At 60.1% G+C, this 56,043-nt stretch carries 54 protein-coding genes and 2 pseudogenes (1 of these 56 only partly in view); 24 read left to right on the forward strand and 32 right to left on the reverse strand.

The window, feature by feature from the left end; genetic code table 11:
- The 13 genes and pseudogenes from ACZRKZ_RS25255 to exaC form a co-directional block, all read right to left on the reverse strand.
- Nucleotides 1–1,279, reverse strand: a pseudogene (locus ACZRKZ_RS25255) (type IV secretion protein Rhs); the annotation flags it as partial.
- Between the two features lie 146 nt (nt 1,280–1,425).
- The gene (locus tag ACZRKZ_RS25260) at nt 1,426–1,818 is read right to left on the reverse strand and encodes a MerR family transcriptional regulator (protein WP_463983067.1); all 393 of its coding nucleotides are present in this window, start codon (nt 1,816–1,818) and stop codon (nt 1,426–1,428) included.
- Complete coding sequence (locus ACZRKZ_RS25265) at nt 1,757–2,401, reverse strand: NAD(P)H-dependent oxidoreductase (protein WP_463983068.1); 645 nt, start codon at nt 2,399–2,401, stop codon at nt 1,757–1,759. Before ACZRKZ_RS25265 ends, ACZRKZ_RS25260 begins: the two co-directional genes overlap by 62 nt.
- Before the next feature lie 246 nt (nt 2,402–2,647).
- Entirely contained in the window at nt 2,648–3,370 is a 723-nt protein-coding gene (locus ACZRKZ_RS25270) for a hypothetical protein (RefSeq protein WP_463983069.1), read from the reverse strand.
- Nucleotides 3,371–3,954: 584 nt separating this feature from the next.
- Nucleotides 3,955–4,059: pseudogene (locus ACZRKZ_RS25275) on the reverse strand (transcriptional regulator); the annotation flags it as partial.
- Between the two features lie 63 nt (nt 4,060–4,122).
- The gene (gene ppa, locus ACZRKZ_RS25280; protein WP_048724712.1) at nt 4,123–4,650 is read right to left on the reverse strand and encodes an inorganic diphosphatase; all 528 of its coding nucleotides are present in this window, start codon (nt 4,648–4,650) and stop codon (nt 4,123–4,125) included.
- Nucleotides 4,651–4,761: 111 nt separating this feature from the next.
- On the reverse strand, nt 4,762–5,574 hold the full coding sequence (locus ACZRKZ_RS25285) for a M90 family metallopeptidase (RefSeq protein ID WP_463983070.1): 813 nt from the start codon (nt 5,572–5,574) through the stop codon (nt 4,762–4,764).
- A 6-nt stretch (nt 5,575–5,580) separates the two neighbouring features.
- Nucleotides 5,581–6,237, reverse strand: a complete 657-nt coding sequence (locus ACZRKZ_RS25290) for a DedA family protein (protein WP_463967349.1) — start codon at nt 6,235–6,237, stop codon at nt 5,581–5,583.
- A 246-nt stretch (nt 6,238–6,483) separates the two neighbouring features.
- A complete protein-coding gene (locus tag ACZRKZ_RS25295; protein WP_463983071.1) occupies nt 6,484–6,942 on the reverse strand; it encodes a GNAT family N-acetyltransferase in 459 nt (152 codons plus the stop codon).
- A gap of 91 nt (nt 6,943–7,033) precedes the next feature.
- Nucleotides 7,034–7,888, reverse strand: a complete 855-nt coding sequence (eutC, locus tag ACZRKZ_RS25300; RefSeq protein WP_463967347.1) for an ethanolamine ammonia-lyase subunit EutC — start codon at nt 7,886–7,888, stop codon at nt 7,034–7,036.
- Entirely contained in the window at nt 7,885–9,279 is a 1,395-nt protein-coding gene (locus tag ACZRKZ_RS25305) for an ethanolamine ammonia-lyase subunit EutB (protein WP_463983072.1), read from the reverse strand. Before ACZRKZ_RS25305 ends, eutC begins: the two co-directional genes overlap by 4 nt.
- A gap of 51 nt (nt 9,280–9,330) precedes the next feature.
- Nucleotides 9,331–10,773, reverse strand: coding sequence for an ethanolamine permease (gene eat / locus ACZRKZ_RS25310; protein ID WP_463967345.1), 1,443 nt, complete (start codon nt 10,771–10,773; stop codon nt 9,331–9,333).
- A gap of 213 nt (nt 10,774–10,986) precedes the next feature.
- Nucleotides 10,987–12,507 (reverse strand): acetaldehyde dehydrogenase ExaC, encoded by a 1,521-nt coding sequence (exaC, locus tag ACZRKZ_RS25315; RefSeq protein ID WP_463967344.1) that lies wholly within the window; start codon nt 12,505–12,507, stop codon nt 10,987–10,989.
- A 306-nt stretch (nt 12,508–12,813) separates the two neighbouring features.
- Here exaC and ACZRKZ_RS25320 point away from each other — a divergent pair, with 306 nt between their 5' ends.
- From ACZRKZ_RS25320 to ACZRKZ_RS25335, 4 genes are all read left to right on the forward strand, one after another.
- Nucleotides 12,814–14,724: a sigma-54-dependent Fis family transcriptional regulator gene (locus ACZRKZ_RS25320; RefSeq protein ID WP_463983073.1), complete on the forward strand. Its 1,911-nt coding sequence runs from the start codon at nt 12,814–12,816 to the stop codon at nt 14,722–14,724.
- A 71-nt stretch (nt 14,725–14,795) separates the two neighbouring features.
- Nucleotides 14,796–16,145, forward strand: a complete 1,350-nt coding sequence (mpl, locus tag ACZRKZ_RS25325; protein WP_463967342.1) for a UDP-N-acetylmuramate:L-alanyl-gamma-D-glutamyl-meso-diaminopimelate ligase — start codon at nt 14,796–14,798, stop codon at nt 16,143–16,145.
- Nucleotides 16,142–16,771, forward strand: coding sequence for a flavin prenyltransferase UbiX (gene ubiX / locus ACZRKZ_RS25330; protein WP_149413579.1), 630 nt, complete (start codon nt 16,142–16,144; stop codon nt 16,769–16,771). Before mpl ends, ubiX begins: the two co-directional genes overlap by 4 nt.
- Complete coding sequence (locus tag ACZRKZ_RS25335; RefSeq protein ID WP_463967341.1) at nt 16,764–17,048, forward strand: YceK/YidQ family lipoprotein; 285 nt, start codon at nt 16,764–16,766, stop codon at nt 17,046–17,048. The genes ubiX and ACZRKZ_RS25335 overlap by 8 nt, the downstream gene beginning before the upstream one ends.
- 61 nt (nt 17,049–17,109) lie before the next feature.
- On the opposite strand, the gene ACZRKZ_RS25340 is transcribed toward ACZRKZ_RS25335, so the two are convergent.
- The 3 genes from ACZRKZ_RS25340 to ACZRKZ_RS25350 form a co-directional block, all read right to left on the reverse strand.
- On the reverse strand, nt 17,110–17,751 hold the full coding sequence (locus tag ACZRKZ_RS25340) for an oxidoreductase (RefSeq protein ID WP_463967340.1): 642 nt from the start codon (nt 17,749–17,751) through the stop codon (nt 17,110–17,112).
- A gap of 28 nt (nt 17,752–17,779) precedes the next feature.
- A complete protein-coding gene (locus ACZRKZ_RS25345; RefSeq protein WP_463983074.1) occupies nt 17,780–19,504 on the reverse strand; it encodes a C13 family peptidase in 1,725 nt (574 codons plus the stop codon).
- A gap of 218 nt (nt 19,505–19,722) precedes the next feature.
- Nucleotides 19,723–20,178, reverse strand: coding sequence for a MaoC family dehydratase (locus tag ACZRKZ_RS25350; protein ID WP_463983075.1), 456 nt, complete (start codon nt 20,176–20,178; stop codon nt 19,723–19,725).
- 177 nt (nt 20,179–20,355) lie between these two features.
- On the opposite strand from ACZRKZ_RS25350, the gene ACZRKZ_RS25355 reads away from it, so the two are divergent.
- The 3 genes from ACZRKZ_RS25355 to ACZRKZ_RS25365 are packed head-to-tail and all read left to right on the forward strand — an operon-like array spanning nt 20,356 to nt 22,043.
- The gene (locus ACZRKZ_RS25355) at nt 20,356–20,718 is read left to right on the forward strand and encodes a CidA/LrgA family protein (protein WP_463983076.1); all 363 of its coding nucleotides are present in this window, start codon (nt 20,356–20,358) and stop codon (nt 20,716–20,718) included.
- Entirely contained in the window at nt 20,715–21,431 is a 717-nt protein-coding gene (locus ACZRKZ_RS25360; protein ID WP_463983077.1) for an LrgB family protein, read from the forward strand. Before ACZRKZ_RS25355 ends, ACZRKZ_RS25360 begins: the two co-directional genes overlap by 4 nt.
- A gap of 21 nt (nt 21,432–21,452) precedes the next feature.
- The gene (locus ACZRKZ_RS25365; protein WP_463983078.1) at nt 21,453–22,043 is read left to right on the forward strand and encodes an LON peptidase substrate-binding domain-containing protein; all 591 of its coding nucleotides are present in this window, start codon (nt 21,453–21,455) and stop codon (nt 22,041–22,043) included.
- A 58-nt stretch (nt 22,044–22,101) separates the two neighbouring features.
- Here ACZRKZ_RS25365 and ACZRKZ_RS25370 read toward each other — a convergent pair whose 3' ends face one another.
- Nucleotides 22,102–23,418: a bifunctional DedA family/phosphatase PAP2 family protein gene (locus ACZRKZ_RS25370; RefSeq protein WP_463967335.1), complete on the reverse strand. Its 1,317-nt coding sequence runs from the start codon at nt 23,416–23,418 to the stop codon at nt 22,102–22,104.
- 74 nt (nt 23,419–23,492) lie between these two features.
- On the reverse strand, nt 23,493–24,176 hold the full coding sequence (locus ACZRKZ_RS25375) for a DNA-3-methyladenine glycosylase (RefSeq protein WP_463983079.1): 684 nt from the start codon (nt 24,174–24,176) through the stop codon (nt 23,493–23,495).
- Nucleotides 24,177–24,352: 176 nt separating this feature from the next.
- On the opposite strand from ACZRKZ_RS25375, the gene ACZRKZ_RS25380 reads away from it, so the two are divergent.
- The 13 genes from ACZRKZ_RS25380 (at nt 24,353) to ACZRKZ_RS25440 (ending at nt 36,673) form a co-directional block, all read left to right on the forward strand.
- Nucleotides 24,353–25,618, forward strand: a complete 1,266-nt coding sequence (locus ACZRKZ_RS25380) for a glutamate-5-semialdehyde dehydrogenase (protein ID WP_463983080.1) — start codon at nt 24,353–24,355, stop codon at nt 25,616–25,618.
- On the forward strand, nt 25,618–26,262 hold the full coding sequence (gene nadD, locus ACZRKZ_RS25385) for a nicotinate-nucleotide adenylyltransferase (protein WP_149414753.1): 645 nt from the start codon (nt 25,618–25,620) through the stop codon (nt 26,260–26,262). Before ACZRKZ_RS25380 ends, nadD begins: the two co-directional genes overlap by 1 nt.
- 70 nt (nt 26,263–26,332) lie before the next feature.
- A complete protein-coding gene (gene rsfS / locus ACZRKZ_RS25390; RefSeq protein WP_149414752.1) occupies nt 26,333–26,827 on the forward strand; it encodes a ribosome silencing factor in 495 nt (164 codons plus the stop codon).
- Nucleotides 26,828–26,836: 9 nt separating this feature from the next.
- Complete coding sequence (gene rlmH, locus ACZRKZ_RS25395) at nt 26,837–27,304, forward strand: 23S rRNA (pseudouridine(1915)-N(3))-methyltransferase RlmH (protein WP_003185785.1); 468 nt, start codon at nt 26,837–26,839, stop codon at nt 27,302–27,304.
- A 15-nt stretch (nt 27,305–27,319) separates the two neighbouring features.
- Entirely contained in the window at nt 27,320–29,215 is a 1,896-nt protein-coding gene (gene mrdA, locus ACZRKZ_RS25400) for a penicillin-binding protein 2 (protein WP_463983081.1), read from the forward strand.
- A 31-nt stretch (nt 29,216–29,246) separates the two neighbouring features.
- Nucleotides 29,247–30,350 (forward strand): rod shape-determining protein RodA, encoded by a 1,104-nt coding sequence (gene rodA / locus ACZRKZ_RS25405; RefSeq protein WP_463967422.1) that lies wholly within the window; start codon nt 29,247–29,249, stop codon nt 30,348–30,350.
- A gap of 17 nt (nt 30,351–30,367) precedes the next feature.
- Nucleotides 30,368–31,378 (forward strand): lytic murein transglycosylase B, encoded by a 1,011-nt coding sequence (mltB, locus tag ACZRKZ_RS25410; protein ID WP_463967329.1) that lies wholly within the window; start codon nt 30,368–30,370, stop codon nt 31,376–31,378.
- Nucleotides 31,378–32,379 carry a septal ring lytic transglycosylase RlpA family protein gene (locus tag ACZRKZ_RS25415; RefSeq protein WP_463983082.1) on the forward strand — a complete coding sequence of 334 codons (1,002 nt, stop codon included), beginning with the start codon at nt 31,378–31,380 and terminating at the stop codon, nt 32,377–32,379. Before mltB ends, ACZRKZ_RS25415 begins: the two co-directional genes overlap by 1 nt.
- 183 nt (nt 32,380–32,562) lie before the next feature.
- The gene (locus tag ACZRKZ_RS25420; RefSeq protein WP_133100064.1) at nt 32,563–33,720 is read left to right on the forward strand and encodes a D-alanyl-D-alanine carboxypeptidase family protein; all 1,158 of its coding nucleotides are present in this window, start codon (nt 32,563–32,565) and stop codon (nt 33,718–33,720) included.
- A gap of 85 nt (nt 33,721–33,805) precedes the next feature.
- Complete coding sequence (locus ACZRKZ_RS25425) at nt 33,806–34,081, forward strand: DUF493 domain-containing protein (protein ID WP_133100063.1); 276 nt, start codon at nt 33,806–33,808, stop codon at nt 34,079–34,081.
- Nucleotides 34,081–34,728, forward strand: coding sequence for a lipoyl(octanoyl) transferase LipB (gene lipB / locus ACZRKZ_RS25430; protein WP_463983083.1), 648 nt, complete (start codon nt 34,081–34,083; stop codon nt 34,726–34,728). Before ACZRKZ_RS25425 ends, lipB begins: the two co-directional genes overlap by 1 nt.
- A gap of 2 nt (nt 34,729–34,730) precedes the next feature.
- Complete coding sequence (gene lipA, locus ACZRKZ_RS25435) at nt 34,731–35,750, forward strand: lipoyl synthase (RefSeq protein ID WP_463967325.1); 1,020 nt, start codon at nt 34,731–34,733, stop codon at nt 35,748–35,750.
- Nucleotides 35,751–35,752: 2 nt separating this feature from the next.
- Entirely contained in the window at nt 35,753–36,673 is a 921-nt protein-coding gene (locus ACZRKZ_RS25440) for a S66 peptidase family protein (protein ID WP_463983084.1), read from the forward strand.
- A 76-nt stretch (nt 36,674–36,749) separates the two neighbouring features.
- Here the strand turns inward: ACZRKZ_RS25440 and ACZRKZ_RS25445 are convergent, their stop codons facing one another.
- The 5 genes from ACZRKZ_RS25445 to leuS form a co-directional block, all read right to left on the reverse strand.
- Nucleotides 36,750–38,075: a lytic murein transglycosylase gene (locus ACZRKZ_RS25445; RefSeq protein WP_463983085.1), complete on the reverse strand. Its 1,326-nt coding sequence runs from the start codon at nt 38,073–38,075 to the stop codon at nt 36,750–36,752.
- Between the two features lie 61 nt (nt 38,076–38,136).
- The gene (gene arfA / locus ACZRKZ_RS25450; RefSeq protein WP_056744572.1) at nt 38,137–38,301 is read right to left on the reverse strand and encodes an alternative ribosome rescue factor ArfA; all 165 of its coding nucleotides are present in this window, start codon (nt 38,299–38,301) and stop codon (nt 38,137–38,139) included.
- 224 nt (nt 38,302–38,525) lie between these two features.
- Complete coding sequence (gene holA / locus ACZRKZ_RS25455; protein WP_463983086.1) at nt 38,526–39,563, reverse strand: DNA polymerase III subunit delta; 1,038 nt, start codon at nt 39,561–39,563, stop codon at nt 38,526–38,528.
- Between the two features lie 39 nt (nt 39,564–39,602).
- A complete protein-coding gene (locus tag ACZRKZ_RS25460; RefSeq protein WP_133100057.1) occupies nt 39,603–40,208 on the reverse strand; it encodes an LPS-assembly lipoprotein LptE in 606 nt (201 codons plus the stop codon).
- A gap of 89 nt (nt 40,209–40,297) precedes the next feature.
- On the reverse strand, nt 40,298–42,904 hold the full coding sequence (leuS, locus tag ACZRKZ_RS25465; protein ID WP_463967321.1) for a leucine--tRNA ligase: 2,607 nt from the start codon (nt 42,902–42,904) through the stop codon (nt 40,298–40,300).
- Nucleotides 42,905–43,165: 261 nt separating this feature from the next.
- Between leuS and ACZRKZ_RS25470 the strand changes: the two genes are divergently transcribed.
- Together ACZRKZ_RS25470 and ACZRKZ_RS25475 are read left to right on the forward strand one after the other, a co-directional pair.
- A complete protein-coding gene (locus ACZRKZ_RS25470) occupies nt 43,166–43,483 on the forward strand; it encodes a hypothetical protein (protein ID WP_133100055.1) in 318 nt (105 codons plus the stop codon).
- A 120-nt stretch (nt 43,484–43,603) separates the two neighbouring features.
- Entirely contained in the window at nt 43,604–44,365 is a 762-nt protein-coding gene (locus tag ACZRKZ_RS25475) for a YdcF family protein (protein ID WP_463983087.1), read from the forward strand.
- Nucleotides 44,366–44,469: 104 nt separating this feature from the next.
- Here the strand turns inward: ACZRKZ_RS25475 and lnt are convergent, their stop codons facing one another.
- The 5 genes from lnt to miaB form a co-directional block, all read right to left on the reverse strand.
- Nucleotides 44,470–45,993, reverse strand: coding sequence for an apolipoprotein N-acyltransferase (gene lnt / locus ACZRKZ_RS25480; RefSeq protein ID WP_463983088.1), 1,524 nt, complete (start codon nt 45,991–45,993; stop codon nt 44,470–44,472).
- Nucleotides 45,994–46,001: 8 nt separating this feature from the next.
- The gene (locus ACZRKZ_RS25485) at nt 46,002–46,841 is read right to left on the reverse strand and encodes an HlyC/CorC family transporter (protein ID WP_005791724.1); all 840 of its coding nucleotides are present in this window, start codon (nt 46,839–46,841) and stop codon (nt 46,002–46,004) included.
- A gap of 43 nt (nt 46,842–46,884) precedes the next feature.
- On the reverse strand, nt 46,885–47,343 hold the full coding sequence (ybeY, locus tag ACZRKZ_RS25490; protein WP_463967317.1) for an rRNA maturation RNase YbeY: 459 nt from the start codon (nt 47,341–47,343) through the stop codon (nt 46,885–46,887).
- Nucleotides 47,336–48,337, reverse strand: coding sequence for a PhoH family protein (locus ACZRKZ_RS25495; RefSeq protein WP_463967316.1), 1,002 nt, complete (start codon nt 48,335–48,337; stop codon nt 47,336–47,338). Before ACZRKZ_RS25495 ends, ybeY begins: the two co-directional genes overlap by 8 nt.
- A 151-nt stretch (nt 48,338–48,488) precedes the next feature.
- Nucleotides 48,489–49,820, reverse strand: a complete 1,332-nt coding sequence (miaB, locus tag ACZRKZ_RS25500) for a tRNA (N6-isopentenyl adenosine(37)-C2)-methylthiotransferase MiaB (protein ID WP_463967315.1) — start codon at nt 49,818–49,820, stop codon at nt 48,489–48,491.
- 132 nt (nt 49,821–49,952) lie between these two features.
- On the opposite strand from miaB, the gene ACZRKZ_RS25505 reads away from it, so the two are divergent.
- Nucleotides 49,953–50,279 (forward strand): DUF1820 family protein, encoded by a 327-nt coding sequence (locus ACZRKZ_RS25505; protein ID WP_003215457.1) that lies wholly within the window; start codon nt 49,953–49,955, stop codon nt 50,277–50,279.
- A gap of 47 nt (nt 50,280–50,326) precedes the next feature.
- Here ACZRKZ_RS25505 and ACZRKZ_RS25510 read toward each other — a convergent pair whose 3' ends face one another.
- The 4 genes from ACZRKZ_RS25510 to ACZRKZ_RS25525 all read right to left on the reverse strand — a co-directional run bounded on the left by ACZRKZ_RS25510 (nt 50,327) and on the right by ACZRKZ_RS25525 (nt 53,853).
- Nucleotides 50,327–50,881: a tetratricopeptide repeat protein gene (locus ACZRKZ_RS25510; RefSeq protein ID WP_149414736.1), complete on the reverse strand. Its 555-nt coding sequence runs from the start codon at nt 50,879–50,881 to the stop codon at nt 50,327–50,329.
- A 224-nt stretch (nt 50,882–51,105) separates the two neighbouring features.
- On the reverse strand, nt 51,106–52,389 hold the full coding sequence (hemL, locus tag ACZRKZ_RS25515; protein WP_149414735.1) for a glutamate-1-semialdehyde 2,1-aminomutase: 1,284 nt from the start codon (nt 52,387–52,389) through the stop codon (nt 51,106–51,108).
- A 21-nt stretch (nt 52,390–52,410) separates the two neighbouring features.
- On the reverse strand, nt 52,411–53,037 hold the full coding sequence (gene thiE / locus ACZRKZ_RS25520; protein ID WP_463967314.1) for a thiamine phosphate synthase: 627 nt from the start codon (nt 53,035–53,037) through the stop codon (nt 52,411–52,413).
- Between the two features lie 18 nt (nt 53,038–53,055).
- Nucleotides 53,056–53,853 carry a hydroxymethylpyrimidine/phosphomethylpyrimidine kinase gene (locus ACZRKZ_RS25525; RefSeq protein WP_463983089.1) on the reverse strand — a complete coding sequence of 266 codons (798 nt, stop codon included), beginning with the start codon at nt 53,851–53,853 and terminating at the stop codon, nt 53,056–53,058.
- A 283-nt stretch (nt 53,854–54,136) separates the two neighbouring features.
- Here ACZRKZ_RS25525 and ACZRKZ_RS25530 point away from each other — a divergent pair, with 283 nt between their 5' ends.
- Nucleotides 54,137–56,043: the 5' portion of a hybrid sensor histidine kinase/response regulator gene (locus ACZRKZ_RS25530; RefSeq protein ID WP_463983090.1), read on the forward strand. It continues 472 nt past the right edge of the window; 1,907 of the gene's 2,379 nt are visible here — the first part of the coding sequence; it begins with the start codon at nt 54,137–54,139; its stop codon lies beyond the right edge, outside the window.

The following is a 56,043-nucleotide window of genomic DNA, read 5'->3' on the forward strand; positions in this document are numbered from 1 at the left end:
GCAGAAGCCCGTCCAGCTCGCCATCGGTGAGGGTCAGCAGTTCCTCACCGGTAACCATCGACACCGGGCAACCGTTGGTGGCGGTTTTATCGGCACTGGCCGCTGCATCGCCGTTAGGGTTTCTCGCAGAAGAGGGCACATCGTCAACATGCGCTTCCTGCCGCAACACCGTGTTCTGCCGCGCCCCCCAGCGCATTTGCATCCTGCCTTTTTTCAGGCCACCCACCGCTCCACGAACCGCCACGGCCTTATAGCGATCCACCGCCGTCATAAAGCTTTTGACGAGGGTGAAAATACCTTTCACAAAACCGATAGCCGCTTCAACAATCTGTGCGCCGTACCTGGCCACCCGCAGCGCCAGATAGGCGATGCCTGCGCCTGCCAGTGCAAGGGTCAGCACCACCGCAATCAACAGGTCAATCAGTAGCGACACCACAAACCCTGCGATAGTCTCGGCAGCTTTTCCCGCCACCAGGCCAGGTGGCAGCGCCGACAGCCAAATCATCGCCGTACGCAACATCAGGTACAGCGCCGCCTCGTCACTGGCCAACAGCATGGCCTGTTCCATCACCTGAGGCGCGGTGCGGGCTAACTCAGCCAATTCGCTGGCCTGCGCGCCCAATCGCTCGATGTGTTTTTCCGGGTCTTTAAGAATGTCCTGAATCAGCGAAATGCTGTCCCATACCCCGGTAATCGCTGACCAACCTCCGGCCAATAGCCCAATGCCAATCGCACTCGACGTCGACTGCTCCCAATGTGGTTTAAAGCCATCCCACTGCTGGCGAAGCCAGGTTTCTAGATCCGCCGTCAGCCCGTCATAGGATGAAAACAGCGCTTCCACCTGCTCCGCTGAAACCCCGCCCTGCACCCGAACCTGATAGCGCTCGCCCGCCGCGCAGTGGTGAGAACCTTTGCCCTGTTCATCGAGCATGACGACCCTAGAACTGCCGTCATCCAGCCCAATCACCTCAACCGGAATGTTCCCCAGTGGCACGTCATACACCGACTCGAACTTGCTCTCGATCTGCAGCACACCGCCCACTTGGCAGCTTGTCACTGTCGAGAAATTGTCATCTGTCATGCTCACCGACTTGCTCGAATCTCCAACCCGAATGACCCGATCCATGCCCAGCAACGACGGCAAATCTGCGGTATGGCTTACCTTGTCCAGCGCCTGCGAGTACCAGGCGCCCACTTGCTGGCGATACACGGCCAGGCTCTGATGAAAGCCATCTAGTTCGTGTTCGATATGGGCAATGTGGGACGAAGAAGCAGTCATCCGTGACGTCTCAGCAGGGGCAAGGCGTCGGAGTCTGCAACAGCAAAAGAGGGCTGGACGAGTGGTCCAAAAAATCAGATTTGGATTACAAGAAGAGAGATTTTTTCCGTGCTGAACTGCTGCTCAGCACTACATAAAACAGAGAGTCAGCTCATTGAAGGAAATGGCGTTTTCACCTGTGCGCTGCATTGACCCTGAGCATTCTTGAGGCTGACCTCAAACTCGACCAGTCCGCCATGCATCTTCTGCAACGCCTCAATTTGGTTTACCAGTTCCTGCTTCTTGTTGGCGATCGCCTTGTCCGCCAGTTCCCAGGGCAACCCGCCACCGTGATGCCCGCCGAGAATCGCCTGCAGCTCCTTGAGCTTGAATCCCAACTGCTGAGCACACTTGATAAACGTCAGCAGCTCGAGGTTCTGCGGGGAATAGATCCGATAACGACCTTCCCGCTGCGGCGGCGGTAACAGGCCAATGTCCTCATAGTGACGAATTGCTTTGATCGTTGTGCCCGACAGTTGCGCGGCTTTGCCGATGTACATGAAACATCCTTTTTCCGAAGAGGGCACCGGCCTGCTTTAACCACCTGTCCCGCTGCTGCACCGTTGAACCCAGCACCGGCCCGAACATCAACGACTTGATCGGCTTGATGCCGCAAAACTCAAGGGTCGTCCTGCGCATCTGATGCAGCCCAGGCATGCGGTAGAACCACCTGTAATACCACGGCGGCGTATCCAGGGTCACCAGTAAGTGTGCGGTTCGCCCCTTCAGCAGCTTGTCCGGGAACGCCTTGCCCTCGCGATATTTAAAGGCAAACCCCGGCAGGAAAACCCGGTCGATAAAACCCTTCATCAACGCCGGGATGCCACCCCACCAGATGGGGAAAACAAACGTCAGATGCTCGGCCCAGAGAATGTCGGATTGAGCCTTCAGCAAATCAGGTTCGAGGGTTTGGATCTGGGTGTAGCCGTTGTGCAGGATGGGGTCGAAGGCCAGCTCGGCCAGGTGCAGGAGGCGTACGTCATGGCCGGCGGATTTGGCGGATGCGATGTAGGTATTGGTGAGGGCAGAGCAGAAGCTGGTGCGGGAGGGGTGGCCGAGTATGACCAGGATTCGTTGGCTCATGGAGGTAGATCCTGAAAAATAAGCCTCAGGGTGAGGTGTGACCTTAGGGGGAGAGTCAAGCAGAAGCGCCGGCCCAGAAGCGTCGACCATTGTGTCTCTGGGCGGCAGAGGGTGTCCTGATGCTCATGAATGCGAGCAGATATATCCACTTCTGTTCATTTAAAGGCTTTCCAGGCACCGGGATTCGATGAGGGTAACTCCTCTCATACTCAAAGACTGGCCATGCTGCGACAAGGCCAGGTAGGGTCATGTCGGCTCAGCATCCACCATCAGCTCATCCTTCACGACGATTGGCTCGTTACCCATATCACGATCAGTTGTGAACCAGCCCAAAGCAGTATTTCCGACGTATTTCGTTAGTGCATAGTTGGCTGTGGAGCCAATCACTACGCCAATGCCGAATGGAATTGCCTTTTCCAATGCTTTTCGAGTGAAGGTGATGCCTATGCGTTTGAACATTTCCTTGATTGCCTGCAATGCTGCTCCCTTCAGATACTGGCGTACCATGTTTACGCCAGCCTTAGAGGCGAATGCGGTACCAACTTCCACGCCAAACTTCTCCAGCGATCCTCCTGCTGCAATCATAAATGCCAGTTGCCGCGCATCCTCACTTGTGAGATCCCAGCCAAAGGCATCAGCCAGGCACATGCACATATCGACTTGAAATTTCATACCGATTGTAGCGTCGGTTAGTCCGCCGCCTACCATCGCGACGGCAGTACCCAGGCCCGGTATGACGCCGGCCAAAGCCGTAACTCCACCGCTGGTGGCTGACATTTTTGAGTAGCGACTGATGATTTTCTTCGCGACCAGTGCCTGAACTTCATGCTCTGAAGCATTAGGTTTAGATGCCTTCACTTGAATTCTGTACTGCGAGACTAATGCCTGGGCATCCTTTGGGCTGATGGCGATCGACTCTACAGCCTTGAGCAGGCGTGACTCGTTTTCTGGCTTCGTTTCGTCGGTCATACAAAAACTTCCTGTTTGGTATTGGCGAGCCGTGCCGGTGAATCCACGGGCTAATAGAGAGTTGTTCTGACGCAGCCGCGCAGTGCTTGGGAAGGTTTATCGGCATCGAGCTGGATTCATTGAATGGACAATGATGCTGTAGTGCCATTGTTGCCTGCATAGCACCGGAAGACCCGGCACTGCATGGTTAGGATGTGTAAAAAATACATGCAGAGCAGCGTGTGTTGCCGCCGACCGAAAACTGACCCCGGTGGGCCAGTTCTCAATCAGCGCCCACTTAGAGATATCAACCAGCCCACACCAAGGTGTCGGGGGATGGACTGAAGTATGGGCAGGCTCGATGCTTGACTGAAAAAGTCTTACTTTACAAAAGGATAGGGCATTAAAAAGCCGGCTTGTGGCCGGCTTCTCGGGGACGGGTTCAGCTTATTTTTGGTAAACCTCACCAGCCTTTAAATCGTTCAGCCAGGCTTTCACCTGGCTGATAGGGGCATCAGCGGGAACTCCTCCGCATCGCCAGGCAGGGCGGCGAGCGTTAAGCCAACCCCCTACCAAATGTGCCGCGCATGATACCCATATCCCCCTCAACTTCCCAGCTTCGCGTCCGTTTTAGAGCCTTTGTAGCTCAGTAAATGTTCATCCAGCGGCACCGGTGGCCTTCGATTATTGAGGGTGTACCACCAAAACACTCTCATAAAAAAGCCCCGATTAATCGGGGCTTTTTGGATTGCCTGGGCAATGAGTCGCGGGTATCAGCCTTTGTAGGCGGCTACCGACTTCATGATCTCGGCACGGGCGGCGTCTGCGTTGCCCCAACCTTCGATCTTCACCCATTTGCCTTTTTCGAGGTCTTTGTAGTTCTCGAAGAAGTGCTTGATCTGTTCCAGCAGCAATGGCGGCAGGTCGGTGTATTCCTTCACGTCGACATACAGCTGGGACAGTTTGTCGTGTGGCACTGCGATGACTTTGGCATCGCCGCCGCCGTCGTCGGTCATGTGCAGGATGCCGACCGGGCGAGCGCGGATGACCGAGCCTGGGGTGACCGGGTAAGGGGTCACGACCAGCACGTCGAGGGGGTCACCGTCGTCAGCCAGGGTGTTGGGGATGAAGCCGTAGTTGGCCGGGTAGAACATCGGGGTGGCCATGAAACGGTCAACGAACAGGCAGTCGCTGTCTTTGTCGATTTCGTATTTGATCGGCGCGTGGTTGGCCGGAATCTCGATGGCGACGTAGATGTCGTTCGGCAGGTCTTTGCCAGCCGGAATCTTGCTGTAGCTCATTGGGCGTTGCCCCCGTAGTTGGCCAAGAAACTTGGCCGGATTGGCCTAAAAGTGGCGGCGATTATAGGCATATTCCGACGCCGATGCCACGCGCCAGACGTCGTACGGTACTTAGTCTTCAGTCTGATAGCGCGGGTCGCTGGCTTGTAGTTGTGTAAGGCGCGTCAGTGGATCTTGGCGGTAAAAGTGGCTCAGTTGCTCGTAGACCTGTGGGTAACTGCTGATCAGCAAATCCGGGGCGCTGAAAAAATACTCGCTGGTGACAGCAAAAAACTCTGCCGGGTTTTCGGCGGCGTAGGGGTCGATGGCGGTTTCGGCATCGGGGTTGTGGTCGAGCTGGCGGTTGAGGTCGTCGAAGGCGCTTTGCATCACATTCGCCCATTCCTGCACGCGCATGTCGCTGTGCAGCGGCGGCAGGCCGTTGGCGTCGCCATTGAGCATGTCGAGTTTGTGGGCCAGTTCGTGGATCACTAGGTTGTAGCCTTCCCAGTTGCCGCTGGCCAGCACGCCGGGCCAGGCGAGAATCACCGGGCCTTGCTGCCAGGCTTCGCCGCTGTGTTCGCCATCCCACTCGTGCTCGACACCGCTGGCGTCGCGATGGCGTTGCGGGCTGACAAAGTCGTCGGGGTACAGGACGATTTCGTGGAAACCCTGATACCACTCCAAATCACCCAGGTGCATCAACGGCAGCTGCGCCTGAGCGGCGAGCAGCAGGCGTTGTTCCTGGTGCAGTTCCACGCCGGGCAGGGCGGTGAGGTGTTTTTGCGCGAGAAACATCACGCAGGCTTCACGCAGCCACTGGTCTTGTTCGGCGCTGATGCCGTCGAGAAAGGTCAGGTGATGGCGCACCCGCTGCCAGGTGTCATCGGCAACGGGATACTTGGCCAGGATGCGCCGGCGACGCCAGGCACTGAGGGACCACATCGCCGGTCAGTGCGGTTTGGCTTCGGACGAGGTGCGGCCAAAGCGGCTACGGAACACGCCAATGATCATCGGCACCAGGGACAGAAGGATGATAAACACCACCAGCAGCGACAGGTTTTTCTTGATGAACGGTACGTTACCGAAGTAGTAGCCCAGGGTGACGAGGCCGCCAACCCACAGGATGGTGCCGAAAACACTGAAACCGAAGAAGCGTGGGTACGGCATCTTGGCGATGCCAGCGACGAACGGCGCGAAGGTCCGCAGAATCGGCAGGAAGCGCGCCAGGGTCACGGTTTTGCCACCGTGCTTGTCGTAGAAGTCGTGGGTTTTCTGCAGGTAGTCGCGGCGGAAGATTTTCGAGTTGGGGTTGCTGAACAAACGCTCCCCAGCCGTTCGTCCGATCACGTAGTTGGTGCTGTCGCCGAGGATTGCCGCCAGCATCAACAGGCCGCCCAGCAGGACCGGGTCCATGCCGCCGCCCGCGGCTACGGCGCCGGCGATGAACAGCAGCGAGTCACCCGGCAGGAACGGCATGACCACCAGCCCGGTTTCGCAAAAGATCACTAGAAACAGGATGGCGTAGATCCACGGCCCGTAGTTGGTTACCAGCAGGTCGAGATACACGTCGAGATGCAGGATAAGGTCGAGCGGGTTGAAATCCATGGATGGCACCTGTGTGAATGACCCGACTCAGCGGGGCGTGCGAAGGCTTCGGGTAATAAGGCTACAAGGTTGTGGCGATTTTCTTACGACCCGAAACGTCGGCATTATACGGACTGAGTGGTGAAAAGCGTGTTGGTTTTGTAGCGGGGGATGTCGCAGAGGGTAGCTGGGCAGGTTATGGGGCTGCTGCGCAGCCCAGCGGGAGAAAAGCTCCCTTGCCATAGGTTTGTGCTGCCTTTAGCGGGGCTATTCGTCGCTGATCGGCAACACGTAGTTCTTGAACTCCGTATCTTCACGAAACCCGATCGACTCATAGGTCTTTTGAGCCACTTTATTGTCGCTGCTGGTGGACACCCGCAAGCGTACGGCGTGAGTTTCCTTGGCCATTTTCTTCGCCGTTCGCATCAGGTTATCGGCCACCAACTGGCGCCGGGCATCTTCGGCAACGTAGATATCGTTGAGAATCCACACGCGCTTGAGGGACAGCGACGAAAAGCTCGGATACAGCTGGCAAAAGCCAAGCAGTTTGTCGTCGTCGTCATCCGCCAGGGCCAGGTAGATCACCGATTCCTTGCGCCGCAGACGCTTCTCCAGGAAGGCCCGGGATGAATCAGGAAAGGGCAGCGCGCCATAAAATTCGCGGTATTTGACGAATAACGGGGTCAGCAGGTCCAGGTGTTCCAGGGTCGCTTGAGTAATCCGCATGCTAGGCCTCAACTTCCAAATAGGGGACGACGACGCGAGCGGCCGTGGTTTGATGCTGCCTAAAGTCGGAAAAAATCGCAATCGTGCAGAATCAATCCTCCGGCGGGCTGAGCAGAAAGTTGCGCTTCATCATCGCAGGATCGTCTGATTCCAGTGTCTGAACCTGGGCTTCATCCTTGAGGTTGACCCCCGACAGTTGCCGGCGACAGGCTTCGCGCATCAAGTACAGCAGGCGGTGAGCCGCCATGCCGTAGCTCAAGCCCTCCAGGCGAACATTGGAAATACAGTTTCGGTAGGCATCGGTCAGGCCGACCTTGGGGTTGTAGGTGAAATACAGCCCGAGGCTGTCCGGTGAACTGAGCCCCGGCCGTTCGCCGATCAGGATCACCACCATTTTTGCGCCCAGCAATTGGCCTATTTCGTCGGCCACCGCCACACGGCCCTGTTCCACCAGAATCACCGGCGACAGCGACCAGCCTTCTGCGTGAGTCTGCTCTTCCATTCGTGTCAGAAACGGCAACGTATGTTTATGCACCGCCAGCGCCGACAGGCCATCGGCCACCACCACTGCCAAGTCGACGCCGCCTGGGTTGGCCTCGGCGTAGTCCCGCAGGATCTGCGCCGACTCATCACTTAGGCGCCGTCCCTGATCCGGGCGTTGCAGGTAGCTGTGGCGGTCGATAGCAGCGCTGTGCAGCAATAGGCTGTCGCGGCCGCGTTCGGCCATTTGACTGCTCAAGCCTGCGTGATCGAACGGTAGGTGCACCGCGTCCCGGGCCTGGGCGTGGGCGAACTGAAAGTCCAGTTGTGCGCCCGTGGGAATGCTGGTGCCGGTACGGCCCAGGGCAATCCGCGCCGGGGTCAGGCGGCGCAGTTCCAGCCAGGGATTATCCACAGGCTCGGTGCTGATCTCAGGGGTATCGATATGCACTGGAGGCTCCTTCATCCCAATTGCGCCAAGGCTTGGCGGAAGGCTGGCGGCAGGCTGTTGCCAAAACGCACTTTGCCATCGGCTTGCGTGAAGATACCCATTTTCGCCAGCCACTGTTCAAACTCCGGCGCTGGTTTTAAACCCAATGTTTGTCGGGCGTACAGCGCATCGTGGAACGAGGTGGTCTGGTAGTTGAGCATGATGTCGTCGGAGCCGGGGATGCCCATGATGAAGTTAATTCCGGCCACGCCCAGCAGGGTCAGCAGGGTGTCCATATCGTCCTGGTCGGCTTCGGCGTGGTTGGTGTAGCAGATATCGCAACCCATCGGCACGCCCAGCAGCTTGCCGCAGAAGTGATCTTCCAGGCCTGCGCGGATGATCTGCTTGCCGTTGTACAGGTACTCCGGGCCGATAAAACCGACCACGGTGTTCACCAGGAACGGCTTGAAGTGCCGCGCCACAGCATAGGCGCGGGTTTCGCAGGTTTGCTGGTCAATACCAAAATGCGCATTGGCCGACAGGGCGCTGCCCTGGCCGGTCTCGAAGTACATCAGGTTCTGCCCCAGAGTGCCGCGATTCAGGCTCAAGCCCGCGTCGTAACCTTCCTGCAGCACATTTAGATTGATGCCGAAACTGGCGTTGGCCGCTTCGGTGCCGGCAATCGATTGGAACACCAGGTCCAGCGGCACGCCCCGGTTGATAGCCTCGATGGATGTGGTGACGTGGGTTAACACACAGGCTTGGGTGGGAATTTCATAGCGCTGGATGATCGCGTCGAGCATTTCCAGCATGGCGCAGATCGAGGCGATGCTGTCGGTGGCCGGGTTGATGCCGATCATCGCGTCGCCGTTGCCATAGAGCAGTCCATCGAGAATGCTCGCGGCGATGCCCGCCGGTTCATCGGTAGGGTGGTTGGGTTGCAGGCGCGTGGACAGGCGCCCACGCAGGCCCATGGTGCCGCGAAATTGGGTAATGACACGGATCTTCTGCGCCACCAACACCAGATCCTGCACGCGCATGATCTTCGACACGGCGGCGGCCATTTCCGGTGTCAGCCCCGGCGCCAAGGCTCGTAGGCTGTGTTCGTTGGCCGCGTCGCTGAGCAGCCAGTCCCGCAGGCCGCCGACGGTCAGGTGGCTGACCACGGCAAACGCCTGTTTGTTGTGGGTGTCGATGATCAGTCGGGTGACTTCGTCGCTTTCATAAGGGATCAACACTTCTTCAAGGAAGTGCTTCAGGGGAATATTGGCCAAGGCCATTTGCGCCGCGACCCGTTCGCCGTCGTTCTGCGCCGCAACACCGGCGAGGAAATCCCCGGAGCGCGCCGGGCTGGCCTTGGCCATCACGTCTTTGAGGCTGTCGAAGCGGTAGGTCAGTGCGCCGACCGAATGGGAAAAGCTTGCCATACAGACTCTCCATGACGACGCGGGTGTTGGCCCGCGCCGTGGTTTACGGCGTTAGTGCAAGGCAGCTTCTGCGGCTTGAATGGCCGCAAACTCTTCTTCCGGCGTGCCTGCTACCAAGTGATGCCGACTGTAGAAAGCAAAGTAAGCAATTAATACTCCATAGATGATCGCAGCGCCAATCACCACCCGCGGATCTACCAGAAAACCCGCCACGACAGCGATGCAGGCGAGTACCAGGGCAAGGCCTGAGGTGAAGATGCCGCCCGGTGTGCGGTACGGACGGTCCATTTTGGGGCGGCGGATACGCAGGGTGATGTGCGCGGCCATCATCAGCACGTAGGAAATGGTCGCGCCGAACACCGCCACCAGGATCAGCAAGTCACCCTGGCCGGTCAGTGACAGTCCAAAACCGATGATGCCGGGGATGATCAGCGCCAGGACTGGCGCCTTGCTTTTGTTGGTCTGGGACAGTTTGCGCGGCAGGTAGCCGGCGCGGGACAGGGCGAAGATCTGCCGCGAGTAGGCGTAGATGATCGAGAAGAAGCTGGCGATCAACCCGGCCAGACCCACCAGGTTGACGAAACTGCCCATCCAGGTCGAGCCGCCGTAGGCCAGGGCCAGGGATTCGACCAGCGGGTTGCCGGATTTGACCAGCGCCAGGGTGCCAGCACCGCCCGGTGCAATCACCAGGATCAGCAGGGCGAAGCTGGTGAGCACCACAATGGAGCCAATCAGCCCACGGGGCAGGTCGCGTTTTGGGTTTTTGGTTTCTTCGGCGGCCAGTGGTACGCCTTCGACGGCGAGGAAGAACCAGATCGCGTAAGGAATCGCTGCCCACACGCCGACATAACCAAACGGCAGGAAGCTGCTGGCGCCTTTGGCTTCAGTTACCGGAATGTCCAGCAGGTTGGCAACATCGAAGTGCGGCACCATCGCCACCAGGAACACGCCCAACGCAATGGCGGCGACGGCAGTGATGACGAACATCAACTTCAGCGCTTCACCAACACCAAAGATGTGGATGCCGATAAAGATGATGTAGAACGCCAGATAAATCATCCAGCCGCCAATGCCGAACAGCGACTCACAATAGGCGCCGATAAACACTGCGATGGCGGCCGGAGCGATGGCGTACTCGATCAGGATCGCCGTGCCGGTGAGGAATCCGCCCCAGGGGCCAAATGCGCTGCGGGCAAAGCCGTAGCCGCCGCCGGCGGTCGGAATCATGGAGGACAGTTCGGCCAGGGAAAAACACATGCACAAGTACATGGTGGCCATCAGTAATGTGGCGAGGAACATCCCGCCCCAGCCGCCTTGGGCCAGGCCGAAGTTCCAGCCGGCGTAGTCGCCGGAGATCACGTAGGCAACGCCGAGGCCGACCAAAAGCACCCAGCCGGCGGCGCCTTTTTTCAGTTCACGTTGCTGGAAGTATTCGGAGCCGACCTTTTCGAAGTCGACGGAGGAGCCGGATGTGCCGCTAGGTTCGCTAGGCATGATGAAGCACCTTCTATTCTTATTGTTTTGTCCCGGCTTTCTTGAGCCGGATGGGGTAGCAGCTACTTGCGAAGATCAAATGTGGGCTTGCCTGCGATAGCGGCAGTTCAGCAAACATCATTTGTTAAATGACACGCCGCCATCGCGGGCAAGCCCGGCTCCCATACTTGATGGCATTTCAAATATGGGAGTGGGTTGCCCGCACAGAAGTGCTTAGAAGAAGCCCAACGGATTAATGTCGTAGCTCACCAACAGGTTTTTGGTCTGCTGATAGTGATCCAACATCATCTTGTGAGTTTCACGGCCCACACCGGACTTCTTGTAACCGCCAAACGCAGCATGCGCCGGGTACAGGTGATAGCAGTTGGTCCAGACACGACCAGCCTTGATCGCCCGACCCATGCGGTAAGCGCGGTTGATATCGCGGGTCCACAAACCAGCGCCCAGGCCATACTCGGTGTCGTTGGCAATCGCCAGTGCTTCGGCTTCATCCTTGAAGGTGGTGATGCTCACCACCGGGCCAAAGATTTCTTCCTGGAACACCCGCATCTTGTTGTTGCCCTTGAGCAGGGTTGGCTGGATGTAATAGCCAGTGGCCAAATCGCCGGTCAACTTCTCAACCTTGCCGCCGGTCAGTAGCTCGGCGCCTTCGGCCTTGGCGATTTCCAGGTAGGAAAGAATCTTGTCGAATTGTTGCTCGGAAGCCTGGGCGCCGACCATGGTATCGGTGTCCAGCGGGTCGCCGCGCTTGATCTGCTCGACCTTTTTCATCACCACTTTCATGAAATCGTCGTAGATCGACTCTTCCACTAATGCACGGGATGGGCAGGTGCAGACTTCGCCCTGGTTGAAGAACGCCAGCACCAGGCCTTCGGCGGCCTTCTCGATGAACTGCGGTTCGGCTTTCATGATGTCGGCGAAGAAGATGTTCGGCGATTTGCCGCCCAGCTCAACGGTGGAGGGAATGATGTTCTCGGCGGCCGCATGCATGATGTGCGAGCCCACTGGCGTTGAGCCGGTAAAGGCGATCTTGGCGATGCGCTTGCTGGTGGCCAGGGCTTCGCCGGCTTCTTTGCCGAAGCCATGCACCACGTTCAGCACGCCTGGCGGCAGCAGGTCGCCGATCAGTTCCATCAGCACGTTGATGCCCAGCGGGGTTTGCTCGGCGGGCTTGAGCACCACGCAGTTACCGGCGGCCAGGGCCGGCGCGAGTTTCCAGGCAGCCATCAGCAGCGGGAAGTTCCACGGGATGATCTGCCCGACCACGCCCAGCGGTTCGTAGAAGTGATAGGCGGCGGTGTGTTCGTTGATTTCGGCGCTGCTGCCTTCCTGGGCGCGGATGCAACCGGCGAAGTAACGGAAGTGGTCAGCGGCCAGGGGGATGTCGGCGTTGAGGGTTTCGCGAACTGCTTTGCCGTTGTCCCAGGTTTCGGTGATGGCCAGCAGTTCCAGATTCTGTTCAATGCGGTCGGCGATTTTCAGCAGCACCAGCGAGCGGTCCTGGGCCGAGGTCTTGCCCCAGGCGTCAGCGGCGGCGTGGGCGGCGTCCAGGGCCTTGTCGATGTCTTCGGCAGTAGAGCGCGGGAATTCGGCGATGGGCTTGCCGTTTACTGGCGAGGTATTGGTGAAGTAGTTGCCTTTGACCGGCGCAACAAACTCGCCACCGATAAAGTTGCCGTACTTGGCCTTGAACGAAACGATAGCGCCTTCAGTACCGGGGTGTGCGTAACGCATGGTGGGTATCTCCTGGCTTTTATGTTTATTTGGAGGGCAGCACATTGCATGCATAGGCAGCTGCGCTTGTATAAGCGTAGAGCAAAGGTCGGGCCAGTGCCTTGCAGGCTAGGTAAATCAAGGGTTTTCGATTTTTTACAGGCGTTCGTTGTGACAGGAGTGATACAACCTTCGTGACAGTTTGTGCCATAAGCGATACGCCCTGTGACCCGCGGGTCGAACCGCGATTGCAATGAGCAAGAGCTTGGAGGATGCTGGGCGTCCCGGTCCGCGGTGTGTCTCACGCAGCAGGAGAATAATAAGAACATGCACAACGATGATTTCAGTCGCCATGCCCAGCAAGTGCTGACCGTAACCCGTGGCCAAGACCCACAGCACGGTCCGGGCAGCGATCCGTCTATTGCCCGCTCCTGGCTGCGTTGCCTGGAGGATTATCACCTCGACCCCGCGCTGACCATCGCCCCCACGGTGCTGGAACATGGTCGCCTGCTGGAAAGTCGTGAGCGCCTGCAACAGGTGTTGCGCATCGCCGGCAATGAAATGAACAGCCTGCACCAGCAGCTTTCCGGCGCGGGCCACGCGGTGCTGCTGACCGATGCGCGTGGGGTGATCCTCAACTGCGTCACCGCCCCCAGCGAACGCAAGATTTTCGAGCGCGCCGGGCTGTGGCTTGGCGCCGACTGGAGCGAGGCCTGCGAAGGCACCAACGGTATTGGCACCTGCCTGGTGGAGCGCCAGGCACTGACCATTCATCGCGATGAACACTTCCGTGGCCGCCATACTGGCCTGACCTGCTCCGCCAGCCCTGTGTTCGATCCCCATGGCGAGCTGCTGGCGGTGCTCGATGTGTCCTCGGCACGGGAAGCGGTCTCGCGCCAGAGCCAGTTCCACACCATGGCCCTGGTCAACCTCTCGGCGAAGATGATCGAGAGCTGCTACTTCCTGCGTTATTTTGAGAGTCACTGGCTGCTGCGCTTCCACTTGCAGGCCGAGTCCGTGGGCCTGTTCAGCGAAGGCTTGCTGGCGTTTGATGGCGAAGGGCGGATTTGCGCCCTCAACCAGAGCGCGCTGAACCTGCTGGGCGAAGCCCGTGGGCGTTTGCTGGGGCTGCCGGTGGAGATGTTTTTCGATTGCTCCCTGGATGAACTACTCGGTCGTGCCAGCGCCCATGCCAGCGCCAGTTGGCCCCTGCGCACCCGCGATGGGCGCAATGTATTCGCGGTATTACGCGGCCAGCCCCGTAGTGTGCCGAGCCCGGTGGTACAAGCGCCGCCGCAGGTGGAGCGGCCGCGCCTGCCGAGTATTTGCCTGGGGGATGCGGCGCTGCAAAGCGATTTTCGCAAGGCACTGCGAGTGTTCGAGCGTGACGTGCCGCTGCTGATCAACGGCGAAACCGGCTCCGGTAAGGAGGCCTTCGCCAAGGCCGTGCACCACGCCAGTCAACGGGCAGAAAAGTCCTTCGTCGCCCTCAACTGTGCGGCGATCCCGGAAAGCCTGATCGAAAGTGAGCTGTTCGGCTATCGCGGCGGCAGTTTCACCGGCTCGCGCAAGGAAGGCATGCGCGGCAAGCTGCAACAGGCCGACGGCGGCACCTTGTTCCTCGACGAAATCGGCGACATGCCCCTGGCGTTGCAAACCCGGCTATTAAGGGTGCTGGAGGATCGTCTGGTGGTGCCTATCGGTGGCGAACCACAAGCGGTGAACGTGCGCATCATCAGCGCCACCCACCGTAACCTGCTGGAGCGGGTGCAGGACGGCAGCTTCCGCGAAGATCTGTACTACCGGCTCAACGGCCTGGAAATCTCTTTGCCGCCATTGCGTGAGCGTAGCGACAAGTCGCAGTTGCTGGACTTCCTGCTGGCGCAAGAGGCGGGCGATCAGCCGGTGCTGCTCGATGGTGCGGCACGCCAGGCGCTGCTGGCGTTCGCTTGGCCAGGCAACGTGCGGCAGCTGCGCACAGTGTTGCGCACATTGGCGGCGTTGTGTGACGAAGGGCGGGTCGGATTTGAGGACTTGCCGGCGATAATTCGCCAGGCTCGAGCGCAGCCGGTCGCAGTGGATGAGCTTACGGACTCACCCCTGGACGATGCCGAACGCCTGGCGTTGCTCAACGCCCTGGAGCAACAACGCTGGCACATGACCCATACCGCCGGGCAGTTGGGCGTCAGCCGTAATACGCTTTACAGAAAGCTGCGTAAGCATGGCATCGCCCGTTGAGATCCTGCAGCTAAAGAGTGCGATTTCTCCCACCCTGCGCTAACCTGCCTCGATGTTTTACGAGGTCGACTATGCACATTCATATTCTCGGTATTTGCGGCACGTTCATGGGCTCGATGGCGGTTTTGGCCAAAGAGTTGGGCCATCATGTCACCGGCTCTGATGCCAACGTTTATCCGCCCATGAGCACGCAACTGCAGGCCCAGGGCATTGAGTTGACCCAAGGCTACGACCCGGCGCAATTCGACCCGGTCCCGGACCTGGTGGTGATTGGCAACGCCATGTCCCGTGGCAACCCGGCGGTCGAATACGTGCTGAACAAAGGCCTGCCCTATGTCTCCGGTCCGCAATGGCTGTCGGACCATGTGCTGCAAGGCCGTTGGGTGCTGGCCGTCGCCGGCACCCATGGCAAAACCACCACCAGCAGCATGCTGGCCTGGGTCCTGGAGCATGCCGGCATGAGCCCGGGCTTCCTGATCGGCGGTGTGCCGCAGAACTTCTCGGTGTCGGCGCGTCTGGGTGACACGCCATTCTTCGTCATCGAAGCCGACGAATACGACAGCGCCTTCTTCGACAAACGCTCCAAGTTTGTTCACTACCGCCCGCGCACGGCGATCCTGAACAACCTGGAGTTTGATCATGCTGATATCTTCCCTGATCTGCCAGCCATCGAGCGGCAGTTTCACCATCTGGTGCGCACCATCCCCAGCGAAGGCCTGGTGATCCACCCGACCACCGAGCCTGCCTTGCAGCGAGTGATCGAGATGGGCTGCTGGACCCCAGTGCAAACCACCGGTGCCGGCGGGCAGTGGCAGGTCAAGTTGCTGAGCCAGGACGGTTCCAGGTTCGAGGTGTTGTTCGAAGGCGTCGCCCAAGGCGTGGTCGACTGGGATATGACTGGCCAGCACAACGTTGCCAATGCCCTGGTTACCCTGGCCGCCGCCCGTCATGTCGGCGTGGCCCCGTCCATGGGCATCGCCGCGTTGAGCGCGTTCAAGAGCGTTAAGCGGCGCATGGAAAAGGTTGCTGAAGTGAATGGGATTACCATCTACGACGACTTTGCCCACCACCCGACGGCGATTGCCACCACCCTCGACGGTTTGCGCAAGCGCGTGGGTGATGCACCGATAATCGCCATCATCGAGCCACGCTCCAACTCCATGAAACTCGGCGCCCATCGCGATGGCTTGCCGCAAAGCGTGGTCGATGCCGACCAGGTGGTGTGGTATGCGCCGGCCAACCTCGGCTGGGATCTGGCGGCTGTCGCGAACCTGTGCACGGTGCCGTCGATTGTCAGCGATTCCCTGGAAGGCATCATCGAACGCGTGAAAAGCCAGGCCAAGCCCGGCACCCATGTGGTGATCATGAGCAACGGCGGCTTCGGCGGTCTGCACGGCAAACTGGCCGAGGCACTGCAATGAGCGGGCCGGAGCGTGTCACCCTGGCGATGACCGGCGCGTCTGGCGCACCTTATGGCCTGCGCCTGCTGGATTGCCTGGTACGCGAAGACCGCGAGGTGCACTTTCTGATCTCCAAGGCCGCGCAGTTGGTGATGGCGACCGAGACTGATGTCACGCTGCCACCCAAGGTGCAGATGATGCAGGCCTTCCTCACCGAATACACCGGGGCGGCGGCGGGGCAGATCAAGGTTTATGGCAAGGAAGACTGGATGTCGCCGGTGGCCTCTGGTTCCGGCGCGCCGGCGGCGATGGTGGTGGTGCCGTGTTCCACCGGAACCTTGTCGGCGATTGCCACGGGCGCTTGCAACAACCTGATTGAGCGGGCGGCAGACGTGACCTTGAAGGAGCGTCGCCAGTTGATTCTGGTGCCGCGCGAGGCGCCGTATTCGAGTATCCATCTGGAGCACATGCTCAAGCTGTCGAACATGGGTGTGACCATCCTGCCGGCGTCCCCAGGTTTTTATCATCAGCCGCAAACCATCGATGACCTGGTGGACTTTGTGGTGGCGAGGATTCTCAACCTGCTGAACATTCCTCAGGACATGTTGCCGCGTTGGGGCGAGCATCATTTGAGCAGTGATGAATAAAGCGCTGCTGGTATTGCTGGCGCTACAGCTGACCGGTTGCGCCACTGTGCGCACCCTGGATGCGGCGAAACCGGGTGCGCCGGTGGTATATGCCGGCACGCGCCTGGACCTGTATGCGATGCAGGGCGGCTGTTGTGCAATGGACCGTTTCGGCGCCGAAGCCCCAAGCTACCCCGGCGTAGACCTGCCGGCCAGCGCCTTGCTCGATACGCTGCTATTGCCGCTGTCGGCGTTGACGGTGCTGGGAGTAGGGTTTAACGCGACGGGCGGGCTCTAATAACCTGTGGCGAGTGGGCAAGCCCGCTCGCCACAGTAATTGTCGCTCTCAAGAGCGTTAGTTACTTGCCGAGCTTACGCAACTCATCCGACTCCACAATCCGCAACCCATCTTGTTCTTCCAGTGCCAGCCGCCACATCGCCCGGGCCAGTTCGCAGACTTCAATGCCGTGATACTTGCCAGGAACCAGTCGTGACAGCGGCCCCGCCAGTTTTTCCACCAGTCTTGTTTCCAGCCGCTCCCCCAGCAGCAGCGAAGGCCGGACGATGGTCAATTGCGGCCAGTCCTGGGCCTTCAAGGCCTGTTCCATTTCCCCTTTGACCCGGTTGTAGAACACCGAGGATTTCGGATCGGCGCCAATCGCGCTGATCACGATCAGGTGCCGTGCGCCCATTTCCCGCGCCCGCTTGCTGAAGGCCACGACCATGTCCAGGTCGACGGCACGGAAGGCTTGTTCGGAGCCTGCCAGTTTGATGGTGGTGCCCAGGCAGCAGAAAGCGATGTCCACCCGCCCGCTGAGTTGTGGCAGGAACACCGCCGGGTCGCCCACCGGGTTTTCCAGGTGCGGATGCTCGGCCAAAGGCTTTCGGCTGGGCGCCAGTACGCGGGTCACGGTGGGCTCGTTGAGCAGGCGGTCCAGTAGATGTTCCCCGGTCAATCCCGAGGCTCCGGCAAGCAAGATATGCTGAGGCGTCAAGTACATGATGTTTCCCCCTTGATACTGTTTCAGCTTAGTTGCTCTTGGCTTCCTTGCTATTCATAGAGACGCTTTCGAGCGCTTTTCGTGCCTGCTGCTTGCGTAATAGTTGCCAACGGGTGATCACGCCTTTGGGTGCCCAGATCTGGGGTTCGGAGGCTTCGAAGTTGTCCGCCATCTCGCGCTCGGTCACATGCAGTTGCGCCAGCTTGAAGGCTTGCTGCAAGTCGTCGGTCTGGTTGAATGCCTGAGCGAACAGCGCGTCGCCAAAGTAGGTGAAGTCTGCCTCTTCGGAGCAGCCGAATGACACACGATCGGCTCGCGAAGCCGTCATGATCAGGGTGCGTTCGTCTTTTAGCGCCGGGATGAAACCACCGGAGTAGCACGCGGAGATGACGATGATCTTGTCGCGTTTTTTCAGTGGCGCGAGCACGGCGGCCAACTCATCGGCCGGCAGGTCGGCCAGCTCCATGCGCGGTTGGTCCAGTACCAGTTCATTCTCATGGGTGCCGTGGCTGGTCATATAGATGAACACCAGATCCTCCGGGCCCGTGCGCTCGGCGAGGGTCTGCACAGCGCGGCGCAGACTTTCCCGAGTGGCCATGGGGCGGTCGGCGATATGGTCGCGGTGGTTGACCAGGCGGATCTGACCTTGGGCGCCGAAGCGGGTGGCCAGCAGGTTGCTGACGTAGTCGGCTTCACGCAGAAACACGCTTTGCTTGCCATCACCCGCCAGCACCAGGGTGTACAACTCAACCGCTGCAGTTGAGGCGGGAACAGCGGCAAGAGCCTGGTCGAGCAGGCGACCCTGGGCCAGCACGCCGACTTCCAGCGCATCGGGCAGCAGGTGGCCGTCGGCATTGCGCACACGCATGCCGTTGACCCACGTCCCGGTTTGCACGGTGCCATCGGTGAGCACCAGAGTGCCTTTGCCCTGATAGCTGTCGCTGTCGAAACCGCCCACATAGAAGCTGCCGTCGGTGAGGTTCAGGCGACCCTCTCCGGTAAAGCGCCAGTCACTGAACTGACCGACGTAGTGACTGCCGTCGACGCCAATCAATTCGCCCTTGCCGCTCAGCGCGCCTTCCTTGAACTCACCGATCCACACATCGCCGTCGGCGTTTTCGTAGCGGCCCTTGCCGTTGAGCTGGTTTTGTTTGAAGTGGCCGACGTACATGTCGCCGTCAGCGCTATTGAAGGTGCCGTTGCCTTCCAATTGCCCGTTGACGAAGTGGCCGCTGAACTGGTTGCCGCTGTCGTCGTTGCGCTGGCCTTCACCGTTGGGTTTGCCGTGGGTGAACTGGCCCTGGTATTGGCTGCCGTCGGCCAGCTCCAGGCGACCGAGGCCGGAGTACTGGTCGTCCTTGAACTCGCCGCGATAGGTCATCTGTCCCTCTTTGAGGGTGCCTTCGCCATTGCGCCGGCCTTGCTTGAAGCCGCCAACGTAACGGGTGCCCGCAGTAGTCAGGTTGCCTTGGCCGTCGAACAAGCCTTGCTGGAACTGACCTTTATAGACTTCGCCGTTGCTGCCGTGCCATTCGCCCTGGCCGTGCCACTGACCCTTGTCGAACTGGCCGGCGTACCAACTGCCGTTGGGGTAATCCACGCGTCCCTGGCCTTGCAGCAGGCCATTGACCACATCGCCACGGTAACGCCCGCCGTCCGGCAGCCTTGCGTCGGGCGGCAACAGTGATTCGCCATCGCCGCACGCGGAGAGCAAAAGGGCCAGGACAAGGGCAAGGGGAGCGAGTGGGCGCATAGCGGGATCCGGATAATTGAGCGCCGAGTATGCCGCAGCGGTGAGATCTATACATGAATTTGTGGCGAGCGGGCTTGTCCGCGTTGGGCTGCGTAGCCGCCCCAATAAAGACACTGCGCACCTTCAGGCGAAATCAGGCTGCAGGTTTTAGGGCCGCTTCGCGGCCCAGCGCGGGTAAGCCCGCTCGCCAAAGGTAAGCTTTTGATTATATTGCTGTTTCAGACGAAGCAGAGTGACAGAGACTCGGCGATGTAGCCGGGTTTTTCCTGGCCTTCAATTTCCAGGGTGCAGGTGGCCTTGAGCAGCCATTGGCCGGGTTTTTTCTCAGTGGCATCGGTGAGGGTGACGGCCAGGCGCACCTTGGAGTTGACCTTTACCGGCTGGATGAAGCGCACGGTGTCCAGGCCGTAGTTGACCGCCATCTTCAAACCCTCGGGCATGATCAGGATGTCTTCTATCAACTGGGGTATCAGCGACAACGATAGGAAGCCGTGGGCGATAGTGCTGCCGAACGGGGTCTGGGCGGCCTTCACCGGGTCGACGTGGATGAACTGATGATCGCCAGTGGCTTCCGCGAACAGGTTGATGCGCTCCTGGTCGATGGTCAGCCATGCGGAACGTCCCAGTTCCTTGCCGACATAATCTTTGAGTTGCGCTACGGGTACTGAGGGCATTGTGACTCTCCTTGGGTTCATCGGTTTTTATTGTTCATGTGTGGGGCGAAGCCCTGACAACCACCTTAGATCATCATGGGCAATCGGCTTGGTCAACCCTCCATATTTTTGGTGAATTCCGGTCCATAGGTCCAGCGTGCTTATAATGGCCAGCGCGCTTTTTGGGGGAGAGAACGGATGCTGTTACGCGGTCTGACATGGCTGGTGCTGTTTCAATTGCTCGGCACGGCAATTAATCACTTGTTCCTGCCGGTGTTGCCGGGGCCGATTGTCGGTCTGCTGCTGATGCTGGTGTATCTGGTGTGGCGCGGCGAGGTGGCCGAGCCCCTGAGCCTGGCCGCCAGCAGTTTGCTGCGTTACTTGCCGTTGCTGCTGGTGCCGCCGGCCGTGGGCGTGATGGTTTATGCCAAGGACATTGCCGCCGACTTCTGGGCCATCGTCGGTGCGCTGGTGCTGTCGTTGGTGATTGCCATGGGCTTTGTTGGCGTGCTGATGCAAAGGCTGGTCAAACGTCAGGCGCGGCGGGAGGAGGGGCAATGACCTTCGACTGGCAAGGCGCGTGGGCAGCGGTGATCCATCATCCGTTGTTTGGCATTGGCATCACCTTGGGCGCCTATCAATTGGTATTGGCAGGCTTCGAAAAAACCCGCTGGATCTTCCTGCAGCCGGTGCTGGTGTCGATGCTGCTGGTGATCGGCGTGCTGCTGGGCTGCGGCCTGACCTACGCCGAGTATCGTAAAAGTACCGAGATCATGAGCATCCTGCTGGGCCCGGCGACGGTGGCCCTGGCGGTGCCGCTTTACTTGAACCTGCGACGAATTCGCCAGCTGTTCTGGCCGATTTTTACTACGCTGGTGGTGGGTGGTGTACTGGCGACCGGCCTGTGCGTGCTGCTGGGCTGGTGGTTCGGTGCCGAACACATGATGTTGATGACCATGGCGCCCAAGTCCGTGACCTCGCCGATTGCCATGCTGGTGGCCGAGCAGATCGGTGGTGTGGCGGCGCTGGCGGCAGTGTTTGTGCTGATCACCGGGGTGATCGGGGCGATGGTCGGGCCGGCTTATTTGTCGCGCCTGGGGGTTCATAGCCCGGAGGCGCGCGGCATGGCGTTGGGCATGACTGCCCACGCCGTCGGCACCTCGGTGGCCTTGCAGGAAAGTGAAGAGTGCGGCGCCTTTGCGGCGCTGGCGATGAGTTTGATGGGCGTGGCCACGGCGGTGTTCCTGCCGTTGGCTGTGTCGCTGGTTGTTTAAGTCGGGTTTAAGGAAACCTATATGAGTCTGGCGCTTTTCCCGCTCAATACTGTGCTGTTTCCCGGTTGCACCCTCGATCTGCAACTGTTCGAGGCGCGCTACCTGGACATGATCAGCCGCTGCATGAAAAAGGGCGAAAGCTTTGGCGTGGTGTGCATCCTTGATGGCAAGGAAGTCGGGATGGCTCCCGATGGCTACGCGCTGGTTGGTTGCGAAGCACTGATCCGCGACTTCAAGCAGCAGGATAATGGCCTGCTGGGGATTCGGGTTGAAGGTGGCCGGCGGTTCCGCGTGCTGGAGGCGGATGTGCAGCGCGATCAGTTACTGCTCGCTGAAGTCGAATGGTTGGAAGAGCACCCCGAGCGGCCCCTGGACGAAGAGGACTCCGACCTGCTGGCGCTGCTCCAGGCACTTGCCGAGCACCCAATGGTTGCTTCTCTGGATATGGGCGCCGACGCCGAAGGTCAGCAGGTGCTGGGTAATCGACTGGCGTATTTGCTGCCCTTTACCGAGGCCGACAAGGTTGACCTGCTGCAACTGGACGACCCGCAACGGCGCCTGGATGCGATCCAGTTGTTGCTTGATGAGCTGCAAGGTGAGCTGTTTACCTGAACCGCCTTGTGTGCCCGGAATCGTCCGTCTCTGCTTTCAGAGTATTCGTCGGTCCACTCTAGTAGGCGTACCTGAGCAGAGCGTGGGCGCTGCCGCTAAATGCAAAAAAGCCCAACACTGCCACACAGGCCGGCAAGATCAGCCACCAGACCTTCGGTGACATCGGCGGCAGAAGCGTCTGGCGCTGACTCAGGGCCAGGCTGAAGGCGCAGACCGTTATCGCCAACAAGGTGCCGGCCAGAATGTCGGACGGCCAGTGGGCGCCCAGGTACACCCGCGAGAGGGCGATGGTCGCGGCGGGGATGCAGCCCAGCAATAGCCATGTCAGGCGCATGCGCGTGGGTTGACCACGGCCTGCGAGCACTGCCAGGGCCAGGAAAAACGCAAACGAGCCGGAGGCGTGGCCGCTGGGCATGCTGAAGCTGGTTAGCGGGTCGGTCAGTATTTCCGGGCGCCCACGGGCAAAAAACAGCTTGGTGCCGGTGTTGATCAGCGCCGCACCGAGCAGGGTGGCGCCGACGAAAATCGCTTGGCGCCATTGCCGAGCCAGCAGCAGCAGCCCGGTCAGCACCGCGCTGGCGACGAACATTTTCTTGAACTCACCCAACTGAGTAATCATCACCATGGCCTGGTCCATCGCCGGGCCGCGGTGCTCCTGGATCAGGGCCATCAAGCCTTGGTCAAAGTGGTTCAGGTACGGATAGCCGATAAACAGGGCGATCAACAACGTCAGGCTGGCGCAACCCATCCACAGCGTGGCCCGTCGATGACCTCGCAGGCTGCTGTTGAGGCTTACTCCCAGCAAGACCGCCAGGCACGCAGCGACCACTCCTGCCTCGGGCCAGAAACCTTCGGGCAGCGGCAGGCGAAACGCTGCACCCGTGGCCCAGCCCGGCAACAGGTACGCCACCGACCAGCCGGCCCCCGCCAGCACGCTGACGGCGGCGAAGCGCGGGAAGGGCATGTCGCACATGCCGGCAACCATCGGCAGCATCGGCCGCAGCGGGCCGATGAAGCGTCCTACCAGCAGGCTGGCGATGCCGTACTTGTGGAAGTAGGCCTCGGCACCATTCATCCATTCCGGATGATGGCGCAGGCCGGGCAGGCGGCGGATATTCTGGTGGAAATGCCGGCCGAGGTAGTAGGAAATGCCATCGCCCAACAGCCCGCCGAGCAAGCCCAGTAATAGTGTTTCCCCCAGTGACAGCGCACCACTACCTGCCAATACGGCAATGGCGAACAGCAAAACAGTTCCCGGTACGATCAAGCCGGCGATTGCCAGGCATTCCACGCAGGCCACGATAAACACCGCCGCCGCCAGCCATTGGGGGTTGAGGGTCAGCCAGCCGGTAATGCCATCGAGCCATGGGCCCATAAAATCAACTCCATTGGTATTCACAGTCCTCTGTAGGAGCAAGCTCGCTTCTACAGTGGGTGGGCTTATATCTTTCAAATCAAAAAGTAGTCGCGGCCTTCGACTTGGCCCCGGCGCAGCGGGTTCCGTGTGCAGTAGGGCGAATAGCCGCCGTCGACAAAGCGATACATCAAGTGTTCATCCCGCCCGTTGGGAATCCCCAGGCGGGTGGTCTGGATAATCTGCGCCGGAACCAGTCCCACGTCTTCGACGTAGAGCAGCTCCTGGTCAAAACGTTTGGCGTCCCACATCGGCACTTTCAGGCCCAGGGCTTTACATAGCAGGGTCTGCCCGGCGCACAGCTTCTGGGATGGGCGCGGCCGGCCGCTGGCATCCGGGTTGTTCAACAGCATTTGTGCCAGGCTCGCCGGCCCCGATAATTCATCGACCCACGGATAGCCAGATTTGATCAACACCGCGTTACCCGGCCCCTGGGCGCTGAAGTTCAGGGAGTCGCCGCCACGGGCGTAGTACATATAGATATGGCCGCCATCCAGAAACAAAGCCTTACGCTTTTCTGTGTAGCCGAGGGATGCGTGGCTGCCTTTTTCGGCCTCGTAATAGGCTTCGGTCTCGATGATTCGCGCCGACAGCCACAAATCGCCAACCCGATGGCGAATGACTTTGCCCAGCAAATCTTTCGCGAGCTGTTGCGCATCGCGATCGAAGAAGCCGTCGGGCAGGGCGTTGGCGGGGATCAAGGGTGAAAAGTTGGACATGGCATAAAGGGTTGAGGCGACTAAATGTGACAGGATGATAACAACTTCAGCCTTAATCACGGCTGAACGTCGGTTTTTTACAGTTCATTTCAACCATCCGCCCCTCACCGCTGTCCGTGGACGGGCGCGACAGCTATAATCTGCCGCTTTCCTCTTTGCCAAGACCCCACCAGACTATGACTGAGTCCGTTCTTGACTACATGACCCGCCTGGGTCGCGCTGCCCGTCAGGCCTCGCGGTTGATCGCCCGTGCGAGCACCGCGCAGAAGAACCGTGCGCTGCTGGCCGCTGCCGATGCCCTGGATGCTTCGCGCTCCGAGCTCAGCGTCGCCAACGAGCTGGACCTGGCCAACGGCCGGGCCATTGGTCTGGAACCGGCATTGCTGGATCGTCTGGCGCTTACGCCGGTACGCATCGACGAAATGATCGAAGGTTTGCGTCAGGTGGCGAAGCTGCCTGACCCCATCGGTGAAATCCGCGACATGCGCTACATGCCGTCGGGAATCCAGGTTGGCAAGATGCGCGTGCCCCTGGGCGTGATTGGCATCATCTATGAGTCCCGTCCGAACGTGACCATCGACGCCGCCAGCCTGTGCCTCAAGTCTGGCAACGCCACCATCCTGCGGGGCGGTTCCGAGGCGATCAATTCCAATCGTGCCATTGCCGCCTGTATCCAGCAGGGTCTGGCGGTGGCCGAGTTGCCAGCCGAAGTGGTGCAAGTGGTGGAAACCACTGACCGCGCCGCCGTCGGTGCCTTGATCACCATGCCCGAGTTCGTCGACGTGATCGTCCCGCGCGGTGGCAAGAGCCTGATAGAGCGGGTCAGCCGCGATGCCAAGGTGCCGGTCATCAAGCACCTGGACGGCGTCTGCCACGTCTATATAGATGTCGCTGCCGATCTCGACAAGGCCATCCGCATTGCCGACAACGCCAAGACGCACCGTTACGCTCCGTGCAACACCATGGAAACCCTGCTGGTACACGTGGCGATTGCCGAGCGCGTGTTGCCGCCGCTGGCCGCCATCTACCGTGACAAGGGCGTGGAGTTGCGCGGTTGCGAGCGCACCCGCGCTTTGCTTGGCGCCGACATCATCGAAGCCACCGAGCAGGACTGGTACACCGAGTACACGGCGCCGATCCTGTCGATCCGCATCGTCGACGACCTGGATCAGGCCATCGAACACATCAATACCTACGGCTCCAAGCACACCGACGCCATCGTCACCGAGCATTTCAGCGATGCCCGGCGTTTTCTCAACGAAGTGGATTCCGCTTCGGTGATGGTCAATGCCTCGACGCGCTTTGCCGACGGTTTCGAATATGGCCTGGGGGCGGAGATCGGCATTTCCACCGACAAGCTCCACGCCCGCGGTCCGGTTGGCCTCGAAGGCCTGACCAGCGAGAAGTACGTGGTCTTCGGCGATGGTCATGTGCGCACTTGATGGGTAAACGCATCGGGCTGCTCGGCGGCACCTTCGACCCCGTGCACATCGGCCATTTGCGCAGTGCCCTGGAAGTCGCAGACGCTCTCGGGCTGGATGAGCTGCGCCTGACACCGAATGCCAGGCCGCCCCATCGGGACACGCCTCAGGTTTCACCGCTTGACCGACTGGCGATGGTCCAGTGTGCCGTTGCCGGTATTTCACCGCTGGTGGTGGACGACCGCGAACTCAAACGCGACAAACCGTCCTACACTATCGACACCCTGGAACTGACGCGGGCCGAACTGGCCGCTGATGACCAGTTGTTTCTACTTTTGGGCTGGGACGCATTTTGCGGCCTGCCCACTTGGCACCGCTGGGAAGAGTTGCTCCAGCATTGCCACATCCTGGTGCTGCAACGCCCGGATGCCGACAGCGAACCGCCGGATGCCTTGCGCAACCTGCTGGCAGCGCGGTCGGTAAGTGACCCGCAGGCCCTGACCGGGCCGAGCGGGAATATTGCATTCGTCTGGCAGACCCCGCTTGCGGTGTCTGCCACCCAGATCCGTCAACTGCTGGCCAGCGGGAAGTCGGTACGTTTCCTGGTGCCTGACGCGGTCTTGGCCTACATCGATGCGCACGGGCTTTACCGTGCGTCGAACTGAAAAGGCGCGCTTGAAGGCACGAATAGTCGTGTATTGAAGCGCCCGAACATACGAGCAAAACGAGTTTTATATGACGAACAAAGACGTAAGCAAAGTTAAGCGCAAAGGCACATTCAAGAGCGCCCCGCTGCCGGAAGTGGTGTTTCGTAACGAGCCCCTTAAGGGTGACGAACTGGTCAAGGTCGCTGTAGCGGCCCTGGAAGACGTCAAGGCCCAGGACGTGCTGGTGATTGATGTCCGTGACAAGCAGAGCATCACTGACTACATGATCATCGCTACCGGTACCTCCAACCGCCAGATCGGCGCGATGCTCGATAAGGTCCGCGAGATGGTCAAGCTGCAGGGCGTCAAGCCACTGGGCGAAGAAGGCAAGGGCGACAGCGATTGGGTGCTGCTGGACATGGACGACGTGATCGTCCATATGATGACCTCCAACGCTCGCCAGTTCTACGACCTGGAGCGCCTGTGGAAAGGTGCCGAGCAGAGCCGTGCCGCCGATGGCAAGCACCACAGCCCTGAAGTCGGTCACGAGCATTTCACCAAGCTCAACAAAGACCAGGAATAAGGGCCGGCTGTGCGCCTGCGTCTGATCGCTGTCGGTTCACGCATGCCCAAGTGGGTGGAAGAAGGCTGGCATGAGTATGCCAAGCGTCTGCCATCCGAGCTGGCGTTGGAGTTGGTGGAAATACCGCTCAATACCCGGGGCAAGAATGCCGACGTGGCGCGTTTTATCCGTCAGGAAGGCGAAGCCATGCTGGCCAAGGTCGGCCCCAATGAGCGGATTGTCACCCTCGAAGTGCATGGCAAACCTTGGAGCACCGAGCAGTTGGCGGTGGAACTGGATCGCTGGCGCCTGGATTCTCGCACGGTGAACTTCATGGTCGGCGGCCCCGAGGGGCTGGCGCCGGAAGTCTGCGCGCGTGCCGATCAGCGCTGGTCGCTGTCGCCGCTGACGCTGCCACACCCGTTGGTAAGGATTCTGATCGGTGAACAGTTGTATCGCGCCTGGACAGTTCTGTCCGGGCACCCTTATCACAAATAATCTGCGCCCTGCCTGATGACCCAGCCGATCCGCATCAAGGACCACGAGAAAGACGCACGTCTGGTACGCGCTCGGGTCGTGTTCGGCGCCATTATGGTGGTCGTTCTGATGTGCGTGCTGATCGCCCGCCTGTATTTCCTGCAGGTGATCCAGTATGACTATCACTCCACGTTGTCGGAAAATAACCGGGTGCATGTGCAGCCGATTCCGCCGACCCGCGGCCTGATCTTCGACCGCAACGGCGTGGTGGTGGCGGATAACCGGCCCAGTTTCAGCCTGAGCATGACCCGCGAGCGCTCCGGCGACTGGCAGCAGATTCTCGATGTCATCGTCGAAGTGTTGCAGCTGACGCCGGAAGACCGGGTGATCTTCGAGAAACGCATGAAACAGGGACGACGGCCGTTTGAGCCGGTGCCGATCCTGTTTGAGCTGACCGAAGAGCAGATTGCCCGTATCGCGGTGAACCAGTTCCGCCTGCCGGGTGTGGAAGTGGTGGCGCAGTTGGTGCGCCATTACCCGCAAGGTGCGCACTTTGCCCACTCGGTCGGCTATATGGGGCGGATCAACGAGAAAGAGCTCAAGAGCCTCGATCCGGTCAACTACAGCGGCACCCACCATATCGGCAAGACCGGCATCGAGCGTTTCTACGAGCCGGAACTGCACGGCCAGGTGGGTTACGAAGAAGTCGAGACCAACGCCCGTGGCCGGGTGTTGCGAGTGCTTAAGCGTACCGACCCGATTCCCGGCAAGGACATCGTCCTGAGCCTGGACATCAAATTGCAGGAGGCCGCAGAGATGGCCCTGGGCGGGCGTCGTGGTGCGGTGGTGGCGCTGGACCCAAATACTGGCGAAGTACTAGCAATGGTCAGTCAGCCGAGCTTCGATCCGAACCTGTTCGTGACCGGGATCAGCTTCAAGGCTTACGCCGAGCTGCGCGATTCCATCGACCGACCGCTGTTCAACCGGGTGCTGCGCGGTCTGTATCCGCCGGGCTCGACCATCAAGCCGGCAGTGGCGATTGCCGGCCTGGATTCCGGTGTTGTTACCGCGTCCAGCCGGGTATTCGACCCTGGTTATTACATGCTGCCCAACTACGATCACAAATACCGTAACTGGAACCGCACCGGCGACGGCTATGTGGACCTGGACACGGCGATCATGCGCTCCAATGACACCTACTTCTATGATCTGGCCCACAAGCTGGGGATCGATCGTTTGTCGACCTATATGGGCAAGTTTGGCCTCGGTCAGAAAGTGTCCCTGGACATGTTCGAGGAATCCCCAGGCTTGATGCCGTCCCGGGAATGGAAGCGCGCTACCCGTCGTCAGGCCTGGTTCCCCGGTGAAACGCTGATTCTCGGGATCGGCCAGGGCTATATGCAGGCCACCCCTCTGCAATTGGCCCAGGCCACCGCTTTGGTGGCCAGCAAGGGCAAGTGGATCCGCCCGCACCTGGCCAGGACCATCGAGGGTGAAAAGCCTGTCGATGAAAACCCGATTCCGGACATCGTCCTGCGCGACCCGTCCGACTGGACCAAGGTCAACCACGGCATGCAGCAAGTGATGCACGGCGCCCGTGGCACCGCGCGCAAGGCTGCGGCCGGCGCGCAGTACCGGATTGCCGGCAAGAGCGGTACCGCCCAGGTGGTGGCGATCAAGCAGGGTGAGAAGTATGACCGCTCCAAGGTTCAGGAGCGCCACCGCGACCACGCCTTGTTTGTTGGTTTTGCTCCGGCCGACAACCCGAAGATCACCGTGGCGGTAATGGTCGAGAACGGCGAGTCCGGCTCCGGCGTGGCTGCGCCGGTGGTGCGCCAGATCATGGACGCCTGGTTGCTGGATCAGGACGGCAAGCTCAAGCCTGAGTACGCCAACCCTTCAAGCGCGGAGGCTACGGCCCGTGAAGAGTAATTTTGACCGCATCCTCTCCAGCGAGGATGTGATGCGTCGTCGCGCCACCTTGCTGCAGCGCATGCACATTGATGGCCCGTTGCTGATCCTGCTGCTGACCCTGGCTGCCGGTAGCCTGTTCGTGCTGTATTCGGCCAGCGGCAAGAACTGGGATTTGTTGATCAAGCAGGCGTCGTCGTTCGGGCTTGGCCTGTTGTCGATGGTGGTGATTGCCCAGTTGGAGCCGCGCTTCATGGCGCGCTGGGTGCCGCTGGGTTACGTCGCCGGCGTTTTGCTGCTGGTGGTGGTGGACGTCATGGGCCACAACGCCATGGGCGCCACCCGCTGGATCAATATTCCGGGGGTGATTCGCTTCCAACCGTCGGAATTCATGAAGATCCTGATGCCAGCGACCATCGCCTGGTACCTGTCCAAGCGCACTTTGCCGCCGCAGCTCAAACATGTGGGGGTCAGCCTGATGCTGATCGGCATCCCCTTTGTTCTCATCGTGCGTCAGCCGGACCTCGGTACTTCGCTGCTGATCCTCGCCGGCGGTGCGTTCGTGCTGTTCATGGGCGGCCTGCGCTGGCGCTGGATTCTCAGCGTGCTGGCGGCGGCGATACCGGTGGCCGTGGCCATGTGGTTCTTTTTCATGCACGAGTATCAGAAACAGCGAATCCTGACCTTCCTTGACCCGGAAAGCGATCCGTTGGGCACTGGCTGGAACATCATTCAGTCCAAGGCCGCCATCGGTTCCGGCGGTGTATTTGGTAAGGGCTGGTTACTGGGCACCCAGTCGCACTTGGACTTTTTGCCGGAAAGCCACACCGACTTTATTATCGCGGTGATGGGCGAAGAGTTCGGCCTGGTGGGCATTTGCGCGCTGTTGCTGATCTATCTGCTGTTGATCGGTCGCGGCCTGGTGATCACCGCGCAAGCGCAGACGCTGTTCGGCAAATTGCTTGCCGGCAGCCTGACAATGACTTTTTTTGTTTACGTTTTCGTCAACATCGGTATGGTCAGTGGCCTGTTGCCGGTGGTTGGGGTGCCGTTGCCGTTTATTAGCTACGGCGGAACTTCGCTGGTGACATTGCTGTCAGCGTTTGGGGTTTTGATGTCGATCCATACCCATCGTAAGTGGATCGCACAGGTTTGAATAAGGTGAAGATGTCAATGCAAGTAATGCGCGGCTGGGCTGCCCGGCACGCGACCTGTGTAGGCCTGGTGGGCCTTCTGGGCATCACGCAGCAAGTGCTGGCCGGCGACTACGACGGCTCGCCCCAGGTCGCCGAATTTGTCGGCGAGATGACCCGTGACTATGGTTTCGCCGGTGAACAGCTGATGGGCGTGTTTCGTGAAGCCCAGCGTAAACAGTCGATTCTCGATGCCATCTCCCGTCCCGCCGAGCGCGTGAAGCAGTGGAAGGAATACCGGCCGATGTTCCTCACCGATGCCCGCGTGGCACGGGGCGTGGACTTCTGGCGCGAGCACGAAGCGGTGCTGGCCCGCGCCGAGCAGGAGTACGGCGTGCCGGCGCAGGTCATTGTGTCGATCATTGGGATTGAAACCTTTTATGGCCGCAACACTGGCAGCTACCGGGTGATCGACGCCTTGTCGACCCTGGGTTTCGATTACCCGCCGCGCGCCGACTTCTTCCGCAAGGAACTGCGTGAGTTCCTGCTACTGGCCCGTGAAGAACAGATCGATCCGCTGACCCTCAAGGGTTCCTATGCCGGGGCCATGGGCCTGCCGCAGTTTATGCCGAGCAGCTTTCGCGCCTACGCCGTGGATTTTGACGGTGACAACCATATCAATATCTGGAGCAACCCCGATGATGCCATTGGCAGCGTGGCCAGCTATTTCAAACGTCACGGCTGGGTCGGTGGTGAACCGGTGGTGATTCGCGCCGATGTCAGGGGAGATCGCGCCGACGAAGGCCTGACCCAAGGCATCGAGCCGGTCAAGACCGTCGGGGAGTTGCGGGCGCTGGGCTGGTCAAGTCATGATGCGTTGCGCGATGATATGCCGGTTACTGCATTTCGCCTCGAAGGCGAAAATGGCCCTGAATACTGGATGGGCCTGAAGAATTTCTACGCAATCACGCGTTATAACCGCAGTGTGATGTACGCCATGGCCGTACATCAGCTGTCAGATATGCTGGTCCAAGCACGGGGCGTCAAGTAATGCGGGTATTGCCGATCAATAAACCCCTGAAGCTGGTGGCGCTTGCCGCATTGTCGTTGATGGTGGCCAGTTGCTCCACCAGCACCAGTCGCGCGCCTGCCCAGAAATCCGGAGCTGTCGTGCGCTCTGCACCAGGCCTGGACATCAATCGCGCCCACAAAGACGGCGCGCCCTGGTGGGACGTTGATGTCTCGCGCATCCCGGATGCCACGCCAACCCTGCACACCGGCCCCTACAAGGCCAACCCTTACACGGTGCTGGGCAAGTCGTACTTCCCGTTGCAAGAGTCCAAGACTTACGTGCAGTCGGGTACCGCTTCCTGGTACGGCACCAAGTTCCACGGCCAGAACACCGCCAATGGCGAGGTCTATGACCTTTACGGCATGAGCGCGGCCCACAAGACCTTGCCGCTGCCCAGCTACGTCAAGGTGACCAATCTGGACAACAACCGCACGGTGATCCTGCGGGTCAACGATCGCGGGCCGTTCTATTCGGATCGGATCATCGACTTGTCCTACGCTGCCGCGAAGAAACTCGGCTACGCCGAAACCGGCACCGCGCGGGTCAAGGTCGAAGGTATCGATCCACAACAGTACTGGGCCCAGCGTGGCAAGCCGGCACCGTTGATGCTCAACGAACCGCAAACCCCGCAGCCACAAATCACCGCATCGGCCGGCAAGGTCGAACAATGGACGCCACCACCGCAGCAACACGCCGCGCCAGTGGTGGCCGTGCCGCAAGCGGCGCCTGGTGGCCAGACGGCGGCCGGGCAGTACCTGCAAGTCGGCGCTTTCGCCAACCCGGACGCGGCAGAGCTGTTAAGGTCCAAGCTCAGCGGGATGGTCAGTGCGCCGGTCTTTATCAGCTCTATCGTGCGTAATCAGCAGACCCTGCATCGGGTTCGCCTGGGGCCAATTGGTACGCCAGGTGAGATCGCGCAAGTGCAGAACAGCGTGCGGCTGGCCAACCTGGGGCAGCCCAGTGTGGTCAGCGCGGAATAAGTGATATCGGATTGATGGTTCAGGCTCGCTTGCGGGCCAGGACCCTGGTTGTTGGCTCTTGGAATAATAAAAACCCGAAGGCAAGGGTTGAGCAGGCAACTGAACACGCGACAGTCTGGTAACGGACTGTCTGAATAGTTTTGCCCGCGAGGGCAAGTTTCCATAAGTAATTTCGAGAGACGGATGAACATCACCACCTTAGCCAAACGCCTGTGCCTGCTTGTCCCGCTGATCATCACACCTGCCGCCTGGGCGGTCGAAATGGTGCCGGCTTCACCGCAACTTGCCGCCAAATCCTGGGTGCTCATGGATGCCGCCAGCGGCAACGTGCTGGTCGAGAGCAACGGTGACCAGCGCCTGCCACCGGCCAGCTTGACCAAGCTGATGACTGCTTATATCGCCACCCTGGAAATCCGTCGCGGCCAGATCGGTGAAAGCGATCCGGTGACCGTCAGCGAAAACGCCTGGCGCACCGGCGGTTCGCGGATGTTCATCAAGGTCGGCACCCAGGTGACTGTCAGCGACCTGCTGCACGGCATCATCATCCAGTCCGGTAACGACGCCAGCGTCGCCCTGGCCGAGCACATCGCCGGCAGCGAAGACGCATTCGCCGACATGATGAACAAAACCGTGACTGACTTGGGCATGACCAACAGCCACTTCATGAACCCGACTGGCCTGCCGAACCCTGAGCACTACTCGTCGGCTCACGACATGGCGATCCTGGCCCGCGCGATCATTCGTGTCGACCCGGTGCACTATGCGATTTACTCGCAGAAAGAGTTCTTCTGGAACAACATCAAGCAGCCTAACCGCAACCTGCTGCTGTGGCGCGACAAGACCGTCGACGGTCTGAAAACCGGTCACACCGACGAAGCCGGTTACTGCATGGTGTCCTCGGCCGTGCGTGACGGCCAGCGGCTGATCGCCGTGGTGTTCGGTACCAACAGCGAGCAGGCCCGTGCGGCCGAGACGCAAAAGCTGCTGACCTACGGTTTCCGCTTCTTCGAAACCCAGACCTTCTACCAGAAGGGCGCCGAACTGGCCCAGGCCCAAGTATGGAAAGGCACTGAGCATCAAATCAAGGCAGGCCTGGCTGAAGACCTTACTCTGACCATGCCTAAAGGCCAATTGAAGAAGCTGGCTGCCAGCATGACCATGAACCCTCAATTGGTCGCGCCAATCGCCAAGGGCGATGTGATTGGTAAAGTCGAAGTGAAGCTGGACGACAAAGTGGTGCACAGCGCCGACCTGATCGCCCTCGACGCTGTCGACGAAGGTGGTATTTTCCGCCGCGTGTGGGATAGCATCCGTCTATTCTTCTACGGCTTGTTCAACTGATAGTGTGCACCTGCATGACCTCGCGCTGATCCGGCGCGCAGGTCATGCCCGTCGCCACGGCTTACGCTTACGAGGCCGTTACGCCATGACCGATACCGAAGTAAAGGCGCCAAAGATCGAATTCCCCTGCGCGGATTACCCTATTAAGGTAATCGGCGACACCGGCGTGGGTTTCAAGGACAAGATTATCGAGATCCTTGAGAAGCACGCCACCGTCGACCACAAGACCCTGGCCGAACGTCAAAGCACCAACGGCAAGTACACCACTATCCAGTTGCACATCATTGCCACCGGGCAAGACCAGCTGTACGACATCAACAGTGATCTGCGGGCCACCGGCTTCGTGCATATGGTGTTGTGATGTCACAGACTCTGGGCTTTCGCGAGCTCGGCCAAATGGCATACGAGCCGGTGTGGCACGCCATGCAGCGGTTCACCAACGAGCGCGGCACCGAAGCCCCGGATGAAATCTGGCTGGTGGAGCACCTGCCGGTTTTCACCCAGGGCCAGGCCGGCAAGGCCGAGCATCTGCTGCTGCCGGGAGAAATCCCGGTGGTGCAGGTCGACCGCGGCGGGCAGGTGACTTACCATGGCCCTGGCCAATTGGTGGCGTACCTGTTGCTGGATGTGCGCCGGCTGGGTTTTGGCGTGCGTGAGCTGGTCAGTCGCATGGAGACATGCCTGATCGAGCTGTTGGCCAGTTACGGTGTGACTGCTGTAGCCAAGCCTGATGCGCCGGGGGTGTATGTTGACGGCGCGAAAATCGCCTCCCTGGGCCTGCGAATTCGCCACGGCTGTTCCTTTCATGGCCTGGCCCTGAACGTGGACATGGACCTGGCACCGTTTCGACGGATTAATCCCTGTGGTTACGCCGGGCTGGCCATGACGCAGCTGGGCGAGCACGCAGGACCGATAGAATTTGCCGAGGTAAGTGCCCGGCTGCGCGCGCAGCTCGTCAAACACCTCGACTATGCTGAGCAGACGACCCTAACGGGCGGAATCGACTGATTATGACTACTGATGTTGTGCAAACCATGATCCCGACGCTGGACATCACCGAGCGTCCGGCCCCGCGTGCCAAGGTGGAAGCTGGCGTCAAGCTGCGCGGCGCCGAGAAGGTTGCACGCATCCCGGTGAAGATCATTCCGACCACCGAACTGCCGAAAAAGCCCGACTGGATTCGTGTACGTATCCCGATCTCGCCGGAAGTCGATCGGATCAAGGCCCTGCTGCGTAAACACAAGCTGCACAGCGTCTGCGAAGAAGCCTCCTGCCCGAACCTGGGTGAGTGCTTCTCCGGCGGTACCGCGACCTTCATGATCATGGGTGACATTTGCACCCGTCGTTGCCCGTTCTGCGACGTCGGTCACGGCCGTCCGAAGCCATTGGACGTCAACGAGCCGCAAAGCCTGGCCATCGCCATCGCCGACCTGAAACTCAAGTATGTGGTGATCACCTCCGTGGACCGCGATGATCTGCGTGACGGCGGTGCCCAGCACTTTGCCGACTGCATCCGCGAAATCCGCAAGCTGTCGCCGGACGTGATGCTGGAGACCTTGGTCCCGGATTACCGCGGCCGCATGGACGTCGCCCTGGAAATCACCGCCGCCGAGCCGCCAGATGTGTTCAACCACAACCTGGAAACTGTACCGCGCCTGTACAAGGCTGCGCGTCCGGGGTCGGACTACCAGTGGTCGCTGACCCTGCTGCAAAAATTCAAGCAGATGATGCCGCACATTCCTACCAAGTCCGGCCTGATGCTCGGCCTGGGCGAGACCGACGAAGAAGTCATCGAAGTCATGAAGCGTATGCGCGAACACGACATCGACATGCTGACCATCGGCCAATACCTGCAACCTTCCCGCAGCCACTTGCCGGTCCAGCGCTTCGTGCACCCGGACGTGTTTGCCTGGTTTGCCGAAGAAGGCTACAAGATGGGCTTCAAGAACGTTGCGTCGGGCCCGCTGGTGCGTTCTTCGTACCATGCCGACGAACAGGCAAAACTGGTCAAGGCCAGCCTGGTTTCCTGAGAATGAGCAAGGCGGTGCCGGCCTTGCGTGCCGAGGGGGTGATCGGACTGATCGCTCCTGCAGGGCCCGCAGCGCTGGATGTCGATAAGGCTCGTCGGTGGATGGACGCCAGAGGTTATACCTTGCGTGTTTTTCCCGGTGTGGGGCAGCGTGATGGCTACCTGGCAGGCAGCGATGACGTTCGGCTCAACGATCTGCATGAGGCCTTTGCCGACACTTCCATCGATGCCATTTTTTGCCTGCGGGGTGGCTACGGCACCCCGCGTCTGCTGGATCGCCTGGATTTTGACCTGCTGCAGGCCAACCCCAAACCGTTTGTAGGCTATAGCGATATCACCGCGCTGCACGTGGCGATCAACCGCTACGCTGGCTTTGTGACTTTTCATGGGCCGATGCTCAATGCCGACCTGCTCGGTGAAAAGCAGCAACCTACCGAGTCGTCGCTGTTCCGCCTGCTGCGTGGGCAGTTGAAGGCTGGTAGTGCGTTGATCCACCCGGTGGCCTTCCCGTTGACGACAATCGAGCCAGGCATCGCTCGCGGGCGTCTGCTGGGTGGCAATCTGTCAATGATCGCTGCGACCATGGGCACGGCCTACGAACTTGATGCCAAGGGCATCATCCTGTTTGTCGAAGACATCAATGAGCCGCTGTACCGCATTGATCGCTTGCTTACCCATTTGCGGTTGGCAGGCAAACTGGCTCAGGTTGCCGGGGTGTTGGTGGGGGATGTGGCGGGTGTCGAAAGCGCTGCGCTCGAACGCTTGCTCAAGCAAACCTTTGAACCGTTGCGCATTCCAGTACTGTCGGGTTGGCGCAGCGGGCATTGCGATCCGAACCTGACGTTGCCGATGGGCGCGTGGGTGCGGCTGGATGCGGGGGAGAGGACGTTGGTGTTGGAGCAGGATGTGGTCTTTAAGGGCTGAAATTCTTATCGCCAGTGAAGGTCCATCGCGGGCAAGCCAAGCTTGCCCGCGATAGCGATAGTCGCCGCATAACGGTCTATTTGTTACGCAAGGTCTCCAGCAGCTTCACCGTCGGATACCCATCCGCTGGCCAGCCCAGCGCCTGCTGTGCGGCCCGAATCGCCTTGCGCGTATTGGCGCCAATGATTCCGTCCGGGTTGCCCGCAGCGTAGTTATTGGCGCTGAGTACCGTCTGTAACTCAATGCGCTGGGAGCGGGTCAACGGCAGTTCGTCTTTTGGCCACTCCCCACGAATCACCCCGCCCCCCGCAAACCGCTCGGACAGCAGGCCGATCGCCAAGGCGTAGGACGACGAGTTGTTGTACTTGAGGATCGCGCGGAAGTTATCCAGCAGCAGGAACGCCGGGCCGCGATGGCCTGCCGGCAGCAACAGCGCGGCGGAAAGCTGGTCCACGTTGGGCGGGACGCTGGCGCCTGCAGGCACCTGAATCCCCAGTTTCAACCATTCGCCAACCGGTTTGCGCACTACGCCATCAGCCAGTGCGTAGTCAAAGGTTGCGGGCAACTGCTGCACCTCAAAACCCCACGGCTGGCCTTTCTGCCAGCCAGAGCTTTGCAGGTAGTGCGCGGTGGAAGCGAGGGCATCGGCCGAGCTGTTCCAGATGTCGCGGCGACCGTCGCCGTCGAAATCCACGGCATGGGTGTTGTAGGTGGTCGGGATGAACTGGGTCTGGCCCATGGCCCCGGCCCAGGAACCGAGCATCTGGTCGGCCTGGATATCGCCGTGCTGGATGATTTGCAGGGCCGCCAGCAATTGCGCGTGTGCGAACGCTGGCCGGCGGCCTTCATAGGCCAGGGTCGCCAGGGAGCGGATCACCGAGTTATTGCCCTGGAACTGGCCAAAGTTGCTTTCCATGCCCCACACCGAGACCAATACCTGGCGGTCGATGCCATAGCGCTGCTCGATACTTTGCAGGATATCGGCGTGCTTGATCAGCAAGGCCTGGCCGTTACGCACCCGCAGCGGCGACAGCGCACCGTTGAGGTATTCCCACACAGGTCGGGAAAATTCCGGCTGGCTGCGATCGGCGCGGATCACCGCCATGTCGGGGCTGACGTTGGCAAACGCAGTATCAAATACCGCAGGGGTAATACCCGCTTTCAAGGCTTCAGCACGGAAACCCGCCTGCCATTCGGCGAAGGTCTGGGTCGGCTGGATATCGAGATTGTCCACCGCCAGCGGCGCAACCACGGCAGGGGCGGTCACCGGTGCGGTCTGGAGCGGGGGCAGGGGTTGAGCGTCGGCGGCGGTAGGTTTTTCCGCGCAGGCGACTAACAGAATGAGGCTGGAGGCAGCGATCAGTTGGCGAAGGTGCCAACGACGGGAAAGACTAGAGGGCATGCACAGGTCCAGAAAATACGAATCAGATGCAGACCTTATCATGCCAGAGGGGCAGTTGCCTTCAGGCAGCCAGAAAGTAAGAAGCCTCCCAGCTATTAGACTGGAAGGCTTCGCGGCGGTAGCTGCCTTTGCCCTTGCCGGCGGGTTCCTGACGACTGCGGAACAGGGGCTGGGCGATGATGGATTTGGCCTTGTTGGGGCCATGCTTGGATGGCTTTTTGCTCATGATGGGTACTCTCGTTTAGGGTGGGATGATGCAGTGTGAATCATCGGCCGAAGTTTGGATTCTGTCCAGCCCGGCGACTTGTCAGTAAATGCGTCGTGCCCTGTAGGAACAAGGGGACGCCTAGTTCTTGCTCGCGAAGGGCGTCAACGATAACGCGGGATTTCTGGTTTAACGCGGCGCTCTCGGGTTTTTCGCGAGCAAGCTCGCGCCTACAAAGAGTGGTGTTATTCGGCGGGTAACGTCAGGCGTTGTCCTGACATAAGCAGTGACAAACGACTCAGGCTCATCCACGGCGAGCCTGCTGCCTGCCCCTTGATCTGCGCATCAATGCGCTGCGCTTCCAGCAACAACTGCGCCCAGCGTTGCGCCGAGTGTCGTTGCAGGGCTTTGCTAATCAAGGGTTTGCGCTTGTCCCACACCGGCGGTCGGGCCTGGCTGAAGGCCTTGTCCAGCGGTATGCCCTGGCTGTATTGCAGGGCAATATTGGCCAGCAACCGCAACTCACGGGCCAGAGCCCAGAGAATCACCGGAGGCTCGACGCCTTCGCCGCGCAGGCCTTCGAGCATGCGCAGAGCGTGGGCGGCTTCGCCATTGAGGATTGCGTCCACCAGGCCGAACACGTCAAAGCGCGCACTGTCAGCCACCGCACCTTGCACGGTTTCGACGGTAATCTGCCCACCTTCGGCCATCAGCTTGAGCTTTTCGATTTCTTGCGCGGCAGCCAGCAGGTTGCCTTCGACCCGAGCAGCGATCAGCTCTACCGCGTCCTGGCTGGCGGACAGCCCGGATTGCGACAGGCGCTGGCGAATCCATTGCGGCAGCTGATTGCTGTCCACTGGCCAGATCTGGATGAATTGGGTCTGCTGACCCTCCACCAATGCCTTGCCCCACTTGGTCTTCTGCGCACTGCCATCGAGCTTGGGCAAGCTGATCAGCAACAGCGTGTCTTCGGCTGGCCGCCCGCAGTATTCCATCAGCGCCGACGCGCCTTTGTCGCCGGGCTTGCCCGAAGGGAGGCGCAGTTCCAGCAGGCGTTTTTCGGCAAACAGCGACATGCTCGCACCGGCTTGCAGCAGCGTGCCCCAGTCAAAGCTGGCATCGGCGCTGAACACCTGGCGCTCGTCGAAGCCCTGCTGGCGTGCGGCGGCGCGAATGGCGTCCGCAGCCTCCTGACACAGCAGCGGATCATCACCGCTGACAATGTAGACGGGCGCAAGGCTGCCTTGCAGGTGTTTGGCGAGTTGGGCGGGGGCGAGTTTCATAGGCGGGGCAAACGGGGCGCGTGAGGCGCCCCGTGTGGCTTACTCGGCAGGGATTTCGATTGGCGACTGCTTCGGTGTGCTGTTTTCGTACTCTTGCGCGGCTTTCAGCGCATCGGCATCAGCCTTGGCCTTGGCGTCAGCGGTCTGCTGCAGGGCATCCAGTTGTGCCGGGCTCAGCAGTTGCAGGCGCAGAACCATGCGCTGGACCAGGTCGCGGCGCATTTCCTTGCGAACCTGGATGGTTTCTGAATCCGAACCCACCAGGTTGTTGCCGTCGTGGCTTACGACTTTCTGCACTTGCAGTTTGTCACCCATCAACGGCAGGTTGTCGTGGCCCTGGATCTCGAAGTTGAGCACGGTGCTCAGTTCGATGTCCGACGCACGGCCGGCGCTGGCGTAGCTGAGGTTGCGCTGGGTTTCCTGCTCGTTGACCAGGACCAGCTTGTAAGGCGCACCGGTATAGACTTTGACGCCGCTGTTTTCCAGCACCTGGCGCAGTTGCGTCACGGTATCGCCGTAGGCGTTGCGGGCGCTGAGGTCCAGTTCCTTGATCGCCAGTTCAGTGGTGCCGGTGCCGCGCAGCTGGAAGCCGCAAGCGCTCAGCAGCACGGCAAGGCCCATAACCAGCAGATTGCGTTTGATCATTTTGTTGCTCCCCTTGAAACCATGTGGGCCTTATCGAGGCCCTGGAGGTTTTGTTCGGCGCCAGGTGCATGCCCTGGCGCCCGATCCGATTAGCTAGCGACGATGTTGACCAGTTTGCCGGGCACGACGATCACTTTGCGGATAGTCAGGCCTTCGGTAAAGCGCAGCACGTTTTCATTGCTGCGAGCGGCGGCTTCAACGTCTTCACGGCTGGCGCTGGCAGGCATGTCGATCTGGCCGCGCAGTTTGCCGTTGACCTGAATCACCAGTTGCAGTGTGTCTTGCACCAGCGCGCTGTCATCCAGCACCGGCCAGCCGGCGTCGATGACTACGTCGCTGTGGCCCAATTGGCTCCACAACTCATGGCTGATGTGCGGAGTGATCGGTGCCAGCAGCAGGGTGACCGTTTCCAGGCCTTCCTGTATCAGGGCGCGATCTTGTGCAGTGACCTGAGGTGCTTTTTCCAGCACGTTCATCAGCGTCATCACCTGGGCGATGGCGGTGTTGAATTTGTGGTGCTGGCCAACGTCCTGGCTTGCTTGCTTGATGACCAGATGGGTACTGCGACGAATGGCTTTCTGTTCATCGTTTAGCTTGTTCAGGTCCAGCTTGCCCGGCAAGCCCTGGCTGACGTGGGCATGGGCCAGACGCCAGACGCGCTTGAGGAAGCGATGGGAGCCTTCGACGCCGGAGTCGGACCATTCAGCGCTCATGTCAGGCGGTGAGGCGAACATCATGAACAGGCGGCAGGTGTCTGCGCCGAACTGGTCGATCATCGACTGCGGGTCGACGCCATTGTTCTTCGACTTGGCCATCTTCTCGGTGCCGCCGATTTCTACCGGCAGGCCGTCGCAGATCAACTTGGCGCTGATAACCTTGGCCTTGCTGTCACGCACCAACTCGACGTCCGCCGGGTTGAACCACGTGTAGGCGCCATTGGCTTCGCGACGGTAGTAAGTCTCGGCAATCACCATGCCTTGGGTCAGCAGGTTCTTGAACGGCTCGTCGGAGCTGACCAGGCCTTCGTCACGCATCAGCTTGTGAAAGAAGCGCGCATACAGCAGGTGCAGAATCGCATGTTCGATGCCGCCGATGTATTGATCCACTGGCAACCAGTGGTCGGCCGCGGATTTTTCTACCAAACCGCCTTCATAATGTGGCGAGGCGTAGCGGGCGTAGTACCACGAGGACTCGACAAAGGTGTCCATTGTGTCGGTTTCACGCTTGGCAGGCGCGCCGCATTTCGGGCAAGCACATTCGTAGAACTCGGGCATGCGCGCCAGCGGCGAACCGGCGCCATCCGGTACCACATCTTCCGGCAATATTACCGGCAACTGGTCTTCCGGCACCGGCACGTCACCGCAGGTTTCGCAGTGGATGATCGGGATCGGGCAGCCCCAGTAGCGCTGGCGGCTGATGCCCCAGTCGCGCAGGCGGAACTGGGTGCGCGAGGCGCCGAGGTTTTTCTTGATCAGCGCGACTTCCATGGCGTCAAAGGCGCCTTCGAAGTCCAGGCCGTTGAATTCACCGGAGTTGATCAGTTCGCCGTGTTCACCATAGGCGTCCTGCCACGGGGCCGGGTTGGTGTCGCCGGAGCTGGTGCGCACCACCGACTTGATCGGCAGGCTGTACTTGGTGGCGAATTCGAAATCACGCTCGTCGTGAGCTGGCACTGCCATTACGGCGCCATCGCCGTAGTGCATCAGCACGTAGTTGGCGACCCACACCGGCAGCTTCTCGCCGGTCAGCGGGTGCTCGACGAACAGCGAGGTCGGCAGGCCTTTTTTCTCTTGGGTGGCGACGTCGGCTTCGGCGACGCTGCCGCCTTTGCATTCAGCGATGAACGCCTGCAGCTCAGGGTTGTTTTGCGCGGCGAGGGTGGCCAGCGGGTGTTCGGCGGCCACGGCGACGTAGGTCGCGCCCATCAGGGTGTCTGGACGGGTGGTGAAGACTTTCAGTACGCCCGCTTCGCCAATGGAATCGACGTTGTAAGGGAACTGCACTTCCATGCCACGGGATTTGCCAATCCAGTTACGTTGCATGGTTTTGACTTGCTCGGGCCAACCCGGCAGGTCGTCGAGGCTCGACAAGAGTTCATCCGCGTAGGCGGTGATCTTGAAGTAGTACATCGGGATTTCGCGCTTTTCGATCAGCGCGCCGGAACGCCAGCCGCGACCGTCGATTACCTGTTCGTTGGCCAGTACGGTCTGGTCCACTGGGTCCCAGTTGACGGTGCCGTTCTTGCGGTAGATCACGCCTTTTTCGAACAGGCGAGTGAACAGCCATTGTTCCCAGCGGTAGTAATCGGGCTTGCAGGTGGTCACTTCGCGGGACCAGTCCACCGCGAGGCCCAGGCTGCGCAGCTGGGTCTTCATGTAGGCGATGTTTTCGTAGGTCCACTTGGCGGGGGCCACGTTATTTTTCATCGCGGCGTTTTCCGCCGGCATGCCAAAGGCGTCCCAACCCATGGGTTGCAGGACATTCTTGCCTTGCATGCGCTGGTAGCGGGAGATCACGTCGCCGATGGTGTAGTTACGCACGTGCCCCATGTGTAGCTTTCCGCTGGGGTAAGGGAACATCGATAGGCAATAGAAAGTCTCCTTGCCTGGCTGTTCACTGACTTCAAAGGACTTTTGCTCGTCCCAGAATGACTGGGCGGCATTTTCTATTTCACGGGGCTGGTAATGTTCGTGCATGGCTACTTTTGAACTGAATAGGGGTGGCCTAATCCTCTTCAATGCACTGCTCGGGTTGATCGACACCAAAAACGGCGCGTCCATGCCCAAACCCTGCTGGAAGTGGAGTTACAGGAAGCGCCGTAGCATACATGACCCCACTCTATCGAGGGAAACCCTGATTGCGCCCCGCTGGCCGTTGGTCGCGGCGCCAGATTGGTTTCGCCAGCGCAGCTACGCTGTTTAGTGGGGAGTGAGTCTTATCTTCAATGAGGTGAGGGGATGGTTGATTCGCAGCGAATGTTAACGAAACCGGAAGTTTATGAAGGACTGATCGACCGTTTGGGTCGTGCACTAGATGTGGCAAGGACAGCAGCTCGGTTGCGTGATGAACGGCCCGAGGAGTTGGAACTGCGGGGCTTGAGCCCTGCGGAGTTTGAAGTGATCAAGGCCTATCTGGACTTGAGCGAGCGTACGGCCCCGCAATGGGTGGCTCCCCCGCCAGCCAGGGAACCCGCGCGATCGGCCAAGGTGGTGTGGCTCAAGGACTTGTCGGCTGGCCGTGGCCCGGAAAAACTCCGGTCCGTGCGGTTCAAGTAACGTGCGTCGTCATGTGTCGTTTGATCAGCGTTACCTCGCAATTGTCACTGTTTTGCTCTTGTAAAGATTGTCGTTAAACCCTGTTACACCTTAGGCTTCGGGCATCTTTGGAGATGCTCGATGCCTATTCGTTATTTCATTAAACAGTTGCTGTTGCCGCCCGGCATTCTCTTGCTGTTGTTGGCGCTTGCCTGGTGGTTTCGACGCAGCCGCCCGCGACTGGCCGGGGCGTGTTTTGCCTTGGGGCTGGGCGGGATGTGGCTGATGAGTTTGCCGGTAGTCGTGGAGTGGAGCGCGAGAGCCCTGGAAACCGAGCCGCCGTTGGCCCTGGATAGCTGGGCAGCCCTGGCGCAGCGAGCCGATGCCATTGTGGTATTGGGTTCGGGGCGTGAACGGGGTGATCCGGCCTGGGGCTCCGATCAGCCGACCGGTATTGGCCTTGAGCGGGAACGCTACGCCGCGAGATTGGCCAAGGCTTCGGGCTTGCCGGTGCTGACCAGCGGTGGCCTGCATTACGGCACGCCGCCCAGCGAGGCGGCGTTGATGGCCGAGTCGATGTTGAATGACTTTGGCGTGACCGTGCACTGGAAGGAAGAGCGCAGCCGCACCACGTGGGAAAATGCCCGGATGAGCGCCGAAGTGTTGTTGCCGTTGGGGATCAAACGGGTAGTGGTCGTGACCCAGGCCTGGCACATGCCCCGTTCGCGCTGGAGCTTTGAAAAGGCGGGCTTCACCGTGGTGCCCGCGCCAGTGGGCTTTCTCGGCGTGGACAATGCCAGGCCGCTGGGTGGCTGGATGCCGGAATTCAAGTCGGTGTGGCAGAGCGGGCAACTGATGAATGAGGCGGTGGGGCAAGTGGGCTATCGGTTGTTTTACCGGTAGGAGCGAGCTTGCTCGTGATGGTCGTTAACGATAACGCGGGAAACCTGACACCCAGCGGGGCCCTCAGGTTTCTCGTCGGAGCGCCGTCCGGAGCAAGCTCGCTCTTACACGGTCTTTGACATCCGACCGGCCAACAACGCCCAACCAAACAACCCCAGACACACAATGATCAACGGCCACGACCGCCATTGCAGGTACGGCGTCAGGTTGTGCATCGGCACCACTTCGCCATAGAGAATGCCGCGCTCGAACTGCGGGATCTGCTCGGTGATCTGGCCAAACGGGTTGATCAGGCCAGTGACGCCGTTGTTGGTGGCGCGAATCATCCAGCGACCGGCTTCAAGGGCGCGCATCTGGGCCATTTGCAGGTGCTGCAACGGCCCGATAGAGGTGCCGAACCAGGTGTCATTGCTGATGGTCAGCAACAGATCGCTGCGGGCCGCGAGGCTGGCGGCGAACTCCGGGTAGACCACTTCGTAGCAAATGTACGGCGCAATCTGATAGCCCTTGGCTTGCAGCAGCGTCTGGTCAGCAGGGCCGCGGGCAAAGTCTGACATCGGCAAGTCGAAGAAGGCAATCAGGCCTCGCAGCAGGTCTTGCAGCGGCACGTATTCGCCAAAGGGCACCAGTTTTTGCTTCAAGTAAGTGCCATCACCTTCGCCGACCACGGTGATGCCATTGAAGTAGCGCTTTTCACCGTGCAGTTCCTGGCGAATAGGTACGCCAGTGATCAGCGCAGTATTCCGATCAGCGGCGAACTTGCCCATCATACCCAGGTAGCCTTCGACGGATTCCTTGAGCACCGGGACTGCGGTTTCCGGCCAGACCAGTAGATCGACACGCTTTGAGGTGAAACTCATATCGCGGTAAAGCGCCAGCTGTGCGTTGAGCTGCTCGGGGTCCCACTTCATGCTTTGTTCGATATTGCCCTGAAGCGCCGCCACTGTCAGCGCCGGGCCTGCCGGGCTGGTCCAGGCATGGTGTTTGAGTGCCAGGCCAATCGCCCACGGAGCCACCAGCAGTACCAGGCCCGCGCCGATAAACGCATTACGTTTGGCGACCAGCAAGCGCGGCAGGTTGCAGATCAGCGCCGCTGTCAGCGCCAGGGCAAAGGAAATCAGCCAAATCCCACCCATCGGCGCGAGGCCGGCGAGGGGGCCGTCAAGCTGGCTGTAACCGGAATAGAGCCACGGGAAACCGGTGAGGAACCAGCCGCGAAAGGCTTCCTGGGCCACCCACAGCGCAGCAAAGGCCAGGGCATCGGCCAGCGGCGCTTCGTTGCGACGCAGCCAGCGCGCCCAGAGCCAGGCGGGCAAGGCAAAGAACCAGGCAATTGCGGCGGTAAACGCCAGCATCAGCAGCCCGGCCAACAGCACCGAAGCGCCGCCGAAGTGATGAATGCTGTAGTAGATCCAGCTGGTGCCCGCGCCGAACAGGCCAAAACCGAAGCACCAGCCTCGGCCCATGGCCTGACGCGGCGTCAGTGTGCGCAGCCCTGCATAGAAGAACCCCACCGCCAGCAGCGCCAGCGGCCAGATATCGTACGGCGCCAGCGCCAGTGTGGTGATAGCACCGGCCACCACGGCCAGCAAATTACCGGGCCAGCCGGGGCGGGTTAGGCGCTGCATGTCATTCCTTAGCGGGCAATAGGTGTCAGGCGAATCAGATGAATCCTGCGGCTGTCGGCATTCAAGATGCGAAAGCGATAGGCGCCGATTTCAGTGGTCTCGTTACGCTTGGGCAGGTGCCCGAACGCACTCATCACCAGGCCACCGACGGTGTCGAATTCATCGTCGGAGAATTCGCTGTCGAAGAACTCGTTGAAGTTCTCGATGGGCGTCAGGGCCTTGACCAGGAAATCACCGCTGGGCAGAGGTTTGATGTAGCTGTCTTCTTCGACGTCGTGCTCGTCTTCGATGTCGCCGACGATCTGTTCCAGCACGTCTTCAATGGTCACAAGACCTGCGACGCCGCCGTATTCGTCAATGACGATGGCCATGTGATTGTGGTTGGCGCGAAACTCGCGCAGCAGCACATTCAGGCGCTTGGATTCGGGAACGAAGGTGGCAGGACGCAGCAGGTCCTTAATGTTGAAGCTGTCGCCGTTCTCCTTGAGGATCAGCGGCAGCAGGTCCTTGGCCAGCAGGACGCCCATGACGTCATCGTGGCTTTCGCCGATCACCGGGTAGCGCGAGTGCGCCGAATCGATGACGGCCGGGAGGAATTCCCGGGGGGTCTGGGTCGCCTTGATGCTGATCATCTGCGAGCGCGGGACCATGATGTCCCGTACTTGCAGGTCAGCGACCTGGATGGCGCCTTCGACGATGGCCAGCGCTTCGCTGTCCAGCAACTTGTTCTGATGGGCCTCGCGCAGCAGCTCCAGCAGCTCCTGGCGGTTTTTCGGCTCGTGGGCAAAGGCCTGGGTGAGTTTCCCCAGCCATGACTTTTGCCCGTTGCTCGATCGGTCTTCGCTCATAGCGATTACTCTAAATCCTTTGTTGTTTCAGTTAAGTGTTGTTTCAGTTTTCGTCGTCTGCATACGGGTCACGATGACCCAGTTCAGCAAGCAACGTTCGTTCCAGAGCTTCCATTTCCTCGGCCTCCTCATCATCTATATGGTCGTAACCCAAGAGATGCAAGCAGCCGTGGATGACTAGATGGGCCCAGTGGGCCTCAAGTTCCTTGCCTTGTTCCGCCGCTTCACGCTTTACCACTTCGACGCAGATCACCAGATCCCCCAGCAGCGGGATATCCAGGAACTCGTCCGGCACATCGGCGGGAAACGACAGCACGTTGGTCGCGTAGTCTTTTTGGCGCCAGGTGTGATTCAGTTCACGGCCTTCGGGCTCATCCACCAGGCGAATGGTCAGTTCCGAGTCGGCGGTGCGCTGGCGCAGGGCCAGTGCGCACCATTGACGAAACTGTTCTTCGCTGGGGGCGGTCGCTTCGGTAGCCAGTTGGAGATCAAGCTCAAGCATCGTGGCGAGTGTCCTTGGACAATGCGTCGTCGCGGTGTTCGAAGCGCTCGTAGGCTTCGACGATGCGCTGGACCAGTGGGTGGCGCACCACGTCTTTGGGCGAGAAGTGGGTGAAACTGATACCTGGCACGTCCTTGAGCACTTCGATCACCTGGCTCAGGCCCGACTTGGTGCCCTTGGGCAGGTCAACCTGGGTGATGTCACCGGTGATCACCGCCGTGGAGCCGAAGCCGATACGGGTCAGGAACATTTTCATCTGTTCGACGGTGGTGTTCTGGCTTTCGTCGAGAATGATGAAGCTGTTGGTCAAGGTGCGCCCGCGCATGTAGGCCAGCGGAGCGATCTCGATCACTTGGCGCTCGATCAGCTTGGCCACGTATTCGAAACCGAGCATTTCGTAGAGGGCGTCGTAGAGCGGGCGCAGGTACGGGTCGATTTTCTGTGCCAGGTCGCCGGGCAGAAAGCCCAGTTTCTCGCCGGCTTCCACCGCCGGGCGCACCAGCAGGATGCGTCGCACTTGTTCGCGCTCCAGGGCATCTACCGCGCAGGCCACAGCCAGATAGGTCTTGCCGGTACCGGCGGGGCCTACGCCAAAGTTGATGTCGTTACCGAGGATCTCTTTGACGTAGCGCTGCTGATTCAAGCCGCGAGGGCGAATCATGCCTTTTTTGGTACGCAGCGCCACGCTGGCTTCGGCCACCGGGTTACTGGCCAGGTCTTGCACGGCCGACTCCTGCAGGTACAGGTGCACCGTTTCTGGCGACAGCTCGCTACCTTTGGTTTCCCGGTAGAGGCGACGGATCAGGTTTTCTGCAGACGTGGTGTGCTGGGGTTCACCAATGAGCTCGAACTGATTGCCGCGGTTGCGGATCTCGATGCTCATGCGCTGTTCGATCAGGCGCAGGTGTTCGTCGAACTGTCCGCACAGATTGGCGAAACGGCGAGCCTCAAAGGGCTCAAGGAGAAAACGATGTGGTTCTATGGGTGCGTTCAAGGTCGTTTTTAGCCGCCCTGGGGCAATTAAGATGAAATCAAGGATAACGCCAGCAAGCGGTGTGCGAAAGCACTTATATGTCCCGAAGCTGGCACCGTTCTAATGTGGGAGCGAGCAAGCCCGCTCCCACATTGGGTTATCGTCGTCTGGACTATTGCTGCACCAACGAGCCGCGTAGCGAGTGCGGTTGCGCCGCATCGATGTGCACATCGGCAAATTGCCCGATCAGCGTCGGGTTATCGCAGCGGAAGTTGACGATCCGGTTGTTCTCGGTCCGGCCTTGCAGTTCACCCGGGTCTTTCTTCGAGTAGTCCGTGACCAGAATGCGCTGGGTCGAACCTACCATCTGTCGGCTGATTTCGAAACCTTGCTGGTTAAGCCGATGTTGCAGGGCGTTCAAGCGTTCCTTTTTCAACGCTTCCGGCGTTTCATCCGCCAGGTCGGCAGCCGGTGTGCCCGGGCGCTGGCTGTAGACGAAGGAGTAGGAGAAGTCGAAACCGACGTCTTCAATCAGCTTCATGGTCTGCTGGAAATCTTTCTCGGTCTCGCCGGGGAAGCCGACGATAAAGTCCGAACTGATGCAGATGCCCGGCACCGCCGCGCGCAACTTGCGCAGTTTGGATTTGTATTCCAGGGCGGTGTGGTTGCGCTTCATCGCCGAAAGGATGCGGTCCGAGCCCGATTGCACCGGCAAGTGCAGGTGCTTGACCAGTTCCGGCACTTCGGCGTGGGCCTGGATCAGGCTGTCGGAGAATTCCAGCGGGTGTGAGGTGGTGTAGCGAATACGCTCGATGCCGTCGACGGCGGCTACCACGCGGATCAACTCCGCCAGGTCTGCCATGCGCCCGTCGTGGGTCTGGCCGCGATAGCCGTTGACGTTCTGCCCCAGCAGGGTGACTTCGCGTACGCCGTTTTCGGCCAGGTGGATGATCTCTGCCAGCACGTCGTCGAACGGACGGCTGACTTCTTCGCCACGGGTATACGGCACCACGCAGAAGGTGCAGTACTTGCTGCAGCCTTCCATCACCGACACGTAGGCGCTCGGGCCGTCGATGCGCGGCTCGGGCAGGTGGTCGAATTTTTCGATTTCCGGGAACGAGACGTCAACCTGGGGCAGCTTGGTGAGGCGGGCGGCGTTGATCATTTCCGGCAGGCGGTGCAGGGTCTGTGGACCGAAGACCACGTCGACATAGGGCGCGCGGTCGCGGATCGCTGCGCCTTCCTGGCTGGCCACGCAACCGCCGACAGCGATCACCATGTCCGGGTTGGCCAGTTTCAATTCGCGCCAGCGGCCCAGTTGCGAGTAGACCCGGTCCTGGGCCCGTTCGCGGATCGAGCAGGTATTGAGCAGGATCACGTCGGCATCTTCAGCGCGGGCGGTGACTTCCAGGGCCTGATGTTCACCCAGCAGATCGACCATGCGCGAGCTGTCGTACTCGTTCATCTGGCAACCGTGGGTTTCGATGTAAAGCTTCTTGGCCATGGGGGATCGTCAACTGGTGGTAAAGAACCGCGCATTATAGGGGGCATACCGATAGGTTCCTAGCACTGTGCGTCGGGTGCCATGCTATAGTTCGCGCCCTCTTTTATATCCCCGATGTGTTACCCGCCCACCATGACCAAACGTGAAGCTCCAATCTACAAGGTGATTTTCCTTAACCAGGGCCAGGTGTTCGAAATGTACGCCAAGCAGATCTATCAAAGTGATCTGTGGGGCTTCCTGGAAGTGGAAGAGTTCGTCTTTGGCGAGCGCACACAGCTGGTCGTCGACCCGGGCGAGGAAAAGCTCAAGGCCCAGTTCGAAGGCGTGGTGCGCAGTTTTGTGCCGATGCATTCGATTGTGCGCATCGACGAAGTCGAGCGCCTGGGCACGCCGAAAATCAGCGAGGCCCGGGGCATGAGCAATGTCATGCCGTTTCCGATGCCGATGCCTGAAAAATAGGGTTCAGAACCTTTGTGGCGAGCGGACTTGACACAAGCCGCTTGGGCTCAAGGCAGTGGCGAGAACGGCGAGCGCCCATCCGCACTCTGCAATTCCTGCAGATAGTTACGGAAAATCTGCCCCAGTACCTGCGTCGCCACTTCAAGCTCACCACGCTGCATGTGTTCGGCCACTTCGTCGGCCGTGTCCAGCGCATCCTCAGCACCGTTGACCGCCGCCATTTTCAGCACGATATATGCCTGAACGTTATTGGCTGGCACGCCTTCGCCATGGAAAAACATGGTGCCCAACTGGAATTGCGCCTGGGCATGGCCCTGCAACGAGGCTTTCTCGAAGTAGCTCAAGGCTTTGTTGAGGTCGCGGGAGGGATTTTTGCTGTCGTAGAAGAACTCGCCCAACTCGTATTGCGCCTGCGCATCCCCACTCTCGGCCAATTGCTGGCACGCGCTCATGGCTTCGGCCTGGCTTTCTGGCTGGGTATTGAGGGTGCAACGACCTATCGCTGGGATTAACAACGAGTTGCCGCCTGCTTGTGCGTGCGCGAGCAGGGGCTGAAGGAGCAACAGGCAGCCCAGAACCAGGGTGCGGCCGGTGCGTTTCATGGGAATCGACTTACCTCTGACAGGGCGCGTGGACCCGCAGGGGATCCAATAAGCGCGCATTATGAAATAAGCAGGCCTCTGCTTACAAAGTCTTTACTCGTTTTTCTGCTACGTGGGCAAGTTATCTGCCGGTTTGCAGGTGATTTCTCGAAAAAAGAAGGAAAAATCTATAAGCACGGTAACAAATCTGACGCCGCCATGGGCGACGTCAGGTGTTTACCCGCTTATTTCAGGGCAGCGAAGGCGCGCTCGGCGGCATCGAGAGTCAGTTTCAGCTCGGCGTCGCCGTGGGCGATGGAGGTGAAACCGGCTTCGAAGGCGCTGGGTGCCAGGTACACACCGCCTTCCAGCATCAGGTGGAAGAAACGCTTGAACAGGTCGGCATCGCTGCCCATCACGTCGTCGAAGGTGACGATGTCGTCGGCCTCGCTGAAGTACAGGCCGAACATGCCGCCTACTTGGGTGGTGACGAACGGAATGCCGGCGGCATCGGCGCGCTGCTGCAGGCCGTCCAGCAGTCGCGTTGTGTAGTCGGTCAACTCGGCGTGGAAGCCTGGGCGGCTGATCAGGCGCAGGGTGGTCAGGCCGGCGGCCATGGCCAGCGGGTTACCCGACAGGGTGCCCGCCTGGTAGACCGGACCCAGCGGTGCGATGTGCTGCATGATTTCCCGCTTGCCGCCAAAGCAGCCCACCGGCATGCCGCCACCGATGATCTTGCCGAAGGTGCTCAGGTCCGGCTTCACGCCGTAGTGGGCCTGGGCGCCGCCGAGGGCGACGCGAAAGCCGGTCATCACTTCGTCGAAAATCAGCACTACGCCGTGTTTGTCGCACTGGGTACGCAGGCCTTCAAGGAAGCCAGGCGCTGGCGGTACGCAATTCATGTTGCCTGCTACTGGCTCGACGATGATGCACGCCACGTCCTGGCCCACGTCATTGAGCATCTGCTCAACTGCGGTGATGTCGTTGAACGGCAGGGTCAATGTGTGTTTGGCAAACGCTGCTGGCACCCCGGCGGAACTCGGTACGCCCTGGGTCAGCGCGCCGGAACCTGCTTTGACCAGCAGGCTGTCGGAGTGACCGTGGTAGCAGCCTTCGAACTTGATGATGCTGTCGCGGCCGGTAAAACCACGGGCCAGGCGAATAGCGCTCATGGTGGCTTCGGTACCGGAGCTGACCATCCGCACCATCTCCATCGATGGCACGATAGAGCAGACCAGATCAGCCATCTCGGTTTCCATGGCGGTCGGTGCGCCATAGGACAAGCCGTGCTCCAACTGTTTCCGCACCGCGTCCAGTACGTCCGGATGGCTGTGGCCGAGGATCATCGGGCCCCAGGAACCCACGTAGTCGACATAACGCTTGTCATCTTCGTCGGTGACGTAGGCGCCTTCGGCGTGCTTGAAGAACAGCGGCGTGCCGCCAACGCTTTTGAAGGCACGCACGGGCGAGTTCACGCCACCGGGGATGTGTTTCTGGGCATTGGCAAACAGGGTTTCGGAACGGGACATGATTGGGCTCTCTGAAATCGATTATTTAGACGTGAGCAGTTCGTTGAAGGCGCGGGCGCGGCGCGTCACTTCCTGGGCGCTGTCGGCGCCAAACAGACCGTGGACAACCGCCAGCAGGTCGGCACCGTGGGCCACCAGCGGCTCGGCGTTCTCCAGGGTGATACCGCCGATCACGCAGATTGGCAGATGCAACCGGGAGCGGGCCTGGGCCAGCAGTTCAACGGTGGCGGCCGGGGCGCCGGGTTTGGTATTGGAATTGAAGAAACGGCCGAAGGCGACGTAGCTGGCACCTTCCTTGGCAGCCTGCTCGGCCAGTTCGATCTGGCTGTGGCAGGTCGAGCCGATGATTGCCTTGGAACCTAGCAGCGCACGGGCTGGTGTCAGCGGGCCGTCGGTCTGGCCCAAATGCACGCCGACACCCAGGCGCGCAGCCAGCTCGGCGTCATCGTTGATGATCAACTGCGTCTTGTAACGTGAGCACAGGTCACGCAGTTTTTCCGCTTCACGCAGGCGGCGCGCGTCGTCGTTGCTTTTGTCGCGGTACTGCAGCAGGGTCACGCCACCGTCCAACGCCGCTTCGACGTAGGCCAGGAACTTGCCGGCCAACAGTTGGCTGTCGGTAATGGCGTAAAGGCCACGTAGTTTCATCGGGCAGGCCTCTTGGTGTTACGAGCAGAAATCCAGCGGCAGACGACGAGGCACAAATTGCCCCTGGCCGAGTTGTTCGGCGTCACGCAGGGTGCGCCATGTGTAATTGAGCGCTGATTCCACGGCGCTGACCAGCCCTTCGCCCTGGGCCAGGCGCCCGGCAAGGGCGCTGGCCAGGGTGCAGCCGGAACCGTGATAGCTGCCGGGTAAACGCTGGCAGGTAAAGGTGCGGTGGCTGCCGTCGCGGCTGTACAGGCGATTGTGTACTTCATGCTCGTCGCCATGGCCGCCGGTGATCAGCAGGTACTTGATAAACGGCAGCAGTTTCTCGGCGCATTCGTCGGCGCTGCCTTCGGGCAATTCAGCGAGGATGCGTGCTTCTGGCAGGTTGGGCGTGGCGATCAGCGACAGTGGCAAAAGCCGTTCGCGCATGGCGTAGCCGACTTCGTCCTTGCCCAGGCTGCCGCCGCCGCCCGCCCGCAGGACTGGGTCGCAAACCACCGGCAGGTGTGGATGCTCCTTGAGCAGTTCGACCACGGTGTCGACCATTGCGGTGGAGCCGAGCATACCCAGCTTGACCGCTGCGACTTCGGAGTCGCTGAGCACTGCGTTGGCCTGGGCCAGCACCCATTCGCGGTCCAGCACACGGAAATCGCTGACATTGACCGTGTTTTGCACGGTCAGCGCGGTGACGGCCGGGGCCGCATGACAACCCTGGGCAAGCAGGGCTTCGATATCTGCCTGCAAGCCGGCGCCACCACTGGGATCATGGCCGGAGAGACAGAGGACAACAGGGCGAGAACTGTAGATATTCATGGTGCGCGAGCTTACCACCAAACGCTTTTTGCGTGGCTGTCGGGCGATGGCTGAATTTTAGGCTTGAAAGTGTCAGTAAGTGGCTGTTAGTTATCGCCCGGCACTTAGAAAAAACACCCTGAAAGTGCCGGTTTAGAGCCTTTCAAAATTTTATTTCAATGGTGTCTTTTGGCCTTTGCCGGCTATGCTAGAGTGGATCCAAACAATAACTGTATCGCCGGTATACGTCTTCTCAAAAGGAATGGGGGGCTTTTGACTACCGGACAGGTCACGTTGGGGCTCTATGCGCTATTTGCTGATGTTACTGTTGAGCTGGCTGCCGATGCTGGCCGGCGCAGTCGAGTTCAATGAGCTCACCCGAAGCCTTCCTCTGGGCCAAGTCATGCAAGTGCTTGAAGACCCCAATGGCACCGTCGCCATTGCGGATGTCAGCTCGCAGGCTATGGCCAGTCGATTCAAACCCCATGACAAAGCCACCCTCAATGCCGGCTACTCGCGCTCGGTGTTCTGGCTCAAGGTCAACCTGCATTACTTGCCCAAGGATCCGGACGCACAGCGCACCTGGCTGTTGGAACTGGCTTATCCGCCCCTCGATCATCTTGAACTGTACGTGCCCGACGGCGCTGGCGGCTATCGATTGGCAGGGCGTACCGGCGATGCCATGCCCTTCAGCAGTCGCGAAATTCGCCAGAACAACTACTTGTTCAACGTCGACTTCGCCCCCGGCGAGCAGAAAAACTTCTACCTGCGCCTGCAAAGCGAAGGCTCGATCCAGGCCCCGCTGACCCTCTGGTCAAGCACCGCGTACCTGGAAGAGCAGCCGCTGCGTCTCTATGTATTGGGCCTGATCTACGGCGTGCTTCTGGGGATGCTGGTCTACAACCTGTTTATCTATCTGAGCGTGCGCGACACCAGCTACCTCTACTACATCTTCTATATCGCCTCGTTCGGCATGTACCAGCTCTCGGTGAATGGTGCGGCAGTGGAGTATTTCTGGCCGAACAATCCGTGGTGGGCGAATGCCGCGACGCCATTTATGATCGGTGCGTCTGCGCTGTTCGGCAGCCTGTTTGCTCGCAGTTTCCTGCACACCGCCGTCTACAGCCGCTGGCTTAACCGCCTGTTGCTGGCGATGGTGGCCAGTGGCGTGGTGGTGATGTTGCTGTCGCTGATGACCAGTTACGCCCTGGCCCTGCGCCTGGCCACCGGGCTGGCGTTGATTTTTACCGTGACTATCTTTATCGCCGGGATCAAGGCCTGGTGCTGCGGCCAGCGGGTGGCACGCTACTTCATCATCGCCTGGTCGGCGTTCCTGATCGGCGGGGTGGTCAACACAATGATGGTGCTGGGCTACCTGCCCAATGTGTTCCTGACCATGTACGCCAGTCAGATCGGTTCGGCGATTGAAGTTGCCTTGCTGTCCCTGGCCCTGGCAGACCGCATCAACTCGATGCGTGAGCAGCAGTCACAGACCCTATTTGATGCCAGCCAGAAGCTGGAGGTGCTCAACCAGCAACTGGCCCACAGCAATCGGTTGAAAGATGAATTCCTCGCCACGCTGACCCACGAGCTGCGCACACCAATGAACGGGGTGATCGGTTCCCTAGAATTGATGCAAACCGTGCCCCTGGAAGATGAGCTGGCGCAGTACCAGCAAACCGCGGCCGGCTCTGCCCGAGACATGATGCGCATGGTCAACGGCATCCTCACCCTCACCGAGTTGCAAGCTGGCCGCCTCAGTGCCCAGCGCCAGGTGTTCAGCCTGCGAGGGTTGATCGATACCTTGCGCCAGCAATTCCTGGCTAACGCCCAGAGCAAGGGCCTGGAGTTTTCCATCGATGTGGCGGACGAACTGCCCGATCGCCTGGACGGTGACGCCGACAAGCTGACGCAATGCCTGGAATGCCTGTTGGACAATGCCTTCAAGTTCACCGGCGAAGGTGCAGTGCGCATGCGGGTGGTCGGGCGGCTCAATGCTGAGGGCAAACTGCGCCTGACCTTTATCGTCACCGACACCGGCATCGGCTTCGCTTATCTGGACGAGGACACCCTGTATCAGCGCTTCTTCCAGCTCGACGGCTCGATGACCCGTGAATATGGTGGCCTGGGCATCGGCCTGGCGATCTGCCGGCAACTGATTGAACTGCTTGGCGGGCGCCTGACCCATCATTCCGAGCCTCGGCGCGGCAG

Source organism: Pseudomonas sp. c313 (assembly GCF_055407145.1).

Coding starts and splice junctions, on each gene's coding strand:
- ACZRKZ_RS25260 (WP_463983067.1), bottom strand. CDS start 1,818: ATGTACATCGGCAAAGCCGCGCAACTGTCGGGCACAACGATCAAAGCA.
- ACZRKZ_RS25265 (WP_463983068.1), bottom strand. CDS start 2,401: ATGAGCCAACGAATCCTGGTCATACTCGGCCACCCCTCCCGCACCAGC.
- ACZRKZ_RS25270 (WP_463983069.1), bottom strand. CDS start 3,370: ATGACCGACGAAACGAAGCCAGAAAACGAGTCACGCCTGCTCAAGGCT.
- ppa (WP_048724712.1), bottom strand. CDS start 4,650: ATGAGCTACAGCAAGATTCCGGCTGGCAAAGACCTGCCGAACGACATC.
- ACZRKZ_RS25285 (WP_463983070.1), bottom strand. CDS start 5,574: ATGTGGTCCCTCAGTGCCTGGCGTCGCCGGCGCATCCTGGCCAAGTAT.
- ACZRKZ_RS25290 (WP_463967349.1), bottom strand. CDS start 6,237: ATGGATTTCAACCCGCTCGACCTTATCCTGCATCTCGACGTGTATCTC.
- ACZRKZ_RS25295 (WP_463983071.1), bottom strand. CDS start 6,942: ATGCGGATTACTCAAGCGACCCTGGAACACCTGGACCTGCTGACCCCG.
- eutC (WP_463967347.1), bottom strand. CDS start 7,888: ATGAAGGAGCCTCCAGTGCATATCGATACCCCTGAGATCAGCACCGAG.
- ACZRKZ_RS25305 (WP_463983072.1), bottom strand. CDS start 9,279: ATGGCAAGCTTTTCCCATTCGGTCGGCGCACTGACCTACCGCTTCGAC.
- eat (WP_463967345.1), bottom strand. CDS start 10,773: ATGCCTAGCGAACCTAGCGGCACATCCGGCTCCTCCGTCGACTTCGAA.
- exaC (WP_463967344.1), bottom strand. CDS start 12,507: ATGCGTTACGCACACCCCGGTACTGAAGGCGCTATCGTTTCGTTCAAG.
- ACZRKZ_RS25320 (WP_463983073.1), top strand. CDS start 12,814: ATGCACAACGATGATTTCAGTCGCCATGCCCAGCAAGTGCTGACCGTA.
- mpl (WP_463967342.1), top strand. CDS start 14,796: ATGCACATTCATATTCTCGGTATTTGCGGCACGTTCATGGGCTCGATG.
- ubiX (WP_149413579.1), top strand. CDS start 16,142: ATGAGCGGGCCGGAGCGTGTCACCCTGGCGATGACCGGCGCGTCTGGC.
- ACZRKZ_RS25335 (WP_463967341.1), top strand. CDS start 16,764: ATGAATAAAGCGCTGCTGGTATTGCTGGCGCTACAGCTGACCGGTTGC.
- ACZRKZ_RS25340 (WP_463967340.1), bottom strand. CDS start 17,751: ATGTACTTGACGCCTCAGCATATCTTGCTTGCCGGAGCCTCGGGATTG.
- ACZRKZ_RS25345 (WP_463983074.1), bottom strand. CDS start 19,504: ATGCGCCCACTCGCTCCCCTTGCCCTTGTCCTGGCCCTTTTGCTCTCC.
- ACZRKZ_RS25350 (WP_463983075.1), bottom strand. CDS start 20,178: ATGCCCTCAGTACCCGTAGCGCAACTCAAAGATTATGTCGGCAAGGAA.
- ACZRKZ_RS25355 (WP_463983076.1), top strand. CDS start 20,356: ATGCTGTTACGCGGTCTGACATGGCTGGTGCTGTTTCAATTGCTCGGC.
- ACZRKZ_RS25360 (WP_463983077.1), top strand. CDS start 20,715: ATGACCTTCGACTGGCAAGGCGCGTGGGCAGCGGTGATCCATCATCCG.
- ACZRKZ_RS25365 (WP_463983078.1), top strand. CDS start 21,453: ATGAGTCTGGCGCTTTTCCCGCTCAATACTGTGCTGTTTCCCGGTTGC.
- ACZRKZ_RS25370 (WP_463967335.1), bottom strand. CDS start 23,418: ATGGGCCCATGGCTCGATGGCATTACCGGCTGGCTGACCCTCAACCCC.
- ACZRKZ_RS25375 (WP_463983079.1), bottom strand. CDS start 24,176: ATGTCCAACTTTTCACCCTTGATCCCCGCCAACGCCCTGCCCGACGGC.
- ACZRKZ_RS25380 (WP_463983080.1), top strand. CDS start 24,353: ATGACTGAGTCCGTTCTTGACTACATGACCCGCCTGGGTCGCGCTGCC.
- nadD (WP_149414753.1), top strand. CDS start 25,618: ATGGGTAAACGCATCGGGCTGCTCGGCGGCACCTTCGACCCCGTGCAC.
- rsfS (WP_149414752.1), top strand. CDS start 26,333: ATGACGAACAAAGACGTAAGCAAAGTTAAGCGCAAAGGCACATTCAAG.
- mrdA (WP_463983081.1), top strand. CDS start 27,320: ATGACCCAGCCGATCCGCATCAAGGACCACGAGAAAGACGCACGTCTG.
- rodA (WP_463967422.1), top strand. CDS start 29,247: ATGCGTCGTCGCGCCACCTTGCTGCAGCGCATGCACATTGATGGCCCG.
- mltB (WP_463967329.1), top strand. CDS start 30,368: ATGCAAGTAATGCGCGGCTGGGCTGCCCGGCACGCGACCTGTGTAGGC.
- ACZRKZ_RS25415 (WP_463983082.1), top strand. CDS start 31,378: ATGCGGGTATTGCCGATCAATAAACCCCTGAAGCTGGTGGCGCTTGCC.
- ACZRKZ_RS25420 (WP_133100064.1), top strand. CDS start 32,563: ATGAACATCACCACCTTAGCCAAACGCCTGTGCCTGCTTGTCCCGCTG.
- ACZRKZ_RS25425 (WP_133100063.1), top strand. CDS start 33,806: ATGACCGATACCGAAGTAAAGGCGCCAAAGATCGAATTCCCCTGCGCG.
- lipB (WP_463983083.1), top strand. CDS start 34,081: ATGTCACAGACTCTGGGCTTTCGCGAGCTCGGCCAAATGGCATACGAG.
- lipA (WP_463967325.1), top strand. CDS start 34,731: ATGACTACTGATGTTGTGCAAACCATGATCCCGACGCTGGACATCACC.
- ACZRKZ_RS25440 (WP_463983084.1), top strand. CDS start 35,753: ATGAGCAAGGCGGTGCCGGCCTTGCGTGCCGAGGGGGTGATCGGACTG.
- ACZRKZ_RS25445 (WP_463983085.1), bottom strand. CDS start 38,075: ATGCCCTCTAGTCTTTCCCGTCGTTGGCACCTTCGCCAACTGATCGCT.
- arfA (WP_056744572.1), bottom strand. CDS start 38,301: ATGAGCAAAAAGCCATCCAAGCATGGCCCCAACAAGGCCAAATCCATC.
- holA (WP_463983086.1), bottom strand. CDS start 39,563: ATGAAACTCGCCCCCGCCCAACTCGCCAAACACCTGCAAGGCAGCCTT.
- ACZRKZ_RS25460 (WP_133100057.1), bottom strand. CDS start 40,208: ATGATCAAACGCAATCTGCTGGTTATGGGCCTTGCCGTGCTGCTGAGC.
- leuS (WP_463967321.1), bottom strand. CDS start 42,904: ATGCACGAACATTACCAGCCCCGTGAAATAGAAAATGCCGCCCAGTCA.
- ACZRKZ_RS25470 (WP_133100055.1), top strand. CDS start 43,166: ATGGTTGATTCGCAGCGAATGTTAACGAAACCGGAAGTTTATGAAGGA.
- ACZRKZ_RS25475 (WP_463983087.1), top strand. CDS start 43,604: ATGCCTATTCGTTATTTCATTAAACAGTTGCTGTTGCCGCCCGGCATT.
- lnt (WP_463983088.1), bottom strand. CDS start 45,993: ATGCAGCGCCTAACCCGCCCCGGCTGGCCCGGTAATTTGCTGGCCGTG.
- ACZRKZ_RS25485 (WP_005791724.1), bottom strand. CDS start 46,841: ATGAGCGAAGACCGATCGAGCAACGGGCAAAAGTCATGGCTGGGGAAA.
- ybeY (WP_463967317.1), bottom strand. CDS start 47,343: ATGCTTGAGCTTGATCTCCAACTGGCTACCGAAGCGACCGCCCCCAGC.
- miaB (WP_463967315.1), bottom strand. CDS start 49,820: ATGGCCAAGAAGCTTTACATCGAAACCCACGGTTGCCAGATGAACGAG.
- ACZRKZ_RS25505 (WP_003215457.1), top strand. CDS start 49,953: ATGACCAAACGTGAAGCTCCAATCTACAAGGTGATTTTCCTTAACCAG.
- ACZRKZ_RS25510 (WP_149414736.1), bottom strand. CDS start 50,881: ATGAAACGCACCGGCCGCACCCTGGTTCTGGGCTGCCTGTTGCTCCTT.
- hemL (WP_149414735.1), bottom strand. CDS start 52,389: ATGTCCCGTTCCGAAACCCTGTTTGCCAATGCCCAGAAACACATCCCC.
- thiE (WP_463967314.1), bottom strand. CDS start 53,037: ATGAAACTACGTGGCCTTTACGCCATTACCGACAGCCAACTGTTGGCC.
- ACZRKZ_RS25525 (WP_463983089.1), bottom strand. CDS start 53,853: ATGAATATCTACAGTTCTCGCCCTGTTGTCCTCTGTCTCTCCGGCCAT.